The following is a 57,671-nucleotide window of genomic DNA, read 5'->3' on the forward strand; positions in this document are numbered from 1 at the left end:
GATATTGACCATAATCAGTTGTCCCTGTTTTTTGAGCAGCTGCTTTCATTTTTTGTTTCGTTAAATAGCTTAGCGCTTGATTCAGTTTAGTCTGATTCACCGTCGGCACTGTCGTGATCCGGTATTGTTTAACCGCTTCTGTCAACGTTTTTGTACTGCTGGCAACGCCATTTTTCTTGATAATCTCTTGAGCCTGCTTGACTTTACTTTGCTCATATACAGGTGTTGTCTTGAGACTATACGTTTTGCTGACAGCTTGGCCCTTACCAGTTGTAATGCTGCTTGTCACTTTCTGCGTTTTTAAATATGCGGCACCTTTATTTATTTTGGCTTGCTCCGCTGATTGATTGACGACAAGTCGATACGTGCTGTCAGATGCTTTACCTGTTTTTTTCGTTGTTGCTGATACCTTTTTCTTTTGGAAGAAAGCTGCTGCTTTTTTCGCTTGATCATCTCCTAATAGGTTTCCAGTCACTACTTGATATGGCTGTGTAGAAGAGATCTTTTGCGATGTGTAGCGCCATTTCTTTTTCTTGAAAAAGGCCACCGTTTTTCCGTATGCTGTATCGTTCAGTTGATTGAGCTTCACGATATAATTTTTTGTTTTTCCCACTCGCTGCACAGTCCCTGTAGCGCCGGTTTGTTTCTTAATCTGGGCCGCAGCTGAGGATGCCTGTTTGTTGTCTTTGAAATAGCCTGATTCCAAACGATACACATTTTTTAAAGCGCCTGTCTTTTGAATCTTCCCGCTGATCTTTGCTTCTCTTTGAAGCTGGGTAAGAAGCGTCTGTGCTTTTGACTGGTTCGCTTGTGCAGCTGATGTGACGATGTAATATGGCTTGCCTGCTGTCACCGTTTGAAGCACCGCTTTCAAACCAGACTCTTTTTGAAAGCCTTGCAAGATCGTATTCGCCTTACTTTGCCCAACGATACCGCCTGAAATCAGCTGATACACAGTGCCTGCTTTGTTTTCAGTTTGGTATGTACTAGTGACACCGGCCTGCTTTTGTAATTCGGTTTGAATATTTTTGACTTTCGTTTCAGAATCAATGGTCCCTGAAATGACCTGATAAGAAGGTCTGCTTTGATTGATAACTTCATAGGTGCTACCGAGCCCTGTTGTTTTCGTTAGCTCGAGTGAGAGCTTTTTCGCCTGAGCTTCATCATTGACGGGGTCAGATACGACCTTTTGTAATGGAAGGCGGTCACCCACTGGGGACACCGTACCGCTCATACCCGTCTCTTTTTTTAATGCAGCTGCACTTGCACTCGCTGCTGCTTGTGACTCATATCCTGAGGCAGTGAGCTGATAGGTCGACGTGTTTCCTGAGGTTTGATAAGTGGCTGTCCACTTTTTGTCCTTCTTCAATGTTTCCACTGCTTTTTTCACTTCTGACTCTGTTGTAAATACTTTTGAGGTGCTCATCGTATAAATGGATTGATCGACATAGGAGGCTGCTTGCGCTTCTTTGCCCGTCTGTATTGTCATACCAAAGGCAGCTGCGAGTAACATAATCTTGATGGTTTTTTTCACGTTCACTGTCCCTCTCTTACTTTGCATAATAGTCTACTAATCTCTTTATCGACAAAAACAAGTACTCTTTCAAGTTATTTATGCAATAGAAAAATAGAGGACCCCTTCGAAGTCCTCTCAGCGTGTAGACAAACCCTCGCATTCGGTGTCAGGTCTGCGCTTCGGTGCTCACGAATGTCAAATTCGCTCCGCTCCGGTGCTCGTCCTTCCTAGACTTCAAAGGTTTTCTATCACGCTGAAAAGAAGACAAAGGGCAAAAATAAAGGTCATTTTCGCCCCTTGTCAACAATCTGAGAGGACCCCTTCGAAGTCCTCTTTTTCTTTATATATGCGATACAATCAGCTCACAAGTTCCTTCAATTGAGAAGCTCCCTGTTTCAGCTGGCAGGATAAAATGAGCTCCTTTAGGCAGTGGATATGTATGTCCATCATGCGTTAGAGCCCCTTCCCCGCTAATCACACTGCACAGCAAAAATGGATAATCTTGCGAAAGTTCTACTGCTTGATCAATTTCCCATTTATACACAGAGAAATACTCTGCTTCAACAAACGTTCGAATGGTCAGCCCACGGCGTGTTTCAACTGATTCATCTGCATAACCGTCTACATGGGGAACCGTTGTGACATCAATGGCTTGCGCAAAATGAAGTTCACGTTCATTGCCATTCTGATCTTTTCGTTCATAATCATATACCCGATAGGTGGTATCTGAGCTTTGCTGCGTTTCGAGGACAAGCGTTCCTTCGCAAAGCGCATGAATGGTACCGCTTGGCACATAATAAAAATCACCAGGCTTAATCTTCACACGACGCAAAAGACCTTCCCAATCTCCACTGTTCATCATGGTCACAAGCTCAGTTCTTGTTCTTGCATTGTGCCCATAGATCATTTCTGCTCCTTCTTTGCAGTCAATGATATACCAGCACTCTGTTTTTCCAAGCTCGCCATTTTCATGTCTTTCCGCATAATCATCATCTGGATGAACTTGAACGGATAAGTCCTGGTTTGCATCTAAAATTTTGGTTAACAGCGGGAATCGATCGCCTTCTATTCCCCCGAACAATTCTCTGTGATTGTCCCATAGTTCGATCAGCGTTTTCCCTTTATATGGACCGTCTTGCACGACACTTGGTCCGTTTGGATGAGCAGAAATTGCCCAGCATTCTCCCGTTTGATCAGAAGGAATATCATAGCCAAATTGATCTCTTAAGGCTGTACCTCCCCATATTCTCTCCTTCAATTCAGGCAGTAAAAAAATTGGTGACTGCTTCATTCAGGATGACTCCTCCCTTTGCTACCCTTTGATAATCCTTGCCAAGCTTGATGAAAACTAGCAAGTCTCAACTTTTATTATGACGCTATCTAAAGAGAAGTCAATCCTTTCAGTACACCAAATGAAAACGATAACACAAAATTGTTTCATCCTTTGACAGAGCCTGCGAGAAGCCCTTTGACAAAGTATTTTCCGAGCAGAATATAGACCAAAAGTGTCGGCAATGCGGCCAATATCGCCCCTGCCATTTGGACGTTCCATTGCACAATTTGACTGCCTGATAGATTTTGCAAGGCAACCATCACTGGCTGATGCTCCGCAGTGGTCATCGTGACTGCAAATAAGAACTCATTCCACACATTTGTGAACTGCCAAATGGCGACTACAACAAATCCTGTGATCGAAAGCGGAAGAATCATATGTCTGAAAATCCCGATAAACCCTGCGCCGTCCATTTTTGCCGATTCAATCATTTCATCAGGAATGCTCACATAGAAGTTTCGAAACATGAGCGTTGTGATTGGGAGTCCATATACGACATGGACAAGCACCAAACCTGGAATCGAATTGTACAATCCGACTTCACGTAAAAATTGAATGAGTGGAATGAGGATACTTTGATATGGAATAAACATTCCAAACAGCATCAGCGTAAAGACCACTTCTGATCCTTTGAAACGCCATTTTGATAAGACATAGCCATTCATCGCCCCTAAGACAGCTGACAATAAGGTAGCCGGAATGACTAGATAAAGAGAATTCATTAAATTGGGCGCTAGCTTTTCAAATGCGATTTGATAGCTTGAAAAATCGAGTGTTGACGGCAGCGCCCACATTTTCTCAAGGGTCACTTCACCTAATGGCTTCAAGCTTGTGACGAGCATGACATAGACTGGCATTAGAAAAAAGAGACTGCACAAAATCAATAAAGCATAAAGGACTAGACGGACAAACCATCTAGCTGTCATGATGACGCCCCCTTTCGGCTCGACAGGAGATATGGCACGATAAAGACCGCAACAGAGATCAGCATCACAATCGCGATGGCGGCACCACCTGCATAATGGTTTCCTCTAAAGGTCATTTCAAACATGTATACGCCCGGAACATCTGTGACAAAGTTTGCACCCGGTCCTGTCATCGAGTAAATCAAATCGAAAATCTTTAATGAAATATGAGCCATGATGATAATGACACTTGCAGTTATCGGTTTTAATAAAGGAAAAATAATCTTCCGGTAAATCTGCCATTCGGTTGCGCCATCCATTCTAGCAGCCTCTCTTACTTCCTCTGGAATGCCTCTCAAACCTGCCAAATACATCGCTAGAGAAAAACCAGTCATCTGCCAAACAGCTGCAATGACGACGGCAATCATGGCCGCAGGGACACCAAACTCAATTTTCCCCCAGGCAAATCCGGCTAAAATGTTCGTATCCGTGTACCACTTAGGCTGAATACCAAGCGTCTTTAAAAAGAGATTCACCCCAGTGGACGGGTTTAAAATCCATTGCCAGACGACCCCTGTCACAACAAAAGAAAGGGCCATTGGAAAGAAAAATAAATTCCGAAATAGAGATTCACCCTTGATTTTCTGATCTAGTAAAATCGCAAGTGCAAGACCAGAGGCAATAACGGCTCCAATAAAAAATAGAGTAAAAAAGACCGTATTCCGAAGATCTGACTGAAAGCGGAAATCTTGAAACAGCATCATATAGTTTTGAAGCCCTGCGAAAGAGAAATCAGGAACAAGCGAGGTCCAATTTGATAATGACACATACCCTGTCCAGCCAATAAAACCGTAAACAAAGATGAATAATAACACAGCCGACGGGGCTAAAAAGAGAAGCGCTAATAGCTGATCCCCACTCCATTTCCTCCGAACGCGTTTGACTTTGGGTGTTGTTGCTTTTGTGATCGGCGATGTATCCATACGCATGAAGCTACACTCCTTTTTAAAAAAGAGGCGGTGCTTAGTCGCCGCCTCCTCGTCTTTATTTCATTGAATCTTTTAAAGATGAAACAAACTGGCTGCTATCTTTTTGTGTGACGAAGATATTGACGGCTTGATTCGCTTTTGTCACAAACCCTTCTTCAGCAGCTGAACCATGCGCGAGAGACGGCGCCAGCTTTGATTCTTTAAATGCCTTCATCGCCGATTTTCCGTATTCATCATATTTAGAAACATCTGCATCCACACGTGCCGGAATCGATCCCTTCAGCGGATTAAATGCATCCTGTCCTTCCACAGATCCTAAGACAGATAAGAATTTCTTCACGTTTTCTGGCTGTTTCACGCCCTTTGGCAGTCCAAATGTATCGGTGATCACCATAAAGCTTCCCTCTGTTTCAGGAGTCGCCACGTATCCAAAGTCTTCATTCACCTTCAGATCCAGATCATTCACAAAGTACCCCTTCGCCCAGTCGCCCATGACATTCATTGCAGCTTCCCCTTTTGCTACGAGCTGCGAGGCATCCTGCCAGTTACGTGAGCTGTGATCATCATTGACGTATTCAAGCATACGTCCAAAAATATCTGCCGCTTCCTTCACTTTTGCGTCATCCATTTTCATGTCGCCAGCCCAAAGCTTTTGATATCCATCAGCGCCTAAAACGCCGAGCAGCACACTCTCAAACAAATGTGTTGCTGCCCAAGGCTCTTTATCCCCAAGTGCGAGCGGTGTAATGCCTTTTTTCTTTAATGCATCTGCTGTTTTGAAAAATTCATCAAAGGTCGTTGGTGGCTCTAAGCCTGCATCGTCAAATACCTTCTTGTTATACCAAAGCACATTGCCTCTGTGAATATTCACTGGTACTGAATAGATTTTCCCATCTTTGCTGACAAGGTCGATGAGTGATTCTGGAAATTTGTCCTTCCAGCCTTCTTTTTCATATAGATCATCCAGAGGCTCCATTTTGCCTGCTGCGACCCAGCTCTCATTCAGCTCCGCTCCGCCATGTACTTGGAATGTAGCTGGCGGGTCATTTCCTTGCATCCGACTAGTCAGAACAGCCTTTGCATTTGTACCAGCACCACCTGCGACGGCTGCATTTTCAATTGGGATGTCTTTATTTTTCTCTTCAAACAATTGAATGAGTGCTTTCAGTCCGTCCTCCTCACCTGCTCCAGTCCACCAAGAGAAAATGTCGAGCTTCTCTGCTCCGCCCTCTTTTTTCGCATCTGAGCTCGTCGATGAACTACAGGCAGTGACGATAAGCATACAGAGCACTAACAGCGTAAAGCCTAATTTAACCTTCATGATTGATCCCCCATCCTCATTTTGTAAGCGTTATCATAATAAGTATAATGGCAGATCCTTTCTTTTTTTAGGCAAACTTCTTCACTTTTTTATGAAATTCTTCATTTTTTTACGGTCTGTTTTCGATATTCCTTCGGTGAACAACCCACCATCTTCTTAAACACACGGCTGACGTAATTGGGGTCTGTATATCCTGCCTGATAGGTAATTTCTTTTAAACTAAGCGAGCTGTCTTTGAGAAGCTGTTTGATTTTATCCAGCCGGCAGGTGGTCACATATTCTTTAAATGTCAGCCCTGTCTCGTCTTTAAACCGTTTTGTGAAATAGGTTGGACTTAAATCAACATAGGCGGCAGTCTGCTCAAGCGTGATCTGTTCACAAAAATGCGTTTTGATGTAGCGCTTTGCCCGCTCGATATCATTCACAGTCTGGTTTCTTGCTTCGTACACGTCAAATAAATATTCACAGCACTGACGGCATTCAGCAGCGGTGCTGATCGTTAATATTGGCCAGTCTGTTCGGAGCCGTGATTTAAATAAAATCAGCAGCTCTTTTAGTTGTGACAGGGTCGCCCCCTCTAGCTCAAAGGCATCGAATAAAGCGAGCGCATCCTCTCTTCTCCCTTCTTCCATTGCCTGCATCATATCGTCTGCAAGCTCAGGCAGATGGATCAATGGATGCGACTGTTCTTCTGTTTGGTAAAAACCATAACGAACAACGCCGGGGCTCTTTTTCCGCTGATAATAGGCAAGCTTTGCCTCTGCTGCACTTTTCTGAAGATAAAGCGGATTTGAGACCGGGTGTCCTATGCCAACGACAGGTGAAGGCTGATCGTTTGTTGTGGCAGTTCGAATCGCCTGCAGGACATCTGCCTTTAACTGACCAGGCGCTTGGTGACGATAAATAAGACATGTAAACAGCTCACCACTCACCTGAATCGGCACCGTATGAAAAAGGGAAGATGTCTGTAAATCAATCAACAGCTGATCCCTGATTGTCCGCTGTACAGCGATGACAAGACCTGCTTCGAATTCATGAAACAGTTGTTGAAACTCCGTTGAGGTATAGGATTGACCGTTTATGACATGAGCTTCAAGCCACTTTGACTGCTGACCGGCCGCCATCGCCTGCCGCTGAGACGCCTCCTGCTGAATTTCTGCCGCAACCGTGCGAATGGCGGCGATGGTTTCATCTTTGTCAGCCGGTTTGACGAGGTATTGCTTCACCCCTTCCTGCATCGCTTGCTTGGCATAATCAAACGTATCGTAGGCTGTCAGCATAATAAATTTTGTATGAGGACTGCTCGCTTTGATTTGCTTGATCGCTGTGAGTCCATCCATTCCGGGCATCTGAATATCCATGAGCACAAGATGAACGGGCTCAGTTCGCACGAATTCAACCGCTTTCTTTCCATTTTCAGCTTCTCCTGCGATATGACACTCTGGAAGCCAATCCGTCATGAACTTCCGCATCGCTAGCCGTTCTATTTTTTCATCATCCACAATCAGCACGTTCAGCATGATGGTCCCTCCTTCATCGGAATAGCCAATTGAATGGTGGTGCCTTCGTTTGGCTTTGAGTCAATTTGCAGGGCATCTTTTACCCCATAAAACAAATGCAGCCTTGACATCACATTGCGAAGTCCGATCCCTGTCGAGTGCCCTTTACTCAAGATGTTTGGATCTTCCTCTTCTTTTTCTGATAGCAATCTTCTTTTCTCTTGTTCATTGATTCCCATCCCATTGTCCCGAATCCGAATCATCACATAGCCGCCTTCTTGATAGATCGAGAGTTCGACAAGCCCGTTTTCCTCCTTTGGTTCGACGCCATGAATAAAGGCATTTTCAACAAGCGGCTGTAAGGTGAGACTTGGGATATGTACAGATAAACACGATTCATCTATGATCGTTTTGCATGTGATACGATCGGCAAATCTCGTTTCTTGTATATGAAAATATTCTTTGACCACTTTTACTTCTTGTTCGAGCGTAACGGATGCACTGAGAGCTGACAGCGAATAACGCATGAGAGTGGAAACAGATTGGATCAACCTCGATGTGGCATCCGCTGATTCTAAGTAAGCCATGCGTGAGACGATGTTTAATGTATTAAATAAAAAATGTGGGTTCATTTGGTTTTGCAGCGTTTTCAGCTTCATGTCTTTGATTTTTTGATCTAAGGCTGCCTTTTGTTTCATCTCTTCAATCATCATTTTCATCTCTTGACGCATTCGCTGAAAAGCCTCATTTAATACAGAAATTTCATCCTTTGAGGTGACATGCAAGTTCGCTCCATCAAAGTTTCCTTCTGATACTTCCTTTACGCTTCGAGAGAGATGGACGATCGGTCTTGATATCCCGCCAGCAATCATATACGCCATCCATAAGGCGACACCAATGGACAGCGTAAACAAACATAAGGTAAAGAGCGCATAGGTTTGGTGTCTTTTTTGCAGAGATTGATAGAGTACTTGATACTCAGACAATTCATCATCAAGCAGGGTCATCGTTTGCTCTTGTATGTAGGAGGAGACGGTTCTTACTTCCTTCACACTTGCTGCATATTCTTTGATTTTACCTTCTTTTACATGTGTCATGGTCGCATCACTTTCATTGATGAGCGTCCGCATCATATATTGGTATTTTTCGATAGAAGGAATGGCCGCATGAAGCCCGGCATCTTTTCGCAATGCCTGGTCGTAGGATTTCATTTTTTGTTTTGAAGCTAGATATTCTTTGGCAAACTGCTGATCCTTTTCGATTGCATACGCATTGACCTTTTCATACATCGTTTTTGCCTCTGTCGATATATCATTAAGCAGGAGAAAAGAACGAAAGCTTCTGCTATATTCTGATGTGATATTCGAGCTGCTCCAATAGACGAAAAAAGCGGCCACGTTGCCAACAAACACAAGGATTAAAAATGCCAGTAGCAACTTACTTCGAATCCTTCTCACGGCTGCACCCCCTGCCTTCTGTCTGTTTGCTGCAGCGGCAGATCCTCGCGCCGAATCACACTCGTTCCTGTGTACTGAAGCGGTTCTTCTTTTTCACCTTTTTGCAAACGCACAAGCGATTCCACTGCTTGATAGCCCATTTCATAAGGGTGCTGAACAACGACTGCATCAATCTCTCCATCATCGAGCGCCTGAATCGTATCTGGCAACGTATCAAATGCAAGTACATAGATATCTGCGGACGATTGATATTGCGCTGTTGCTTGAATGATACCTGCACCATCTAATGCACTCGTACCGTAAAATGCGGTAAGCTTCGCATGATCGTTTAATAGTTTATACGCGGCACCGGAGGCCCCTGATTTGGTAATGGCTGATTCTTCTATTCCAGCAATATGAATGCGTTTTTCAGCGGCGACGGCATCTCGAAACCCTTTGACGCGCTGCTTTTGATGAACGGCATCAAGCCTGCCTGTGACAATTCCTACATACTGTTCGCCTTTTGTATCTGCGATGAGTGCCTGTCCTGCGATAAAGCCAGAATAATAATTGTCTGTGCCTACATACACTTGACGCTTGCTCCCCTCTGCATCCGTATCAACGGTGACAACATCAATGCCTTTATCCCTCGCCTTCTGAAAAAGCGGTTTGTATTTCTTCGCATCAAGACCCTGTGTCATAATGCCATCGACATGCCCTGCGATTGCCATATCAATGGTTTTCAAATGGTCGTCTATATCGGCTTGCTTCGGACCCAAATATTCTAAATACACGCGATGAGCGGCTGCCGCATCAGCAGCTCCCTTTTGTACCAGCTGCCAATATTCATTATCAAGCTCCTCCGGTACAAGGACAAAGTGATATTGATAGGTTGTTGACGCTTTTTTGGAAGCGCTTTCAATTTTAAATAAATCTTGACCTAATGATGTTAAAAAAATGACAGATACGACACAAAAAGTGAGAAAGGCGCTCACCCCGATCCACTTTGAACCTTTCACCACATCCTCCCCCTTTCAAAAATTGCGCATAAAAAAAGAGCTGCTTATAAGCATACTCTCTCGACCTCTATAATTCCTTTGTCATAAATAAACTGTTTGGATCTTCTTGATATGAACCGAAAGGCGGACAAATATAAAACCCAACACTCTCATATAGTTTTCTTGCTGGCTCGAAGAAAGACATCGCACCTGTCTCTAAGCTGACACGTGAATAACCGCGCCTTTTTGCCTCTTGTAGAAGATGGTTCAGCATACACCTTGCTACACCTTTTCGCATATGGAGAGCTGCGGTCCTCATGGATTTGATTTCGCCGTGATCACTTGACAGCTCCTTTAACGCTCCGCAGCCAAGAAGCTCTTCTCCATCCCGCACACTCCACACTGTGACATCTTGCTTTTTCAAATCAGCTAACGGAAGGGCATGAATGCTTTCTGGCGGGGAATGCTCTTTCATTTCTTCTATATGAGCGGTCATCAGCTGCTCTATTTGTCCATCCGTGAGTGTATCTTGTTGAATGTACACATCTATCACTCCTTCACAAATATTGTACGTGAAGAGTCAGCATTCACCTGCTGTTATGTCAGATAAACGAACAAACAACCGGCATCCATCTGCCAGTTGTTCATTTGATAGCGCTTATTTATGAAGAAAGAACCGCTTGTAATTCTTCTGCTGAACTGCTCTCCAGCTGACTTCCGACCCCTACAGCCACTGCGCCTGCTTTCAGCCATTTTGGCACATCAGCTGGATGAATCCCACCCGTTGGAATAAATTCAATGTCTGGAAATGGGCCTTGTAAGTTTTTCATATAGGATAAACCGAAGGAGCCGCTTGGAAAAAGCTTGAGCAAGCAGTATCCAGCTGCTTTTGCCTGCATGATTTCACTTGGGGTGAGGACACCTGGTACATAGAGTGTGTCGTGAAATGAGAGATGCTCTCCAATGATAGGAAGATATCCTGGACTGACAATAAATTGCGAGCCTGCGTCAATGGCTGATTGCGCCTGCTGAAGGGTGGTGATTGTGCCAGCTCCTACAATCAGATCTTGCTCATGCTGAAAGGATGCGATGATGCGTTCCGCATTGGGCGTGGTATACGTCACTTCAATGGCACGAACGCCCTTTTTCTTTAAACGCTCTATGATCTCAATGCCTTCTGCTTCGCTCCCCGCTCTCACCACTGCGATCAGCTTACAAGCCCCGAGATGTTCTTTAACGCTCAAACTTGCTGACTTTCCCATATCCTTCGTCCCCCTTCATATATTCCCGTCTCTGATATCGTTTGGCGTCTTTCATAAAGGCCTGAAGCTCTTCCTGAGTAGGCAGGCCGTCCTTATCGCCTGGAGACATCACCGCAAGAGCCCCTACAGCATTGGCTCTTGTCACAGATTTTTCATATGATAAACCGTCCAGTAAACCGCTGATAACCCCCACGGCAAACCCATCACCGGCACCGACTGTATCCACGACATTTGGCACATAAAAGCCGCTCACAATCCCCTGACTGGCTGCACTTTTATAAAAGGCACCTTCTGCACCGAGCTTAATGACCACAAGCTTGACGCCTTTTTGCAAATAAACATCGGCAATCTCTTCCGGCTCATGACAGCCTGTGAGCCTTTGCCCTTCTGCAAGCCCCGGAAAAAACCAATCTACTTGAAAAGCGATCTGATTCACTGTATGGATCATATCTTCCTCCTCTTCCCATAGCTGCAGCCGAAGGTTTGGATCAAATGAAATGGTTTTGCCTGCTTCTTTCATCTTTTGAAGAGCATGAAAAGAAAACGCTCTCATTTCATTGGATAATGCAGGTGGAATTCCTGTCATATGGAGATGTCCTGCCTGTTTGAAATAATTCGCGGGAAAGTCGCTGGGACTCATTGTGCTCGCAGCAGAGCCTTTGCGATAATACGTGACGTCAGGATCTCCATCCATCACTTTGGATTTAAGTAAAATCCCTGTTTGAGACCCATCATTTGAACGGATCACTGCACTTGTATCGACTCCTTCTTTTTGAAGCTCTTCTAAAATAAATGTGCCAAGTGAATCTGCTCCGACTTTGCTCATCCATCCCACATCAAAACCTAGCCTCGCCAAACCGACTGCCACGTTACTTTCGGCACCAGCAAGCGCCTTTTGAAATGTATGCACTTGATGAAGCTCTCCGGCTTCTTTTGCGTAAAACATCGCCATTGATTCCCCAAATGTGACCGCATCCAATGCTTTCACTCATTTCTCCCCTTTCTTGGTACCGGTTTCAAATCAGTTGAAAAAGAGAGAGCATGCACGTATACTCTTCTCTGTCTGTTTATAAGGATTTTCTTACGATGATTTCTCCATCAAGCTGAATGGTTTGGGGCGCACTTTCATCCCCTTCAAGCCGAGTCTTGATTTTTTGCATGGCGGCTTTCCCCATTTCATGAGATGGCTGGGCAACCGTTGTGATTCCAGGCCCAATCAGCTTATACCATTCTGTATCATCAAAGCCTGCGATGCCTATATCTTCTGGAATCTTTAACCCGAGTTCTACAAGCTCACTGATCAGCTTCAGCATAAGTAATCCATTGGCTGCTAAAATCGCTTTTTTTTGCTGGCTTGATTGTACAAAATGGACAAGCTCTTCTCGCAGTTGTTCCTTTTGTTTCAAATCAATTTCTGCAATGAGCGGCTTCTTATATTTACTCATGGCTGTCTGTTCATATGCTTCTTTTCGTTCTTCACGAGGACTGATTCCATCGACCGGCTCAGTAAAGAAGGCGATGTGCTCATAGCCTTTCTCATACATTTGTTGAAGCAACTGGATGGTGATATCACGGTTATTCGTTGTCACTGTGTCGACTTTTAGTTCAGGTAATTTCCGGTCAACAAGGACAATCGGCACACCGTTTTTCTTCAAATCCTGCAGAATATCATTGTTCTGACCTGTCGTATTGATGATGAGCCCTTCAATATAATGTGCATTCAGCTTGAGGAGCATTTCTCGTTCTTTTTCTGGTCGGTTATCTGTGTTGCATACCATGATGCTGTATCCATATTCATCACAAATTTCTTCGACTCCGCGAAGTGTCGCTACAGAGAATGGGTTCGTAATGTCGGCTACAATGAACCCAATGACCTTGCTTTTTCTTACTTTCAAACCTTGGGCGAGCTGACTCGGACGATAATGCAGTTCCTCAATGGCTTTTTTAATTTTTTTGACCTTTTCAGTAGAAATTTCATTTGTTCTGCCATTGATATATCTGGATACAGTTGATTTTGAAACACCTGCATAAGCGGCCACTTCGTTGATGGTCACTTTCGTTTGCTTTTTCTCTTTCATTCAAAAAACTCCCACAATCAATGTCTTCTCATTTGTTTCGAAACCGATTTCAAATAACTTAAAAAGAGCATATCATAATTTCTTGAATTCTAGAAGATTTTTTTGCTTGGAGATGGCAAAAAAACATTTAAATAAACAAAAAGAAAGCGATTTCAAAATAACGGTTGACGGCATGCTCTTTTTCCTCTAAAATTTTCCTTGAAACCGATACCAAATAAAATACCCATACTTTGTTTCAGATGGAAAGGGAGGCTTATTTCAAATGGAAAATCGTTATGCTGTACATCCTGAGCAGGTCAAACGTTTTACAACAGAGGAACTTCGTCGTCATTTTCATATTCCTACACTATTCGTCTGCGGTGAATTAAAGCTCTACTATTCACATGAGGACCGCGTGGTGATTGGCGGAGTCATGCCATCTGCAGAGCCGCTCAAATTAGATGCCGGCGACTTTCTACGTACGGAATATTTCCTTGAAAGACGAGAAATCGGCATTGTAAATGTCGGCGGTCAAGGAACAGTCACTGTCGATGGTGAAGCCTTTGTACTGGAGCACAAAGATTTCTTATATATTGGGCTTGGACACGAAGATGTACAGTTTGCTAGTTCATCCGGCGAGGGAGCCAAGTTCTATCTTGTATCCGCCACGGCTCATCAAGCGTACCCTACGCAAAAAGCAGCTATCGCTGAATTAACACCGAATCACTTAGGGGAAGCGTCTGCTTCAAACGTACGAAACCTGTATCAAGTCATCCACGCAAACGGCATCCAAAGCTGTCAGCTCATGATGGGAATCACTCAGCTGGAAACCAATAACACGTGGAATACGATGCCCGCTCATATTCATGATCGACGTATGGAAGTGTACTTATATCTTGATATCGAAGAAGATGCTCGTGTCTTTCATTTTATGGGGGAGCCATCTGAAACAAGACATCTCGTTGTGGCCAATGAGGAAGCGGTCATTTCTCCTGCCTGGTCTATTCATTCAGGCTCGGGTACAGCGAATTATTCATTTATTTGGGCGATGGCGGGCGAGAACTATACGTTCAAAGATATGGACTTTGTCCCAATGGACCAGCTGAGGTAATGTGATGACGACAGCATCCTATGTAGCGTCCCTCTTTTCTCTTGAAGGCAAAACAGCCCTTGTGACAGGCCCTGGAACCGGCATTGGGCAGGGCATTGCTGTGGCGCTTGCCAGGTCAGGCGCAGATATTATTGGCACATACCACCACACACCGCTTGAGGAAACGAAAGCGCTAGTCGAACAGGCGGGCCGCTCGTTTCATGCGGTTCAGGTTGACTTTTCCGACCCTCAAACTGCAAATCAGGCTGTCGATGCCATGTTACAAAAGCATACGATCGATATTTTAATCAATAATGCTGGCACCATTAAAAGAGAGCAGGCTGCTCATTATTCAGAGGAAGATTGGCTTACGGTCATGGATGTGAATATCAATAGTCTCTTTTTCCTCACCCAAAGGGTTGGGCGGCAGATGCTGAAAAATGGGCAAGGGAAAATCGTCAATATCGCCTCCCTTCTATCGTTTCAAGGCGGCGTCTTTGTCCCCGCTTATACAGCAAGTAAACACGCAGTGGCAGGGCTGACGAAGGCTTTTGCAAACGAATGGGCGAACCAGCATATACAAGTGAATGCGATCGCTCCTGGTTACATTTCGACCAATAACACGCAAGCCATTCGGGACGATGAGAATCGAAATGAAGAGATTCTCAAACGAATCCCTGCCGGGCGCTGGGGAAAGCCTGAGGATCTAGCCGGTGCGGCTGTTTTCCTTAGCTCACCAGCCTCCGATTATATGAACGGTCATATTTTAGCGGTTGATGGCGGCTGGCTTGCGAGATAAACAGACGAGAGAATTCCTATTTGCAGGGATTCTCTTTTTTCTATTTGCATAATTCTCCACCATCCGAGTCACTCTATAAAAAACATGACATGAGGGTGAGGTATTATGAAAAGTCGTATTGAACAAGATATAGCGTCCGTCATCAAGCGCGTCAAAAGCTTTGCTGGAAAAAGTGATGATATCGTGTTCCACTCATTTTCATTTGGCCCTTCTGCTATCTCTGCATGTCTCATGTACGTTGAAGGACTCACAGAATTTGAGATGATTTCCAAACAAATCATTTCACCCATGCAAAAGGAACTGGCTATCACCGAGGTTGATTCTAGTACGCTTCCAGCCCTGTCTAAAACGTTCTTTGGCATCCAAAATGACGTGCTGGAGGATATGAACCTTGCCATCGAGCAGTTATATAACGGCAGGGCTATTTTATTTGTAGATGGCGCGGCTCAAGCACTTGCGCTCCAAACGAACCTTTTTCAATTTAGAGAAGTAGAAGAGCCACAATCGGAAGTCCTTGTAAGAGGGCCTCGGATCGGTTTTATTGAAAATCTTGAAAAAAACACGGCTTTGATCCGTGAGCGGGCAAACGACCCAAACCTTGTCATTCAAAAGGTAAATGTAGGTACTCGCAATAAGAAGTCCGCAGCCCTTGTGTACGTTCGTGATATTGTTGACCCTAAATTAGTAGAAGATGTTTTATCACGTATGACCGAAATCAAAATGGATGACATCCCTGAAACCGGCTATATTGAACAGCTAATTGAGGACAGCCACATCTCCATTTTTCCGCAGATTCAAAATACAGAACGTCCTGACCGGGTGATTGCATCTGTGCTTGAAGGAAAAGTGTCAATTTTACTCGATGGCACTCCTTTTGCGCTCATTTTACCGATGACCTTTACAGCCTTGATGCAATCACCTGAAGATTATTATCAGAGATGGACTAGCGCGACTCTTTTACGTTTACTCCGTTATATCGCCGTGTTGCTCACGATTTTTTTACCCGGGCTTTACATTGCACTTGTCTCTTATCATCCAGGCTTATTACCCACACGGATGGCACTCACCATCGCAGGCAGCCGGCAGAATGTTCCGTTCCCCCCTGTTGTTGAGGCGATTCTTATGTCTTTTACGATAGAGCTGCTGCGGGAAGCTGGACTTCGGCTTCCTAGAGCCATCGGGCAGACAATTGGGCTCATTGGCGGCGTCATCATTGGTCAGGCGGCTGTCCAAGCCAATATCGTCAGTGCCTTAATGGTGATTATTGTGTCGCTGACTGCACTTGCTGACTTTACGGCACCATCCTATGACTTTAGTTTCCCGCTACGCATCTTGCGGTTTATGGCTATTTTCAGTTCAGCGATGTTTGGGTTATATGGCTTAATCATGTGTTATTTATTTGTGCTTTGTCACCTGATGCAATTAAAGACCTTTGGTTTTGACTATTTCACACCTGTTTTGTCTTCACCGTTTTCAGATTTAAAGGATACGTACGTACGTTTACCAATTGGGCTATTTAAATCGAGACCGAAAACAGCAAAAATAAAAAATCTCAAAAGACAAGGAGATTAAACGATGTACAGAGCTGAGAAGCTATCATTGTTACAAGTCACCATTCTGTGCAGCTCTACAATGATAGGCGCTGGAATTTTAACCATTCCTCGCAGTTCTGCCAATTCAGGATTCCCTGATGGCTGGATCATTGTATTAATACAGGGAGTCATCTTTGCTTTCGTTGCTTTTTTGTTAGGATGGATTGCTGAAAAAAATGCGCCGGATACCATTTTTGAGTCAAATAGAAAAGGAGCCGGTGCCATCATTGGCACGATCTTTAATTTAATGCTGATTGCCTATTTACTAGGCATTGTCGGCTTTGAAGCGCGTGTCCTTGGGGAAGTGGTTCAGTTTTTCCTGCTGGAATCGACTCCCATGGCAGTGATTGTGATGATTTTTTTACTCGTGGCGATCTATCATTTGAAAAGTGGTATCTTTCCAGTCGTCAAAATGGTCACGTACATTTATCCCATCGCCTTGATCATTTACATTGGGCTCATGCTGTTTTGTCTGAAAATATTTGATTTTGATTATTTACGTCCTGTCATGGCGCACGGATTTAAAGATTTCAGTAATTTGTTCTCTCAAACATTTATTCAATTTACAGGCTTTGAGGTCATTTTGTTTGTTGTACCACTCATTTATAAAGACAAATGGTCGAAGGCGAAATGGGCCGCTGCCATTGGAGTTGGAATTACAACCCTCGTGTACTCGCTCACACTTTTTATTGTGATTGGCTCCATGACAGTGGGAGAAACGAAATCCCTCACCTGGCCCACTGTCTCACTCATTCAAGCACTAGAACTTGAAGGGGTCTTCATTGAAAGATTTGATATTTTTTTACTGACGATCTGGACGTGCCAGCAGTTTATTTGCATGCTTGGCTTTTTCCAATTTGCCATTAAAGGATGCCACACAGTCTTTAAGACGACCAATGTAACGAGACTGCTTTGGCTGCTGTTTTTGATTACCTCTGCTCTCTCTTTATTTCCGAAAAATATCAATGAAGTCTTTTACTACTCTACTTTACTCGGCTACGCATTGTTCGCGGTTTTAGCCATTCCTTTTATTACAGCTGTTCTGCTGATGATACGCAAAAAATGGGGAGGTCGTTCTGCATGAGAGGAAGGCGTGTACTGTTATTCTTTTTTTCCTGCTGCCTTTTTCTTCTATCAGCAGGATGCTGGGATTTAAAGGATATTGAAAAACTATCGTTTGTACGCGGTGTTGGTATTGATGAGGAAGACGAGGATGGCGTTAAGCTGACCTACCAAAACCTTGTACCGAAAACAGGCGGAACACAAGAAGCCGATTCTCCCAGCTATGTGAATGTTGTCTCGAAGGGAAAAAATGTGCTGGAGGCTGTCAGTAATGTCGCCTTGAAGGACCCGCCGATCTATAGTGATCACCTGAAAATCTTTTTGTTTGGTAAAACCCAGGCGGAGCATCACGATATTCAAGGAACACTCAATCATTTTATTCGAGATGATGAGGTTCGGCGCAGCAGCTATCTCCTCGTGACACGAGGAGATGCGTCAAAAGTCGTCAACCAAAAATTGAAATCACAGCAAAAGGTCCCAGTTGAGCATATCTTCGAAACATCTAAAAATCGAAGCTTTAACGGAAAGATCGTACCGCCAACACGTATTGGCCGGGCGTCTGATTACTTTCAGATGGGCGTTAGCTTCCTTGTGCAAAGTGTAGATGCGATAGACGGTGAACTTATTTATGATGGAGCAGGCATCATTCACGGAAAAACACGTAAGCTGATCGGTTTCATCCCTGCGAAGGATGTCCAATCTTTAAACTGGGTGATGGACCGAATTTCAGGCGGCGTTGTACCTGCCACCTACAAAGGTTATCCGATAACGTATGAAATCAAAAAAGCAAAAACGAAGGTCGATCCCTATCTGAAAAATGGAAAGGTATCCTTTAAAATTAGCGTACAAACAAATGGAAAATTGTCTGAGGATCAATATCCTTCTGAAAACTCATTCGATGAGCAGTATATCGAACGATTTGAGCGGATCTTTGCTCATAAAATTAAAGAACGCATTCAAAAAGCGGTCCATCATGTGCAAAAAGAAGTGGGCGTTGATCCCATATTTTTTAACCAGCAGTTCCGTATGAAATATCCTGACTATTGGAATCAGCATGGTACCGACTGGGATAGGCTCTTCCAAGAAGCAGCCATTGATTACGATGTCAAAGTCAGCATCTTGAACTTTGGTGCAGAAGGTGCAACAAAAAGCTTTAAATGGTAAAGCAAAAAGGCGGTTATCCCGAAGGGGAGCCGCCTTTTTTACGCACGACAAGTAAAAGCTGATATAGAGTCACTTGATCAGTCAACGCTTTTGTTTGAAAGCCAAGTGACACTCCTACTCTCGCCACCTCGTCAAAAAACAGTTGGACGTTTTGATCAATCGGAACATTGATCCTCTGCTCGATCACCCGTTCAAACAAATGGTCTGGGAAAAGCGCACGCATTGTATTTGGTGTGAAGAACCTCAGGTGACCTCGGTCTAAAATTCCTACATCTTGATACGTAAAATCCCCTGTCATTAACGGGAGAAGCACCTCTGCATGCATCATGTTGGGCAGGCAGCAAATGATTACGCCGCCTGGCTTTAAAGATGCGTGCGCTTGTTCAATGATGTGCCAAGGATCTGACACATGCTCTAAAACATCGGAAAAAATGATCGCATCAAAAAAAGCCTCTTTCTCTAACCATGGGTACTCATCTGCTTTTGCCTCGATGACTTCTTTGTAATATGCCTTTGCGATGGCTGCTTTTAATGGATCAGCCTCTACCCCGTACATATCAACAGACTGCCGATTCATTATTTCAAGCCCTGTTGCCCCTGCGTCGCATCCCGCATCCAGTACACAAACAGCGTCTTCAGGCAGCAGAGCCGCAAAGTACGGATGAGGAGCCATCAGATTGAGATCAATGCCCCATTTATCTAAAAACCGAAGCCTGTTCTCTGCAAACAGTGTAGAGATGTTCGTTTCTTGATTCGCTCGAAAGGTTGCATGACCGTGATGATGCACAAATGAATCGTGAACGATTTGCAGCTGATATCCCTTCAGCAAGGATCTCAAACAAAGGTCGTCATCCTCAAAAGATCCATACACGAACCTCTCATCAAATAAACCCACCTCTTCAATGAGCTCTCTTTTCACAAGCAGACAAAATCCCACAAGCCGATGTACATAAGTTCTCTGATCTTTTTTTGCAGCCGTATAATTCTTCGCAAAGGCTGGAAGCTCCTTTACATCTGTATACGTTGGCTCGACCATTTGAGGACCGCTCACATAATTGGAGACTGGCCCTACCATCCCGATACGTTCTGATGCAAATAACGCCTCTTTTAATGGAGAAAGCCAGTTTTCCGTGACGATCGTGTCGTTATTTAAAAAGAGAATGCTATCCCCTGTCGCTTTTTTTGCCCCTTGATTACAGCCCTTTGCAAAGCCTCGATTTTCTGCATTTTCTATGAAAATCACATCTTTCAGCTCTCTCACATATTCCTTCGTCCCGTCGGTTGACGCATTATCAACGATGATGAGTTCATATTGGTCACTTCGGGTATGCTGCTTGATGCTGTCGATACATTTTTTCGTTAAATGCAGTTCATTGTATGTCAGGATGACAATGCTCGTTTTCCCTTTCATCTCATTTCCACCTTTCGCCCGCCTATTCCATATGTATGTCATATGCAGCACGTTCAGAAGATGAGAGATTGTCCTTTCTTGATTAAACGTTTGTTTAACAAAGAAAAACCAGCTGCATGCGGGCAGCCGGTCATTGTTCACACCGTTTTTCCTTCGTCACCTGTAACGGAACGGTTCCTCTTTTTTAAATCTTCTTCAATTTCTTCAAGACTTTTCCCTTTCGTTTCAGTCACCATATATTTCACAAACAAGAAGGCGCCTACGCCGATGACCGCGTAAATAAGGAAAAGATTACTGATACCCATCGCGCTTAGTAAAGTTGGGAATGTAAGCGAAATGATTAAATTCCCTGTATGAAGGAGAAAGGTAGAGACGCCTGTACCAATTCCTCGGACATGTACCGGAAACAGCTCAGGAAGCATGACCCAAACGACAGGACCCCAGCTGACAGCAAAGATGACGATAAAGAGCCCTAAACAAATAATAGTCGTCCATCCCGCAGCTGTTGACCCTTCGAAAAATCGATTGACCACTGACAGGACTATTAAACTAAGGACCATGCCAGCATTCCCAAATAAGAGCAACGCTTTACGCCCTACACGGTCAATAATTTTAATCGCCACAAACGTCATGACAACATTCACTGCCCCAATTCCGACGGTTCCTAAAATGGCCGCTGAATTACCAAAACCAACGCTTGTGAATGTTTTTGGTGCATAGTAAATAATTGTATTGGTACCGATAAACTGCTGCAGAAAGGCAAGACCGACACCAGCGATTAATGCTGGGCGTACCCATGGCTCAAATAATTCCTTAAAACCGCCTTTTTCTTCACTTTCCGCCTGTTGAATGTCTGAAATTTCTTCTTCCACTTCTTGCTTACTTTTTCTGAGTTTAGATAATATCTCTTTCGCACGGTCTGCCTGTCCATGGACAAACAGCCAGCGGGGGCTTTCTGGCATAAACATAATCCCACATAATAAAAGCACAGAAGGCACGACCGCAATTCCAAGCATCAGGCGCCATGCCTCTGCATCCGCTAAAGCGTAATTCACAATATAGGCGAGTAGAATACCAAATGTGATCATGAGTTGGTTTAATGAGGACAGTGCTCCTCGCGATTCTTTTGGAGCAAGTTCAGATAAATATAATGGAACAATCGTGGTCGAGCACCCGACAGCAAGCCCTAGCACAATTCGGAATAAGACCATCACTTCCGTATTCGGGGCAAGGGCTGTACCAAATCCGCCGATAATAAACAAAATCGCTGCGGCGATGATGGCTTTTTTTCGCCCAAATTGATCTGTCAGCTTTCCAGATAAAGAGGAACCGAGCATCGCTCCGATTAAAATCGAGCTGACAACAAGTCCCTCTGTAAATGCGTTTAACCCTAAATCCTCTTTCATAAATAAGATGGCGCCAGAAATGACACCTGTATCATAGCCATATAAGGCGCCGCCAAGTGCGCCGAAAAAATAAAGCCATCCATTCCGATTTTTCATGTTCATAACCCCTCTTTTGTTCTGTATGTACTGGATGTTTCTCTATGGAAAATCATTTTCCTCACTTTCTGTCACTTCAAACATTTCGATGTTTTATGACAAATATATTTCATTTGCGTATCATTGAAACTTTTTACGATAAGGAAACGTCAATTAAGCGTTAGTGAAAAAAACGTCGCACTATATCCCGTTTTAAGGTATATTTGTTTTAGTTTGTAAGCAAAAAGAGGGACATCTTTACTATAAAAATCATAGCGAGGGTTTAAAATATATGGATCAATCAAGAAGCAAACGCAAAGGAAAAAAGCGTTTAAAACCATGGGTGAAAGTTACTCTATTTATAGTCGGTATCCTTTTACTGACAACCGCTTCTGTCACAGGCTATGCCTACTATAAAGTGACAAGCGCTGCAAAAAAAGCACAAGTATCTTTAGATCGCGGCGCTCAATCTGTCAAACGGATTGAAGCATTCGATCCTGGGAAAGACAGCTTTTCTGTCTTGCTGCTTGGTATTGACAGCAGACCGGGCGAAACAGTGAAACAAGCACGAAGCGATGCGATGGTCTTAGCAACCGTCAATCGTACAAATAAAACCGTAAAATTATTAAGCATTCCAAGGGACTCATACGTGAATATTCCAGGGCATGGCTATGACAAAATTACACATGCACACGCATTTGGCGGTGCAGATTTAACCTTGAGTACAGTCGAAGATTTACTAGATATTCCGGTTGATTTTGTGATCCAAAGTAATTTCAAAGCATTTAAAGAGATCGTCAATGAACTAAACGGGGTCTCTATTAACGTCAAGGATGAATATGTGGTCAAACAGGTTCTAAAAGATACAAAGGGCAAGGTACAGCTTCAAACAGGAACCCATACACTAGACGGTGATCAAGCTCTCGCATATGTGAGAACAAGAAAAGCAGATAGTGATTTAATGCGCGGGCAGCGTCAAATGGAAGTATTAAAAGCCATTTTTGATAAATCAAAATCGTTAACATCTATTCCGTCATATGACAATATCATTGATACACTTGGTGATAATGTCGCGACCAACCTTTCAATGAAAGAGCTAGTCGGGCTTTTCCCACTTCTCACGTCATTGAAATCGGTTGATACCATTCAGCTGAAAGGCTCTGATTACCAGCCAAACGGAGTTTATTATTACCAATTGGATCAAAACCAGCTAAACGAAGTGAAGACTGAATTGAAGAAGCAGCTTGAATTATCATAAACAGAAAGCGTCCCTAAGGGGCGCTTTTTGATTGTTGACAAAGGGCTAAAATGGTTTTTATTTTAGCTCTTTGTCTTCTTTTCAGCGTGATAGAAAACCTTTGCACTCTAGGAAGGACGAGCACCGGAGCGGAGCGAATTTGACATTCGTGAGCACCGGAGCGCAGACCTGACAACGAATGCGAGGGTTTGTCTACACGCTGAAAGCGTCACTAAGGGGCGCTTTTTGATTGTTGACAAAGGGCTAAAATGGTTTTTATTTTAGCTCTTTGTCTTCTTTTCAGCGTGATAGAAAACCTTTGCACTCTAGGAAGGACGAGCACAGAAGCGGAGCGAATTTAATATTCGTGAGCATCGGCGCACAGGACTGACACCGAATGCGAGGGTTTGTCTACACGCTGAAAGCGTCCCTAAGGGGCGCTTTTTTACTTGCTGACGATGATGCAGATTTTTCCCCTTTGGCTTATTTCCTTGATCATTCGATCATTTTTGTTTAGCCTTGATAGAGAGGAACAAGCATCGTATTGCTCATGAGAAGGAACGAAATCGTACATACTTTGAAGAGGCTATTGCATGCATGAAGGAGGATTTGACAGCGATGAAAAAAATGATTGCGATTGATTTAGACGGTACACTTTTAAATACAAAAAGTGAAATATCTGCTCAAAACAGGGAGGCATTGATCCGCGCGAAGGAAGCGGGATATATTGTCACCATCTGTACAGGGCGGGCGACTTTTGACGTGAAGGAACTGCTTGGCGATTTGGACATCCCTATTATTGCAGCAAACGGCGGAACCGTTCATACAGAAGGTTACGAACTTTTCAGCCGTATCACACTTGACCAAGAAGCAGGAAAACGAGCGGCTCAGGCTTTAGTAGAACGAAACATTTACTTTGAGGTTTACACGGACGATGCGCTCCTCTCTCCTTTTGATGGAAAAGAGAAGCTGAAAGCAGAATTTGATGTGATCAAAAGCGCGAATCCAAATGAAGATATAGCTGATTTATGGGAAGGGGCAATGACTCAATTCAAACAATTCGGCATCAAACCAGTGGATGATATTCGTCAGGTTTTTGAGTCAAATGAAGCGACCTATAAATTACTCTGCTTCTCGTTTGATATGAATAAACTACAGGAAGCACAAGATCTCCTCGCGGAAATGCCTGAGCTTTCATTGACCTCTTCTGGAAAACATATCATTGAGGTTCTTCCAAAAGAGTCTGGAAAAGGACATGCCCTCAAAAAGCTCGCAGCTCATTACTGCGTAGACCGCTCACATATTTATGCGATCGGCGACAGCCCCAACGATCTATCCATGTTTGAGGAAGCAGGCCACCGCATTGCAATGGGGAATGCAGTCGATGTTATTAAAGAAAAGAGCACCTACATTACAAAAGGTAATCATGAAGACGGTGTTGCTTACTTTATTGATCTCCTTTTACAAAATCAATTCCACGAAAAAAAGACGCTTGTCTGATCAGCGCCTAGAGAGAAGTCTAAAAGTCCGATACGAACGTGGATCGGGCTTTTTCTTTATTTTTTAATTCGAACAGCCGTCTCATACTTATCCTTCCAGTACGTACTTGTTTTCATATTCGTAAGCACGACACCATTTGAGACGGTCATATGAATGACTTGATTTGATCCTGCATAAATGGCCGGTATCAATGACGTTCCACTAAAGAAAACGAGATCTCCCGGCTTCAGCTCCGACCGTTTCACAGGCGTACCTGCCTTGACTTGACCTGACGCATAACGAGGCAGCTCAATACCAAGCACTTCACGATACACATGCTGTGTGAACCCTGCTGTGTCAAAGCCTTGCTTTGGATTCGTCCCACCTTTGACATAAGGAACTTCTCCAATATACGTTGCGGCTTTTGAGACAATCGGGTCTTCTTTTGCTAATTTCAGCTCTGTTAATCGTTTCGCACCTGTCCATTTTTCGCGCCAATACGATTCGGACAAATAAGAAATCGTGACACTTTCCGAACGGCTCGCATGAATAAAACGGTCGCCCCCAATATACATCCCTACATGAGAAATGCCTGGCTTATATGTGTTGCTGAAAAAGACAAAATCCCCAGGACGTATATCATCTAATGCTACTTTTTCTCCAACTATCCACTGCTGTTCAGCACTTCGAGGCAAATAAATCCCTAGTGATTTTTCAAATACATATTGTAAAAAGCCTGAACAATCAAAGCCAACTTTAGGGTCTGCTGCACCAAATACATAAGGAATACCTACATATTTCATCGCATCTTTCACAAGGCGATTATCCGAGATTTCCGGTGTGCCGGGAAGTCGTTTGACTGCATAAAATCGGTCCGTCCAGTATTTGCTTTTGCTGACGTTTGTTTTCACCACACCTTGACTAAGCGTGATGTGAATGACCTGATCGTTACCAGCGTAAAATCCTACATGTGTCGGGATATCCTTTGTTTCTTCAAGGCTTCGAAAATATACAAGGTCACCTGGCTGGGCTTTGTCCCATGATACCTTTTTTCCAATCTGATACTGATCGATTACCTTCCGCGGCAAATCAAAAGCGCCTGATGTCTTGTACACATATTGCGTAAACCCTGATGCGTCAAAGCCCGTTTTTGGATCGGTTCCTCCTTTATGATAAGGTGTTCCAATCAACTTTTCCGCTTGCTGCAAAGGAGACGCTGTTTGAGCAACTGCTTCTGATTGAGTCATGAACATCAGCCCTACGAGCGCGCACCCACCAATCACTATTTCTTTCCACTTCATGACCTTTCCCCTCCTTTCTTCTATAGTTTCGGCATGACACCTAACCTTTTACACCTTTTTTCGACAAAAAAGAGCACGCAATGCGTGCCCTCTATGCTCATTAGAGTTATTTACTTGCTTCCGTTTTTGACTGTTTTTGTTGTTCGATTTTCTGCATTTCAACCGAGATCTTTTGTTTTTCATGATCTGTGAGGCTGTCACTAAATTTAAAAGCAGACATAAAGACAAAGACTAAAATTAATGCAACAAACGGCCAGCTTGCTTTTATGAATTTCATTTCTTCTCTTTCCCTCCGTTTTCTTTTAAGTGTTTAACTTTATCAGCGTGATCTACTTCAAAGAAAATGTGTCCGTCTTTTTCTTTCCAATCCGCATTCGTACCATTTGTCAGCATACGGATAATGGATTTTGATTCAAATGATCCTGCTTTAACCGGAGCAGGTGTTGCTTCTTTGATGTACATTGGGACCACTTCAAATGTCGCTTTTCCATCTTCATTCAGATGATACTGAACAAGTGCAGAATCACGTGTTCTTGACCAGCCTTGGTCAAAAATAAAGTTTCCTAAGCTATAGAAGATCGCCGTGCCGTTATAGACTTCCATTGGCTCAAGAACGTGCGGATGAGCACCGATAATGATATCAGCACCAGCCTTAGACATCGCTCTTGCCAATTCTCTTTGTCTATCGTTTACCTCATTGTTGTACTCCTGTCCCCAGTGAGCATGAACAACGACGACATCTGCCTTTTCAGCAGCCTGCGAAATCATCGGAATAAAGATAGATGGGTCGGCTGGCAAGATACCCGCCTGGCGATTCGTTGCTTTAAAATCTTTCCCATACACATCTGTAAAACCAAGTGTAGCGATTTTGACACCATTTACTTCTTTATACGAAATGTTCTGCTTCGCATCCTGAAGGTTAAGGCCTGCGCCTGTATAATCCATGTCAGCTTGTTTAAAGGCATCAATCGTTTTGTTCAGCCCTTTTTCACCATAGTCTGCCGCATGGTTATTCGCAAAGTTTAATACAGAGAAATTCAAATCCTTCAACGCTTTGACCGAATCCTCATCCGTTTTTAAATGAATATTCTTTTGCGCCGCTTGTTCCCGGTCTGATGCGACTGGATGCTCAAAGTTACCAGTCACATAATCTGACACATCAAAGTATGGCTTGGCATAGCGAAAGAGATGCTGTTTTCCATAGCGGTCGGTTACTTTCTCTACGTTTCTTCCAAACATAATGTCACCGACAAACGAAGCGGTCAGGATGTTTTCTGGATTCTTTTGTACAGTTGGCACTTTTGCTTGCCCGATAAACGTAAATAGAAATGTACAAGCAATGACGATCGGTAAAGCAATCAGTACATGTTTATTCGTTTTTTTCTTTTGGTTCTTTGTGATTTTCAGCAGCTTTTCCTGAAAGCTCAATTTTTTATTCATCATTGGACACACCTTATCTTAAAATAGATAGTAAACATACATGATGGCAAATGTTGCACCACTTAGAAGTAACGTGCTTCCAAGGGTAATCGTAAGACCTTGCTTTTGAATCGTATTTGCAATCAATCCAGGAACGATAATACCGATTCCGCGGAATTCTGCTATTTCAAATGGGACCACTGGATAGAAGAAATCAAAGACTAGCTTTAAGGCAATCCCTGTAATCAGCATCGCAGCAAACTTTCTGCGTCCGTATAAAATCATAAATTTTGAAAGACCAAAGCGAACGATGACATACGTAAGCAAGCTGACAGATAAGACAACTAAAATGAAGACTGGCTGGTTAAATACAAGCGCCAGATAACCTGGGACAACAAGTCCAGCTGGTACGATTCCTGTTTTTTCTGCAAAGATTAAACTAAGTAGAACACCTAAAATTAACGAGATATAAAGATCTGATCCGAACATTTTCTATATTTCCTCCTAGCTGACAAGCTGCTTAATTTTGTATTCTTGAATTTTTTCGATTAACGGTTCAGCGGCACCATGAATATTGCCGACTCCATAAACCACTCGATTATGAAGCTTTTTCTCAAGCATGTTCATAATTTCTTCTGTAGATTGATATTCAAGGTTGTGTAAGTGGTCAGCCGGAATTTTTCCATCCTCATATGCCTTTACAATTGGATCTGTTGTTTCACCAATTAAGACGAGATCACTTGCTTCAATATAAGGAAGTACATCCTCCGCAAACTGGATCGTTCGATCTACACGATCCGCACGGCAGTTCATGATAATAATCGGTTCATCTGTTGGATATCCAATTTCTTTCACACGCTTCCAAATATTCAATGTAGATGATGCGTCATTTGCCGCGAAACCATTTACAAAGTGTCCAGGTGTTTTCGCATCCATTAATGGAAGAATTCTCATTGCTCCTGGATCAGGTGGCGCATTTAACATTCCTCGGAATGCCGTATCTTCATCAATTCCTAATGCCTGTGCAACACCAAGTGCAAGTGAGGCATTATCTGGGAAGACCATGTACTCAAATTTCCGTAAATACTCATCAGAAATCTTGGAATTATCTGCAACAATGACTTCTGTATTGCGTTTTTTCGCAATCTCTTTAAAGAAATCCGTATATTCACTATCCGTAATAACCAAGTGTCCATTGTAAGGAATTGTCGCTGTAAAGGCTTCTGCTATTTCATCAAGTGTCGGCCCCATGACGTCCATATGATCTTCAAGAACGTTTACGATCACGCCAATATTCGCTTGAAGCAGCTCTTCCTGAAAGATGATTTGGTAATCTGGATTTACCGCCATACATTCACTGACGATGGCATTTGCTCCTCTTTCAACGGTTTCTCTCATAACTTCCTTCTGCTCACCGATATTCGGTCCTTGCGGTTTCCTTTTAATCGGTTTCTCCTCTGGCGTATCCCAATAAATCATTCTTGCATCTGTTCCCGTTGTTTTGCCGACAGTTTTATAACCTGCCTCCATTAAGATACCGGTTGTCAATCTTGTAACGGTAGACTTTCCGCGAATACCATTAATATTGACGCGCACCGGTAGGGCATCGATATTTTTCTGGTGACGCTTCTTTTCAATAAAGCCAATCCCTAACATGATGACACAGGCTATAACGATTAACCACATCGCTTATCTACATCTCCTTTTTTTATGAGTGTGATATGTAAATTCAATCAACAGTATATAGGTTCAGCATAAAATCACAATCGGTATTATGTAACATAATCTTTCACTTCCTCGTATGCCAAATTCCTCTAATCAGAAGGTGGATTGACCTAGCTCCTCTTTAAATGAAAAGGCCAAAAGACGGACAAAAATCAGCCTGAATTTCCGCTTCAATCAAGAGTAAGCGTTACCATCAAGCATCGAAAAATCTTTTGTCCTTTTCTCCCTAAATTTTTTGACAATTGTTAAGATGTATTTTGAATCAATGTTTTAAAGCCCTTTAAACTCTATAACATCAGTCGTATCAGCGCTTTAAATGAATAGTGCGTGTTTTGGAATGTTTTCGATTTTTGAAGGAACAGGTTAGAAAGTCATCCTCATCGGTCAGAACGCTACACGTTGACCTATGACAAAGGTCACCTCATAAAAAATCAAGTCATATGCTTATTTTCGGGTCACAAAAAATTGGGATAAGATGTCAACTATTGATCATTTCGAAATGCCTGCTCTTTACGATATTCGCTCCTTATGACCCACATAATGAAATATTATTCATTTGTTTTTATCAAGATTCATCATTTCTTAACATTTTTAATATGATTTTAGTTGAAAGTTGTCAGCTTATGTCATGCTTTCAACTAAGATGACGAATAAAATCGGTCTCTCCGCTCACACTATGGTTAAAAAACTGTGAGAGGAGGCTAAAGATGCCAAATACGAATGAGCAAACACGCTTACATTTTTTATCAGGCGGTTTTGAGGAAAAGATTCGAATCCTGAAGAAAGCATTTCAGCAAAGCGCCGATTTTGAATACCGGGAATTAATGGTGAATGAAACGAAATCAGTGCTGTTTTATATTAAAACAAGAGTTGAAGAAAGCAAATTAAACGACTTCATTATCGGCAACTTGCTCGGTCCTCCTGGAGAGCAGAACTATACAAAATCACTTAGTACACTCGAAACAGGAGACTTGACGCTGATTGTTGACAGCATTATTGCAGGAAGCATTGCTTTCCTTGATGAAAAATCCTCACAGATCAAAATATTTGCCGTTGGACAGCCGCCGCTGCGTTCCATTTCTGAACCTTCTTCTGAAAGTATTATTGCAGGCGCACATGATGGGTTTGTTGAGAGTTTAGATACCAATTTATATTTACTGCGGTCACACTTAAATGATCGAAAACTTGCGATCCAGTATCATAAGATCGGCACAAAATCTGAAACAAAGGTTGCGACAGTTTATATTTCTGATATAGCCAATCAAGAAAAGATAGATGAGGTCAACAGACGAATTTCTTCCATTAAAGTAGACACGCTGCTCAGCCCCGGTTCTATTGTAGAAGCGATTGAGGATGATTCATATTCCATCTTCCCGCAGCTCATTGATACAGAACGACCTGACAAAGTGAGATCCGCCATTCTTGAGGGGAGAATTGTTGTGCTGATGGATGGCAGTCCAATGGCTATCATTCTGCCTATTACGTTCTTTAGCTTCTTTCAATCACCAGATGACTACAATAGTCGCTGGATTCCAGCTACGTTTATTCGTATTCTTCGTTATATTGCCTGTATCATCGCTGTGATTTTGCCTTCTTTTTATATTGCGGTCATCGGCTTTCATTATGAGGTAGTCCCGGATGAATTAGCGATTACGATGAAAAATTCCATTATCGGCATTCCTTTTCCGCCTTTAATAGAAGCTATGCTGATGGAGATTACGATTGAGCTCATACGCGAAGCTGGGGTGCGTCTGCCAAAACCAATTGGACAGACCATTGGTATCGTAGGAGGTTTGGTCATTGGGGATGCGGTAGTAAAAGCAGGACTCATTTCGAATGTTCTTATCGTTGTGGTCGCCGTGACTGCTGTTGCTTCCTTTGTTCTTCCTTCGTTTGAAATGACGTCTACCATCAGGATGCTGCGTTTTCCGCTCATGTTCATGGCTTCAATGTTTGGGTTTATTGGCATTTCATTCGGCCTGTCGATCGTCCTGATGAATTTATGTCGCCTTGAATCACTAGGTGTCCCGTACTTATCTCCAGTAGCTCCATTTAACTGGCAGGACTTAAAAGACACTGTGATTCGATTACCGATGTGGATGTATAAAAAGCGCCCTGTTTACTTAAATCCAAAAAAGAAAGAGCAAATTGAAAATTTGAGAGGATGGAAAAATAAAGATGAAAAATAAAATATCTCCACCTCAAGCTGTCTTTTTTATCATTCAATCTCAAATTGGTGTCGGTATTTTAGCCCTGCCTCATTTGCTTATGAAAGATATGGGGCATGATGGCTGGATGGCTATCATTTTGGCCTGTTTTTTTATCCAAATCATCAATACCATTTTTATATATATCATTCACAAATATCCTGAGACATCATTTTTCGAGGCGTTAATTGAGGTTTTTGGAAAATGGATTGGGCGAATCTTAGTGGCTCTTTATACAATTTATTTCGCCTCAGTCTGTATTGTCGTTCTATCTATTTTCACGAGAATTCTGGGTATATGGGTTTTACCACTTACACCTAATTGGGTCATCAACCTACTACTCATGATATCCATCCTTTACATCGCGAAGGAACAAATTACAGCGATTGTCAGATTCAACTTTATTCTGACTCCTTTTTTACTCTTGTTGTCTCTCATCATGCTGTATTCATTAAAAGGAACCAATATCGACTACCTTATGCCCTTTTTCCAAACGGACTTCTCTCAATTTCAGCTTGGTTTGAAGGATGTTGTATTATCTATGAATGGATTTGAGATGATTCTGATCATCTCTCCACTGATGAAAGGCACCATTAAAGCGCGATACAAGGTCATGACCATTGCCAATATATGCACGACACTTTACTACCTATTTATCACAGTGATTTGTTTTATGTTTTTCAGCCCAATTGAACTTAATATCATTCCGAATCCAGTTCTTTATCTACTAAAAACCATTTCGTTCGGTGTGATTGAGCGGACGGATTTAATTTTTCTTAGTTTCTGGGTATTTGTCATTTTAGCCACACTCAGTAACTATCTCTACTTCTGTGCAAATGGCGTAGCAAGTATTCTCAAGAAAAAAGACCACAAAAAATACGTCTTTTATTTTGCCATTTTGATCTATGCGGCTAGCTGCTATCTTGCAACCGATAATTTTAGAATTCAACGCTTTAATGACTTTACCACCATTGCGCAATATTCATTTATTTACACACTCCCGATCTTTATGGCCATTATCATCTTTTTCAAACATCGTAAAGGGAAGGTGAAATCACATGCGTCATAAATACATACTGACTTTGCTCATATGTGTGTCTCTCATATTTATGCCTGGCTGCTGGGATCAAAATTTATTAAAGAATATCTCTCTTGTTTTAACCTCTGCCGTTGATCAAGGAGAGGATGACAATGCGAAATACTCGATTACTTATCGAAAGGTTCAGCAGTCTCAAAGTATGGAGCAAGGAAATACAGGCAGCTTTTTAACCACTCTTCTCACAACGGAAGCACCTACTTTAAGAAAAGCAAGAACCAACTTCAGCCGGATTGTGGATCAAAAAATAGACATGTCGAAAATGCGGGTGATGCTGATCGGTGATGAATTTGCCCAAAATCGTCTTCTGCCCTACTTAGATATGTTTTATCGTGATCCGAAAAGCCCCCTCCTCGCAAATCTTGCCGTTGTTCAAGGGGGGACCTGTGAAGAAGTGATTAACTCGCTGCTGAAGGAAAAGCTCATTGTGAGTGACTATTTAAATAACTTGATCACAACCGCATCACGCTCCTCCCAAGTAGCACCTAAAAACATGCAAAGTATTCGATCTAAAATGCTCCAAACTGGAGAGGACTTCACATTGCCCTTAATCCATTTTGATCAATCGAAGAAATTAATCAGTGTAAAAGGTGTTGCCCTATTTGATAATGAGAAAAAGAAAGGCGAGTTGTACGGTCAAGATGCGATCTTGCTCACCGTCATGGACGGAAAAATGGGCAAGTATGCCAACTTCACAAAAAAAGTGAGAAGTGACATGAAGTCAAAAGAAAACAATTACATCACCATCCAAGTCACTGATGTGAAGAGAGACATCGATATTCTGAATCCTGATCATCGAAACTTAACATACTCACTCAAATTTGAATTTAATACTTCTGTCCTTGAGTACCCAAAGGATAATCTAGATACAGACAAAAAAATTGAAATGCTGAACAAAAGACTTTCAACCATCTTGACAAAAGAAGCAGAAAAAATTATTGCTACATTACAAGAAGCAAATTCTGACGTCTTAAGCCTCGGCAGAAAATATAGAGTGAGACATTATGATGAGTATATAAAAATGAATTGGGTCACCGATTATCCAAATGTAAAAATCATCCCAAAAGTAAAAGTCAATATTACACAAACAGGGATTATTAGTTAAGAAAAGGAAGAAGTGATCTTTCTTTTCTTTTTTTATTTTTTTAAGATTGTCATTTAAAAGCTTTCGTGATAATCTATTTGTGTAAACGGTTACACACCAACGAAGGGAGGCACTCCATTGGCTACCATTAAAGATGTTGCAAAAGCTGCACAAGTGTCTGTTGCCACTGTGTCTCGCGTGCTTAACGATACTGGATATGTCCATACAGATACGAAAACCCGTGTGACACAAGCGATGCAGGAGCTGAACTACTTTCCCAATGAAGTGGCTAGATCCCTTTTCAAAAGAGAATCCCGCTTAATCGGTTTGATCTTGCCTGATATCACAAACCCCTTCTTTCCTCAGCTTGCTAGAGGCGTAGAGGATGAGATTCATGCGCAAGGTTTTCGGTTATTATTCGGAAACAGTGATGAAGATCGAGAAAAGGAATTGGCTTATTTACAAACCTTTAAACAAAATCAAGTAGTCGGTGTCATCGCTGTCACAAACGAACCTGAATCAGATATATACAATGATGATGAATTGCCGGTTGTGTTCTTAGATCGAACCGTTCCACATGCACCTTCTGTATCTGCAGATACTGCAGCTGGCGGGAAAATGGCTGCAATGGAATTAATCAGGCGCGGCAGCCGGCAGATCACACTGCTGAAAGGACCTGCCCATCTTCAAACAGCGAGGCAGAGATTCAAGGGTGCACTCGATGTACTAACCGAAAAGGGTGTCGACTTCCATGTGATGTCTAATGCTTCGTTTTCTTTTCAAGAAGCCCGAAAAAGTGCCAAGGCTCTTTTTCAGCTGTACCCTGAAACAGATGGCATCATTGCCAGTAATGACATTGTCGCAACAGCGGTCATACACGAAGCACTTCGGATCGGAAAAGCCGTTCCAGAGGAAGTTCAAATCATTGGGTTTGACGATATTCCGCAAAGCGAGCTGCTCTTCCCTTCCCTATCGACAATTAGGCAGCCTGCCTATGAGATGGGAAAAGAAGCGGCGCAGCTGTTAATTAAAGCGATTCAGAAACAACCTATAGATCAACCAGTTATTCAAATGCCCGTCTCTTTTATTGAACGAGAGACCACAAGAAAGGTGGATTCACAATGAGTCATATTGTCGTAGTAGGAAGCTGTTCAATGGATTTAGTCGTCACTTCGGATAAACGGCCAAATGCCGGTGAAACAGTGTTAGGCGAATCATTTAAAACCGTCCCAGGCGGAAAAGGCGCCAATCAAGCAGTCGCCAGTGCCAGACTCGGTGCTGATGTATACATGGTCGGCCGGGTCGGTGATGACGCTTATGGTCAAGATATTCTCAGCAATCTACAAGACCAAGGGGTCCGCACCTCATATATGAAACCGGTTACCGAAATGGAAAGCGGCACGGCTCATATCATTTTAGCGGAAGGTGATAACAGCATTGTCGTGGTCAAAGGGGCAAATGACGAGGTCACTCCTGACTATGTAAGAGAAGCACTTTCTACAATAGATGATATTGGAATAGTGCTCATTCAGCAGGAGATACCTGAAGAAACGGTCGAAGCTGTCTGCGCCATTTGCAGCGAAAAAGAAATCCCTGTGATTTTAAACCCTGCACCTGCCCGCAAAGTATCGCAGCAAGTTTTAGACCAGGCTGCCTACATTACACCGAATGAGCACGAGGCTGTTCTCATGTTTAACGGACTCCCAATTGAAGACGCCTTGCGTCAATATCCTAACAAATTACTGATTACAGAAGGGAAAAATGGGGTTCGATATTTTGACGGATTGAAAGAAGTGCTCGTCCCAGGATTTCCAGTCGAAGCAGTAGATACAACAGGAGCAGGCGATACCTTTAACGGAGCCTTGGCTGTCGCCTTAACAGAAGGCAAATCTCTCTATGACGCACTTGCATTCGCTAACCTTGCAGCATCAATGTCTGTCACCAAGTTCGGTGCACAAGGCGGCATGCCAACAAGAGAAGAACTGGAGAGAAAAAAATGAAAAAAAACGGCATCTTAAACAGTCATATCGCCAAGGTACTTGCTGACCTTGGTCATACAGATACAATCGTCATCGCAGACTGCGGCCTGCCTATTCCAGAAGGTCCATTCAAAATCGACCTGGCACTATCAATCGGCACACCGTCCTTTCAGGAGGTCACCTCCCTCCTTCTTCAAGAAATGGCGGTTGAACACATTACTGTAGCTAGTGAAATCAAAGAAGCCAATGAGCGAGATCATCTATTTCTAAAGAAAGCGTTCTCACAGCCATTACATGATGTAGACCACGAGACGTTTAAAGATATGACCAAACAGGCAAAAGCAGTCATTCGCACGGGTGAAGCCACCCCATACGCAAACTGCATTCTTCATGCCGGTGTCATCTTTTAAAAGGAGGAGCCAGATATGAACATTGAGATGCATAACATCCATAAGGCCTTTGGAAAAAACACCGTTCTTTCCGGGGTCTCCTTTGACCTCGTCACAGGTGAGGTCCACGCGCTCATGGGTGAAAATGGCGCAGGAAAATCAACTTTAATGAACCTGCTCACAGGTCTTTATTCATTAGACCAGGGAACGATTCAAATCGACGGAAAAGAAACCGCTTTCAAAAATCCGAAGGAAGCGGAACAACACGGCATCGCCTTTATTCATCAAGAGCTCAACATATGGCCAGATATGACCGTCTTGGAAAACCTATTCATCGGGAAAGAAATCTATACGAAATTTGGATTGCTAGACACAAAGAAAATGAAGGTTCTTGCCCAAAGCCAGCTGGACCGATTGTCTGTGAACCTCTCGCTTGATCAAGAGGCAGGCAGCTGCTCTGTTGGACAAAAACAGATGATTGAGATTGCAAAGGCATTAATGACGGAAGCGAAGGTCATCATCATGGATGAGCCAACAGCAGCTCTTACAGACCGTGAGATTGAAAAGCTCTTTCAGGTCATTGAATCTCTCAAAAAGGAAGGCGTATCCATCGTCTATATTTCTCACCGTATGGAGGAAATTTTTGCGATCTGTGACCGGATTACCATCATGCGCGATGGGAAAACGGTCGATACGAAAGCCATACCTGAAACAAATTTCCATGAGGTCGTCAAAAAAATGGTCGGCCGCGAATTAACAGATCGATACCCTGAGAGAACGCCTTCTCTAGGAGATACTATCCTTGAGGTGAAGCAAGCGACAAGAAAAGGACAATTTCAAGATATCAATTTCTCCGTTAAAGCTGGAGAAATCGTCGGTGTTGCAGGCTTAATGGGCGCTGGCAGGACCGAAATGATGCGGTCACTGTTTGGTCTTGATCCTCTTGATCAAGGGGAAATCTGGGTTCATGGGAAAAAGGCTATCATTAAAAAACCAAGTGATGCTGTCAAGCTCGGCATCGGCTTTATCACAGAGGATCGCAAAGATGAAGGACTCATGCTGGATGCATCCATTCGAGAAAACATTGGTCTGCCAAACTTAGAAAGCTTCTCTCCAAAGGGACTAATCGATAAGAAAAACGAACAGGATTTTGTTGACCTGCTCATCAAAAGATTGACGATTAAAACGGCTTCCTCTGAAATCTCTGCTCGAAGTCTCTCTGGTGGAAATCAGCAAAAAGTCGTCATCGCCAAATGGATCGGCATCCAGCCGAAGGTCTTGATTTTAGATGAACCGACAAGAGGTGTCGATGTCGGAGCGAAACGAGAAATCTACCAGTTAATGAATGAACTGACTGATCGAGGTGTTGCCATTTTAATGGTCTCCTCTGAGCTCCCAGAAGTTCTAGGGATGAGCGATCGAGTGCTTGTCATTCATGAAGGAACCATCAGCGGAGAATTAAATAAAGCAGACGCAACACAAGAACGAATTATGACACTAGCTACAGGAGGGAAGTAACATGAAACCACTTACTTCAAATGGACGATTTGACAACATCATGCAAAAGCTTGGGCCATTCTTAGGACTCATCATCCTTGTCGCCATTGTTTCTATTTTAAACCCGGCCTTTTTAGAGCCATTAAACATCTTAAACTTACTGAGACAAATCTCCATTAATGCCCTCATTGCCTTTGGAATGACGTTTGTTATTTTAACCGGAGGAATTGATTTGTCTGTCGGTGCCATTTTAGCACTTTCTAGTGCGCTGACTGCCGGATTTATCGTGTCTGGTATGGACCCGATTTTAGCTATTATCGTTGGCTGTATCATCGGCGCTATTCTTGGGATGGTCAACGGTCTTTTAATCACAAAAGGAAAAATGGCTCCTTTTATCGCAACACTTGCCACGATGACGATTTTCAGAGGATTAACACTTGTTTATACAGACGGAAACCCAATTACCGGACTCGGTTCTAACTATGCCTTTCAGTTATTCGGACGCGGGTATTTCTTAGGCATTCCTGTTCCAGCGATCACGATGCTTCTCACCTTTATCGTGCTTTGGGTGCTGCTTCATAAAACACCTTTCGGCAGAAGAACATATGCCATCGGCGGAAATGAAAAAGCTGCGCTTATTTCAGGAATCAAAGTACCACGCGTAAAAATTATGATCTATTCATTGGCAGGTTTCATGTCTGCTTTAGCAGGTGCCATTTTAACCTCTCGCCTAAACTCAGCTCAGCCAACAGCTGGTACGTCCTATGAGCTTGATGCGATTGCTGCTGTTGTACTTGGCGGGACAAGCTTGTCTGGCGGAAGAGGACGAATTGTCGGCACACTGATCGGGGTGCTTATCATCGGTGTCCTGAACAACGGTATGAACTTACTTGGTGTATCATCATTCTATCAATCTGTTGTGAAAGGGATTGTCATCTTGATTGCAGTCCTACTAGACAGAAAGAAATCTGCTTAAGGAGGCAGCTGCTATGAAAAAATATCTCATTCTCATTCTGACTCTCTCATTGTTCATGCTTTCTGCCTGCTCGCTAGAACCGCCAGAGTGGGCCAAATCAACAAAAGATGGGAAGAAAAAAGACATCAAAATCGGTCTCTCGATCTCGACCTTAAACAATCCATTCTTCGTTTCTCTTAAAAACGGGGTGACGAAAGAAGCGAAAAAGCTTGGCATCGAAGTCGTCATTGCAGATGCTCAAAATGATTCAGCAAAACAAACAAGTGACGTAGAAGATTTAATTCAGCAAGGGGTCGACGCATTGCTTATCAACCCAGCGGACTCGTCTGCCATCTCAACTGCTGTTGAATCAGCGAATGCTTCAGATATTCCTGTCATCACATTAGACCGTTCAGCTGAAAGCGGTAAAGTAGAAGCACTGGTTGCTTCAGATAACGTCAAAGGCGGCGAAATGGCAGCCAACTTTATTATCGACAAGGTTGGAAAAGGCGCTAAAGTCGCTGAATTAGAAGGTGTACCAGGCGCTTCCGCTACACGTGAACGCGGAAAAGGATTCCATCAAATAGCAGATAAAGATCTAAAAGTGACAGCAAAACAAGCGGCTGACTTCGACCGGACAAAAGGGTTGAACGTCATGGAAAACCTCCTTCAAGGAAACCCTGACATCAAAGCCGTTTTTGCCCACAATGATGAAATGGCGCTTGGCGCACTAGAGGCGATTCAAAGTTCTGGGAAAGACATTCTTGTCGTTGGCTTTGACGGAAACGAAGATGCACTCAGCTCGATCAAAGCAGGAAAGCTCTCTGCAACAGTTGCGCAGCAGCCAGAGCTGATCGGAAAACTAGCAGTCGGTGCTGCAAGCGACGTCTTAAAAGGGAAAAAGGTAGAAAAGAACATCGCAGCTCCACTGAAACTAGAACAGAAAAAATAAACACAAAACCCCCGACTTCCCTCGGGGGTACAGATGGTTGACAAAGGGCTTTAGTCCTTTGTCTTCTTTTCATTTCATTCTGGTCTTTTCAGCACAAATGACGTCCCTAAATGGGCGTAATCATTTCCCGCTAAACGTGCGACTGGCTTTAGTTCATGAGTCGAAACATACCCTTTTTCTGCATCATACACAGCCTCATCTAAATGCGCACACACAACCCGGCCAATGATATGATCGACCGTGATCTCCCCTTCATCATTTTGAAAGGTGAGATGCTTTTCAAGCTGACACTCAAAGCGAATACGCGCTTCCTGAATGCCCGGCACTGACACGACATGACTCTTTACTTGATGAAGACCGGTTCGATCCAGCTCACTCTCATCCTGTGGCAGCGTAGCAGCTGTTTCATTAATATCTTCTATTATCGTTTCATCACTCACATGGACCACAAATTCTCCTCTGTCAATCATATGCTGCGCTGTGTCTTTCATCTGACCTTCGCGTCGTCCGATAGAAACTGCGAGGAGCGGCGGGTGTCCGCTGATGACATTAAAGAAACTAAACGGTGCGGCATTGACAACATGTTCTTTAGACAGACTTGTAATAAACGCAATCGGTCTTGGAACGATAGAACCAGATAATAATTTATAAGCCTCTTTTCGTGACAGCTGATCCATTAGCAATGTAATCAATTCAGGTACGCCTCCTTTGAATGTAACGACATCATACCATACCTCTTTTTCTATGCCTCTGATTCAGGCTCGGTGCGATGCAGGATATGGTGGACAAGATGAAATAAAGCAGGATTATGATTTTCTCGTCTATAGGAAATCGTCCATTCTGCCAGAAGCTGTTCACCTTCAATGGACCGATACACAACATCTAGATTAAATAAACGCCGGGCTGATTTCGGAATGACCGCAATGCCGATACCAGCTGTGACAAGGCCAATCACCATTTGATATTCAGCCGCTTCCTGTACAATATTCGGAGAAAACCCGTACTTTTCACATAGCAGGACAAAGTGTTGATAAAGGGACGGCCATGATTCCTGTGATAAAGAAATAATCGGCTCATGACGAATATCTTCGATCGTGACCGCCTCTTTTTTCGCCAGCGGATGATTTTTCGGAATCGCAAAAATACATTCACTTTGCTTCATCAAACGGCTGACCAGTTCTTCATGAGGAGATGTAGGATGTAAAAAACCGATATCAATCTCCCCATTTAAAAGCGCTCCTAGCTGCTGCGGAACAGAAAGCTGCTCCAGCTCAATACTGACAGAGGGATACAGCTCTCTGAATTCGCGTACAACTGGCGGCAGAATATCATACGTCGCTGTTCCAACAAACCCTATGATGATTTTTCCCAGCTCTCCTCTTGCTGTATGCCGGGCATGATCAACGGCTTTATCAAGCTGATGCAGCACACCACGCACCTCATGTAAAAAGACCTTTCCAGCAGCTGTTAGCTCCACCACTCGCTTCGACCGGTGAAACAAAGGAAACCCCAATTCTTCTTCAAACTGCTTAATTTGCTGACTAAGTGGCGGCTGTGTCATATTCAACCGTGCGGCTGCTCTGCCAAAATGCAGCTCCTCCGCTACTGTGACAAAGTACTGCAAATGTCTCAGTTCCATCCTTTCACTCCTCGCACACTTATTCGTGAAACATATTAAAACCACGTTAAACAGATATTGGAAATTTTCCATTTTGAAATGTATAGTAAATCATATCATGAAAATATATTTTCATAAAAAATTTTACTTGCCGAAAGGAGTGCGGGGTAAATGAATTCTCAAGCACAACCCCTAACAAGACGAGGAGCAGAATTGATTGTTGATACGCTGATTGCTCAAGGTGTGACCCATGTTTTTGCAATTCCAGGTGCCAAAATTGACGCCGTATTTGATGTATTAAAAGACAGAGGTCCAGAGCTTGTCCTATGCAGACACGAACAAAACGCCGCCTTTATGGCAGCTGCTGTCGGCCGCTTAACCGGCAAACCAGGTGTTTGTCTCGTCACATCAGGTCCTGGCGCATCTAATTTAGCAACAGGTCTATTAACAGCCAATACAGAAGGTGACCCTGTTGTCGCAATCGCCGGAAACGTCATTCGTGCAGATCGGCTAAAACGAACACATCAATCACTCGACAATGCGGCATTATTCAAACCAGTCACAAAATACAGTGTTGAAGTACAAGACGTTCATAATATACCCGAAGCCTTAACAAATGCTTTTCGCGCGGCACAAAAGGGGCAGGCTGGAGCAGCATTTATCAGCTTTCCACAAGATGTCGTGACAGAACACACCACACAAACACCAGTGTCTGCTCACCCTTCTCCAGAACTAGGTCCTGCACCGGATGCTCTCATCAGCTCGGCTATCGCCAAAATTCAAAATGCACACTTACCTGTTGCCATTGTGGGAATGAAAGCAAGTCGTCCAGCTGCTGCAAAGGCTACAAGAACATTATTGAAAACACTTGGAATTCCATTTGTCGAAACGTACCAAGGAGCCGGCGTTCTCTCAAGAGAGCTCGAGTCTCAATATGTAGGCAGAATCGGTTTATTCAGAAATCAGCCGGGGGATCTTCTCATTGAACAAGCAGATGTCCTTTTAACCATCGGCTTTGATCCAATTGAATATGATCCGAAGCATTGGAATATTCAGCCGAAGCAGCGACAGATCATCCATGTCGATGACATGCAGGCAGATATTGATCATTTTTATGAGCCAGCGCTTGAGCTTGTCGGCAATATAGCTGAAACCGTTAAACATCTAGCCCATGACAGTGTTCCACTTTCTCTATGCAAAGAACAAATTGAATTCGTCACTGAATTACAGGAGCTGTTAAGCGACATTGAAAAAGCACCAGAAAGAGAAAGTCATCTATCTCACCCGCTGGATGTCATTCATACATTAAGACGCCTGATTCCTGATAACACGAAGGTCACCTGTGATATCGGGTCTCACGCGATTTGGATGTCGCGTCACTTCCGCGTCTATGAGCCGAACACATTCCTTGTGAGCAACGGAATGCAAACATTAGGTGTCGCCTTACCATGGGCCATTGCGGCTTCCATATTGAATCCAGATGAAAAGATCATTTCGGTCTCTGGTGATGGCGGTTTTCTCTTCTCTGCAATGGAGCTAGAAACAGCCGTCCGCATGAAAACAAACCTCGTTCACCTTGTTTGGAATGACAGCACATACGACATGGTGGCATTTCAGCAGGAAATGAAATATGATCGCACATCCTGCGTTGAATTCGGACAGATCGACTTAGTGAAGTATGCGGAAAGCTTTGGAGCGACTGGATTACGGGTTAACTCACCTGAAGAGCTTTCAACTGTCCTTCAAAAGGGTATAAACATAGAAGGACCCGTTATTATTGATATTCCGATTGACTATCAAGACAACCCAGACCTCGCCAGTCAAAAATGGCCAGAAGTCTTTCGTGAAAATCGCACATTGAACGTCTGATAAGATGTCCATACATTACACCAAAGGAGTGAGCGGATATGGGTATGATGCACCCAATGAATCAACACAGCGACACAAAACAACATGACAAACAGCAAGAGGTCTATCAAGTATCGACGATGACCTCTTTGCTGGAAGCCGTATATGATGGAGATTTCTCCCTTTCACAAATTCCCGAGCACGGTGATTTCGGTATTGGTACATTCAATCAATTAGATGGAGAGCTGATCGGCTTTGATGGCGCATTCTACCGACTGCGCTCGGATGGAACAGCGACACCGGTTACCAATCAAGACTATTCACCCTTCTGCTCTTTAGCATTCTTTGAAACAGATATCGTTCATCGAATTGATGCAGCCATGACGAGCAAAGAGCTAGAAGAAGAAATCGACCGCATTTTACCAAGTAAGAATGTGTTTTATGCAATCCGCATTGATGGATCATTCAAAAAGGTGCAAACACGTACGGTCGAAAAACAGGAAAAACCTTACGTTCCGATGGTGGAAGCAGTCAAGTCACAGCCCATCTTCGATTTCGAGGATATTCAAGGAACGATCGCCGGTTTCCGTACACCGCAGTACGCACATGGTATTGCAGTGAGTGGATATCATCTTCATTTCATTGATGACGATCGAAGTGTCGGCGGACACGTATTTGATTACACCGTTGATCAAGTGACCATCCGAATTTCTCAAAAACGTCATATGAATTTACACTTGCCAAATACGCAAGAATTCTTCCAAGCAGACATTGATCGAGCTGACCTCGCACAACAAATTGCCAGTGCAGAAAGCAGTCCAGATCAATAAAATAAAGACATCCCGGTGATTCCGGGGTGTTTTTTTATGCAAAAAGAATACTCATCACTTCATTACATTTCATTTCGTTAGTAAATTTAAATTCACTCATTCTATTCGTAATGAAATATGCTAAAATATCAACAGAAGAAAGGTGGTCATACGGTGTCAAACGACTATAGCATTCCGAACTTAACATTAGATGAAAGAGATAAACAAATTTTATCCATATTACACGAGGACGGGCGTATGTCCTATACAGATCTCGGGAAACAAGTCGGTCTTTCACGTGTTGCTGTACAAGCCCGTATACAGCAGCTCATTGAAGCAGGCGTCATTGAACGATTCACAACGGTCATCAATCCTGCTAAGATCGGCATTCATGTTTCTGTCTTCTTTAATGTAGAAGTGGAGCCGAAATTTTTAGAAGCAGTCGCCCTTCAGCTTGAGCAGGAAACAGCTGTCACAAGCCTTTATCACATGACAGGGCCAAGCAAGCTGCATATGCATGGCATTTTTCAAAATGAACAGGAAATGGAGACATTCCTGACAAAAAAACTGTACCCGCTAGAAGGCGTCGTGAGTGTGGACTGCCAAATGCTCATTAAACGATACAAAAGCCGAATGGGCATGAAATTGTAGACAGGAGTTGAAGCACTTGCAATCATATATCGAACTCATCATCGCTATGGTGCGAACCGGTATTCTCGGTTTTGGCGGAGGTCCTTCCGTCATACCACTCATTTGCCATGAAGCGGTGGTGAAATATCAATGGGTCAATGATGACGAGTTTGGAGAAACACTCGCCATCGCCAACGCATTACCAGGTCCGATCGCGACCAAAATGTCAGCATATCTCGGCTATCGATTGAAGGGCGTATCCGGCGCAATTGTCGCAACAGCTGCCCATATTTTACCGACATGCCTCGCCATGGTGGCACTCGTCACACTTGTCAGCGTCTTAAGCTCCTCACAAATCATTCAAAATATGATTGGCGCCGTGACACCAGTTATTGCCGTCCTGCTCGGGATCATGGCATACGAGTTTGGACAAAAAACGCTGAAAGGCTTCGGAATGATCTTCGGGATCGCTCTGTTCCTGCTTGCCTTTATCGGGCTACAGGTGCTGTCCATTCATCCAGGAATCATTGTTATCATCTTTTTATGCTATGGCGCTTTTCATTTCAAACTGAAACAACGCTGGAATCGACCAAATAAAGAGAAAGGAGTGTCTTCATGATGCTGATTTTCTTTTTATTCTGGGCATTCTTCTTGTCCAATCTATTAGGATATGGCGGAGGACCTGCATCCATCCCGCTGAATTATGAAGAAATCGTCAACCATTTTCATTGGATGACGAACGAAGGATTTTCCAATATGCTTGCTTTAGCCAATGCACTGCCAGGACCAATTGCGACGAAAATCGCGGCATATGTCGGCTATGACGTCATGGGCTGGCCAGGCTTTATTGTGGCACTGCTTACAACTGTACTGCCATCAGCCATTGGATTGATTTTATTGCTCAAGCTGATTGACCGTTTTCGCCAATCCCCTGTCGTCAAAGGCATGACCTTATCCGTCCAGCCTGTCATTGCGATGATGATGCTTTTATTAACATGGGAAATTGGCGGAGATGCAGTGAAAGCCATTGGCTGGACGCAGTCGCTCGCCATTGCTGCGATCTCATTTTTCTTTATGACTAAATTCAAAATGCACCCCGCCTTTCTCATTGTGGCTGCCTTTTTATATGGCGGATTCATTCTGCCGCATTAAAAAAACCGATAACATGACCTGTTATCGGTTACAAATTGTTGACAAATGGCTAAAATGAATTTTATTTTAGCCATTTGTCTTCCTTTCAGCGTGATAGAAAACCTTTGAAGTCTAGGAAGAGCGAGCACTGGAGCAGAGCGAATTTGACATTCGTGAGCACCAGCGCGCAGGTCTGACAACGAATGCGAGGGTTTGTCTACACGCTAAAACCGATAACATGACCTGTTATCGGTTTTCTTTTACATATATATTGGAGAAACCGGTCTGCGCCCAATCGAATGATACTCGACTCCTGCTTGTTCTGCCGCTTCAAGCGTATGGCAGTTTCGCCCATCGAAAATAAGCGGCTGTCTCATCCATTCCTTATAGGACGTAAGCGGGAACGTCTGAATTTCTGTCCACTCTGTTAATATACAAGCTGCATGGACATCCTTTAGCGCTTCTTCAATCGTATGAGCAAACACGACTTTTTCAGGTAGCTCACGAGCGGCATTGCGTGCGGCAACAGAATCATACGCCACAAGCTCCGCGCCTAATTGATGGAGTTCATGAGCAATTGGAACCGACGGCGCCTCCCTCATATCGTCTGTATTCGGTTTAAAAGCAAGGCCAAGAAGTGCAATTCGCTTTCCTTCAAGATTTGATCCCAGTCTCTCCTGAATACTTCGGATAAAACCGGCTCGCTGCTCATTGTTTACTTTGATAACAGCCTTTAACAGCTCAAAATCATGCGACACATGCCCTGCGATTTGGACAAGTGCATTTGTATCCTTTGGAAAACAAGAACCTCCGTAGCCAATCCCCGCCTTGAGAAATGAAGAACCAATCCGCTGATCGAGCCCCATTCCCTGCGCCACCCATTCAACATCAGCACCTGTTTTTTCACAAATGGAGGCAATCTCATTCATAAAGCTGATTTTGGTCGCAAGGAAAGCATTTGATGCATACTTGATCATTTCTGCACTTTTTCGGTCTGTCTTGACCACTGGCAGGTGGAAATGAGCATACATCTCCTCGAGCCGGTCTAATACAGCTTTTGTTTCAGCCCCAATAACAAGCCGATCTGCCCTCAATGTATCTGAAATGGCAGAGCCTTCTCGTAAAAACTCTGGGTTAGATGCAATCGATAATGGCTCATTCCGTCCTAATTCTTGATGGATCATATGTTCGATTTGATCACCCGTTCCAACAGGCACCGTACTTTTCACCACAAGAACCGCACCTGATTTCGCTTTTGTACCCATCTCCTTTGCGGCTTGAAACACATATTGTAAATCAGCTTGGCCATCTGCCTGCTGCGGGGTGCCAACCGCAATCATTAACACATCTGCCCGCGGGTAGGCTGCCGCTCCATTTATGTGAAATTGAATTCGTCCTTGCTCAAGATTGCGTTTCAGCAGTTCTTTTAATCCTGGCTCATACATTGGTGGATGTCCCTGTTTCAGCTGCATGACCTTTCTCCGGTCAATATCAATACACGCCACATTGTGCCCTGCCTCCGCTAAACACACACCTGTGACCAGTCCCACATATCCACAGCCTGCAATTGCAATATTCATGACACCATCAGCTCCCCATACGCCTTATGCTTGTAATGACATCGTATGCTGGGAGCTTTCGTTCCATTCATAAAAGCATACAAAAACCCCCTGCCATCACCAGCAGGGGGTCACTTTTATGAAACAAGACCATTTCGAATATGAGCAATCAGATTTTCAAGCATTTCTTTTGTGGTGACGTCATTTGAATTCTCACCAATATCATGAGCGTACATCAAAATTTTTAAAAACTCTTCTTGATTCAAACCCTTATTATCCATGTCTGTATCCTTTCGATTCCACTAATTTCATTATTATATGCTGTAAGGTTGGTTTATGCAATACTCTAATACATCATTCGACAGCTTTTGAAATTTATGACCATTTTCATGAAAAACTTTTTTATAAATCACCATTGAGCTATAATAAAAGAATTGGAATCTTTTACTTGGTTAGGAGCGGATCAAATGCTTCAGCACAACATCAACGAGGAAGAAATCAAACAAACAGCCGAACAGATCAAAGAACTTCTTCCTGCAACAGATGAAAACAAACAACTCATCAAAAAAGCATTGATTACTTATAGACAGGACAGTGTATATCGTCTCAAGCAAGAATCTGATACGGAATGGTCAGCTTATGTACATGATGTCGTGGCAGCAAGAGTCCACCTTCATGTGCTGTTTCCTGTGAGAAGCAGCTGCTCATGTCCGGCAGATGGACTTTGTAAACACATTCTCGCTGTCTTCTTTTCGCTATACGCTCAAGTGGAGAGTGTGACTGGATTTACAGAAAATTGGTCAGAAAAGGATGAATTACAGCGCAGCAAAGAATTGATTCGCCAGCACTTCCAAGTGAAGCGCCCAGACGAACAATCACTCCAAAGCTGGCTGAATTTTTTCCAAGAGGAATTTAACCTCTGGCTGAAACGGACACCAAAGCACCAGCAAACACCGCAGCATTTGTATTACGGCTATTTATCGATCCTAAAAAAACAAGCACCTCATTCTCCTGAATTCAAGAGTTTGTATGCGATTCATACGTCAATCGATGTGTGGTTAAGGATTCATGAATTAATCGAACTTGGCCAGCTTGATGCCGAGAAGGACTTTTATTCCATGAATCCATATGTCGAACAGCTTATGAACACCATTTTCGATTCAGTGGATCACTTGAAGACATACGCCCTTTCCTTTTCCCTCGATCCGTTTCTTGAAAACACACCAACTGCCGTTCGGACACTTCTTCAAATAAACGGACCTTTCCAGCATGAACGAGTAGCGGTCTTTATGGAGATTTGGGGCACCATATTAAATAGAGGGAAATGGGTTAAAAAAGAAACAGAATTACTAAGGAACGCTCAGAAGCAAGAACAAACGGTTGAACGTACCATCGGATTGATGCACATGGATTATTTACTGAAAGAAGACGATAGCCTTTTTCAGCAATTAAAGCTGCTCAATGCAGATATGCTGCCAAATGTGCTCAATTGGCTGAAGGATCTGACAAACCGCAAGGACTGGAAGCGGCTCAAGCTATGGTATCATGAGATCACCTATATTTTAGAGGAATATTGCCAGCTCGACCTTTCCTACAGAGAACTGCGAGGAGCCGTCAGTGATTTCTTCTTTTATTTAGACGCATACTTTAAGCAGACGAAGGATCATCATTTATATGAACGCTACCTCCAGATTTGCATGCCCTATGCGTTTACTGAATATAGTCAGCTATTATATGCACAACAGCGTTATGCAGAATGGATTGAGATTCACAGCCTTGTTGGTTTCTCCATCAGTGAACTGGAGAAGGATCTGATCAAACAAATTGCAAAAGAGGAGCCTGAAGCGCTCATTCCATCATATCACCGTGAAATCTCACAGCTTCTCGATCAAAAGAATCGAAGTGCTTACCGGGAATCTGTGAAAATGCTAAAAAAACTGCGCACGCTTTATCATAAAACGAAAAAAACTGCGATTTGGGAAAGATATGTAAAGCAGCTACAGGATTCAACGAAACGGCTGCGTGCGTTCCAAGAGGAAATGAAGAAAGGAAAATTAATTGATGACACGCCATAAACAAATTGTCATTCATGCAGAACAAACAGAAGATTTCTCTTTCACCATTTCAGCGCAAGCAGAGGACGGACACCCTGTTCCGCTTAATGAAATGAAGAGGCAGCTTTTCCAATGGCACGAATCGTCTTTTTACGGAACATTTTTAGAAGATGTGAGCTTTATTGGCACACCTGCCTTCCTGCTAAGCCCTTGGATGACCGTCGAACTGCTAGGAAAAAATTCGTTTAATACCTTTAGTCATGTGACACTAACCGATGAAACGGAACCACTGATGAAGACCGCCTCCACCATTTATGAATTCATTGAGGATGAAGATTTCATTCCCGATTACGAGGCATGGACAAAAGGTGTGCTTCGTTTTAAAGACAAAGAAGGACTATTAGATGGCTATACGGCTGAGTGGTTCTCCTTTGCCGTACAGGATTATATTCAATTTGATAATGCCTTACAGCACAAATGGAACCGGATGACAGAACAATCGCCTGCGCTCTCATCCTTCCAAGGACATTTTTTAGATGAGCAGGATTTCTTGGAAACGATTGGCTGGATTGATGACGACACACCTTTCACTGTCGGCTTGCGTTTAAATGAACCGGATTTCGACGGAGATGATTGGAAAATCGAATTGTTTTTGCGTGATAAGAAAAACAGCGACCTTCACTTTTTTGAAGGCATCCGTTCATTGAAAAGGTCTTGGCATCCGTATCAAGATAAAATCTCAAGAGAGCTGGAACGATTCGGTCAAATTGTCCCTTGGCTCTCTTTCACATCTGGCACCACGCTCATGTCAGAAGACGAAGCATGGCTCTTCCTATCTGAAGCAAGTGAAACACTTGTGAATATGGGCATTGAGATCCTGCTCCCATCGTGGTGGCAAATTGTCAAAGAAAGCACCATGATGCTAAAAGCAAGGATTTCCTCTACCCCGAGAGGCGAGTCGCATGTCGGAATGGATGCCTTGATGGACTTTAATTGGCGCTTCGCTACAAACGGCATCGAGCTGACAGAAGATGAGTTCAACGAGCTTGTCCAAAGTAAACGGCGCCTTGTCAATATTCGTGGACAATGGATCAAAATCGATCCAACCTTCATCCAGCAAATGAAAAAATGGATGGAGCGTGCCGAAAATGAAGGGCTGCACATGTCTGATATTTTGTCACGTGAACTGGCAGATCAAGAAGCATCCTCTGAATCGATTCCAGAGCTGCTAGACAGCTCAGCATTTGCACATATTCAATTTGAACTTTCGTCTCAATTAAGAGGGCTTGTTCATCAGTTAAATGATACGCATGAGCTGCCTTCCTACGAAATGAGTGAGTCCTTCAAAGGCACACTCAGGCCGTATCAGCAGCATGGTGTCAACTGGCTGTTATTCTTAAGATCTCATGGATTTGGGGCTTGTTTAGCAGACGATATGGGTCTTGGAAAAACGATTCAAATGATTGCGTATTTCACATATTTAAAGGAGCAGGAGCAAAATGCCGCTCCATCTCTCATCATTGCGCCGACCTCTGTTTTAGGAAACTGGCAGCGGGAGCTTGAAACCTTCGCACCACATTTGAATGTTGCCTTGCATTACGGGCCATCACGCCCTCAAGGGGAACACTTTACAAAGGCATACGAGTCAACAGATATTGTCCTGACGTCTTATGGACTCTCACATTCTGATCGTGATGAATTAACGTCAGCAAAGTGGGATACGATTTGTTTAGACGAAGCCCAAAACATTAAGAATGCCCATACGAAACAATCGAGAGCGATCAGACAGCTCAAAGGGCAGCATCACATTGCCCTTAGCGGGACACCTATGGAAAACCGTTTGACAGAGCTTTGGTCCATTTTTGACTTCGTCAACAAAGGATATCTCGGCAGCCTGACGAGCTTTCATAAGAAATTCGTTCTGCCGATTGAAAAAGATCGTGATGAAAAAAGAATTGAACAGCTGCAGCAGCTGATTAAGCCTTTCCTATTAAGACGAACAAAGCAAGATGAAGAGGTCGCCCTGAATCTGCCTGAAAAACTCGAAGAAAAAGAATTCATTCCGCTATCTGCTGAGCAGGCTTCTTTATATGAACAGCTCGTGAAAGATACATTCGAACACATGGCTTCGTTAACAGGAATGCAGCGGAAAGCCATTATTTTAAGTATGCTCGGCAGACTCAAACAGATTTGCGATCACCCGGCTCTCTATTTAAAAGAGAGTGGAACCGATGTGAAACTGCTGAAACGTTCATTAAAAATGGATAAACTCGCAGAGCTGTTAAAAGCAATACATGAGCAAGGAGAAAGCTGCCTCATCTTTACGCAGTATATTGGAATGGGGAACATGATCAAGCAGCTGGCGGAAAAAATGTTTGGAGAACCAGTTCAATTTTTAAATGGCAGTCTGTCCAAACAGGAACGGGATAAAATGGTGGACCGCTTCCAGAAGAAAGAATTCAACATCTTAATTCTCTCTTTAAAAGCAGGAGGAACAGGACTTAACCTAACCGCCGCAAACCATGTCATTCACTACGACAGATGGTGGAATCCTGCTGTGGAAAACCAAGCGACCGACCGTGCTTATCGGATCGGACAAAAACGATTTGTTCACGTCCATAAGATGATCACAACGGGCACGATCGAGGAAAAAATCGATCAAATGCTCGAAACAAAGCAAACGTTAAATGATCAAATTATCCAAAGTGAAAGCTGGATTACAGAGCTATCGACAAACGAACTAGAAGATTTATTCACATTAAGTGCCGCCGCTCAATCATCTTAATCCAAGCAAAAAGAGGACTTTCTCAACATGATGAAAAGTCCTCTTTTTTCATTTCATATGAACATAGGTTAAATGTGCAGTTTTTTCAATGCAGATTTCACGTTCATATACGTATTCAATTCACGGAAGTCTTCTCTCATTTCTCCCATTTTCATCGCAAGGTTCGGTTTAATTCCTGTCACGATGAGTTCCGTACCTGTCATTAAAATCAAATCGTTCAGCTTAAAGATCGCATCTGCCACAAATGAATCAACTTCTAATAAACCAGACAGATCGACAATAAAATAATCGTCCTTGGATTGAGAGATATAGGTGGAGACTGTGGAGATAATCTTATCAAATCTTGGCGCTGTTAACGTACCAATGATCGGTAACACAGAAATACCATCTTTCACAGGAACAATGGGAACAGAAATGTTCAGCACTTCATCAATTGATTGCTCAAGAAGCTCCTGCTGTTCCTTCTCTTTCGTGACATCTTTTTGCAGACCAACGAAATAAAGACGTTTCCCTTCATTTTCGTCAATCCAAAGAGGAGCTACACTTAACTCATTCCAAAACATCTGTCCAGATTTTTTATAATTTTTCAGCTGAACAGTGACAGCCTCTTTGTTCTCAATAGCTGTTCTAATTTGTTGGAGAGCAATTTGCTCTGTTTCATTTCCTTGAAGGAAACGACAATTCTTCCCCAATACTTCGGGTTCTTGATAGCCTGTCATATCTAAAAAGCCCTTGTTCACATATATTAAAGGATTATCAGGTAAAGACGGGTCCGTCACCGTCAGGCCAACCTGAGTATAGTCTAAGGCTTCCTTGATTAAATGCAGATTTTCGGACTTATAAGATTCCAGCGCCATTCGTTTACTCTCCTTAATTTCCTTACAAGCGGGTTATGTTCATAATTAAATTATATGATGTTCCACATCATGTGTAAATAGAAGTAGTTCTGAATTCCTCTTTTGTAGAATGCGCTTTATCCTATGTGATTTATACAACGACATCCGATGCATCTATTTCAACAGGTGACGAATCATATACGCCACACCATGTTCATCATTTGTTAACGTGACATGATCAGCGATTTCTTTCATATCCTGTCTCGCATTGCCCATCGCAACCCCAACACCAGCTGCTCGAAGCATCGATTCGTCATTTAAACTGTCTCCTACAGCCGCTGTCTGGCTTAAAGGAACACCAAGTCGTTCTGCCAGCCTTGTTAATGCCTGGCCTTTAGATGCATCCTTTGAACCAATTTCAAAGTTATGATCGGCTGAACTGACCATTGTGACATCTGAATCATCACCAAACATATCCCATCCTGCCTTCAATCTGCCTTCAAAGAAAGAGAAACCTAAGATGTTGTAGAATGAAAGCTTTCGATCCTCACGAAACAACTCTTTATATGTATCAATATAAGAAAAACCCGACTGACTGTATTGCACTTCTGCCGCTTGTTTTAAAACACTCAGGTCCGTTTCTGGATTTGCACTTTTTAAGCGATCCATTTCAATCGCAAGAAGCTCTCTACCACGATTCGGTGTGAAAATGGCTTCGTTTGTAAAAACTTCATAATAATAATCACGTTCTTCAAGCCACGACAATATGCGTTTGGCCTTTTCTTCTTGTAAAGCAGCTGAATGATATACTTGTCCAGCCGGATCATGAATCACAGCTCCATTGGCACTAATCACCCATGTATTCATCCCAAGCTCATCAAAAATAGACCTCACATCAAAATACGCTCTTCCTGTAGAAACGACAACTTCCAATCCATTCGCCGCTGCTTCCTTTAATGCCTGCTCATTTTCCTGACTCACTTTGTGTTCACTATTCAATAACGTTCCGTCTAAATCCGTTGCAATCAATTGAATGTTTGTCATCGTTCTCTCCTTTTTGTCTCCATTTTGGCTATCATACCGCTGATAAAATCCATCATCAAGAGGTGATCGGTTTATCATTGAATAAAAGGGTACCCGGCCACGCTACATGACCGGATACACACAAGGGGATTTAAGGGGACACATGACCTATACAAAGAAGCGATGGTTCTATTACGCAGTGTTCTTATGCTCAAGGCAGCGTCTATCAGCTTTAGCTAGAGGGGGCTGTCAGATGCTAGACGTTACCTTTTGATTCAGACCGTACCTCCTTTCCTTTCAACTGCCCTTAGTCTACCGAGAAAGGTTGTATATGACAAAACATGAAAATGACAAAATTCCCCCTCAAATTCTCTATTTCCTCTTTAATTTCTGCTTTTTACCGCTTGAGTATAAAACATCATCTTGTTTTGTTTGATGAAAAACTTATTTTTCATAAATTGATAAAAAACATCTGAATGAATCCAATTACTAGAAGGCATGTGAATATAATCAGATCCGTCCCACGCAAACCAATAAAAACAAAGCTGCCCGTCATGAATCGACAATTGAAATTCAAAGTAGTCCATTTGATCCTCGGTGACGTATTGAAACGTGAGTGACTCGCCTTCTTCCATGTACACATCACAAAATGAAAGAATGTCTCCCCACGAATAAACGCGCATTGTGCTCTTTGCCTTCTCCTCGCCAATATGTATGTTTCGCAATTGATAAGACTCCATAAAACATCTCCTTTCACTCATATGCAGCTCGCTTTAAGCAGGCAGCGGTTTCATTTATACAGATGTTGTATGCTATAATGTTACTTACGAATAATGAACGCTTGTGAGGTGCAAAAAATGAAAACCTTTAGGCTGATTGATTTAAAAATCGAACTTGATCCAAAGCAAGATAAAATGTCCAGCATTCCCCTTCGTGACGGTTTAATCATTAATAAAGAAGATGGTGAAAATCACTGGATGATCGAGGCACTCATTCCAAAGAAACATAGACAGGAGTTTGAGGTGCTCTTTCAGCAGCACACTGAAGTGAAGATTCTAGTAACGATCACAAAAGAAAACAACCGCCCTGTTCATCTATCTGTCCAAGTCAAAAACATTGTTGCTTTAGAAGAAAACATTTCTGTGCTGCTCGATGGTAAGATGATTACAAATCGTTACAGAACAGAAACCGAAGAAGTACTTAAAGACCTCGTCAAAGAGGGGCTTTCCGGAGAAAAACTGCTGGATGCATTTAAACAAAACACATAAAAAGAGCGGGATTAGCCGCTCTTAGATAGTTGACAAAGGGCTAAAATGAATCTTATTTTAGCCCTTTGTCTTCCTTTCAGCGTGATAGAAAACCTTTGCAGTCTAGAAAGGGCGAGCACCGAAGCACAGACCTGACAACGAATGCGAGGGTTTGCCTACACGCTGAGAGCGGGGTTAGCCGCTCTTTTTCTATTGCACATCTTTCGATTGGCTTTGATGTTTCAAGAGATCTCTAATTTCAGTTAGTAAAACTTCCGTTTGATCCGGCGTTTCTACAACCTCTTCTTCCTCTACCTTTTTCCGTTTTAATTTATTCAAATAACGAATAAAGATAAAAATGGAAAACGAGATAATCAAGAAATCAATCACTGTTTGTATGAAGCTTCCATATAAAATTTGCGCAGATCCGATCTTAATAGATAGACCGCTAAAATCATGTCCGCCAATAATAATACCGACGAGCGGCATGATCAAATCATTCACAAGAGAAGTGACAATTTTGCCAAATGCTCCCCCAATGATGACACCTACAGCCAAGTCAATGACATTTCCCTTGACTGCAAATTCTCTAAATTCTTTCAGCATCTTTTATCACCTTCATCTTTTTTGTCTAATATGACGTTTTTTTGTCAAAAATGCAAGTCCTGATCCGTTCAGACTAGTTGTTTCCATATAAAAAGCGATTCATCCTTGATGAACCGCCAGGCAAATCATGATACTTTAGGACCGATAGAAAATGTAAGTTCTGCTTCACATGCCACTTCGCCATCTACTGTGGCTACTGCTTTTCCTTTTGCAACTGGACCCTTGAGGCGCGTCACTTCTACCTCTAAACGAAGCTGATCGCCAGGCTTCACCTGTCTTTTGAAACGGCAGCCATCAATTCCTGCAAATAAACCAATTTTCCCTTTGTTTTCTTCTTTGCCTAACATAATGACTCCAAACACCTGCGCAAGTGCTTCTACAATTAGCACACCCGGCATGACTGGGTATCCTGGGAAATGACCATTAAAAAATTCTTCGTTCACTGTGACATTTTTAATCCCAACCGCTCTTTTCTCTCCCTCAACCTCTAAAATACGGTCGACCAATAAGAATGGATAACGGTGTGGAATAATGTCTTGAATTTGCTGAGCATCAAGCATATCTTGATCTCTCCTTTTTTCTATATCGATGATCTTCATTTGATTCCTATAGAAGTATATTATGAATGCTCGTATTTTTCAACGTCCGCTCCACATATATGGTAAAAAATAGAATCTACTATTACCTATTGTCATCAAATATAATCCACACTACACTCATTGTTTTTTCACAAATATGGTAATATATATTACATCATTGATTGAATAAGAGGGTAAAAATGAATTTTATAAGTGATAAATCCATTAAAAAACTTCTCCATTCGTGGTATACAATGCTAAAGCATCGACATTTTTCGAAGGCTGAAGAAATCAAAACAACTCTATTAAAACATCAACGTAAAATATCAAAAAAACAGGAACTCTATTTACATTATCAGCTGATGCTTTTTCGCCAGCAGCTCTGGATGAATCAGACAGAGGACTTAGAAAAAATGAAACATGAATTGATGCAGCACAAAGATGATATGAACGAAGAACTGGCCTATTACTTTTACTTCTTTCTCGGACTTTACGAAGCTTTAAACAGCGATCAAAATGATGCGATCTACTATCTCGAAAAGGCGGAAGAACGACTGTCGTTCCTTAACGATGAGCTGGAGGAAGCAGAGTTCCATTTCCGTACAAGTGGTGTTTATTACAACAACCGCTATTCGTTGCTATCGATTCGTCATGTTCAAAAAGCCATGGATATCTTTGCAAAGCATGGGGATGACCACAGCCTCTATCGTTGTAAAATTGTGCTTGGTCTTAATTATAGCGATCAAAAAAAATATGAAGAAGCAGAAGCTCTTTTTATTGAGATCATCGAATACGTGAAAATCATTGATGATCAAGAACTGCTCGGTATCGTTTATTATGACGCTGGCTTTATTCAGTCGAGACAAAACCGTCACAAGAAAGCGCTGGAATACTTTAAAAAAGCACTTCGTCTCCCAGCATACCGGAAGTCCGCACACTCCTATGTATCGTGCCTCTACGAAACTGTGCGTTCCTGTTATAAAGAAAATTTAACCGATGAAGGAATGAAGTATATTCAAAAAGGATTGAAAGAAGCCGTTACTTCTCAATTTGATATATTAAGAATCAAGTTCCAAATCTTATTTCTTCTCTACAGCCAAACGCCAAAGGCAGATGAGCAGATCGCAAGGCTCGTCACATGCCTTGAACGAAAAGAAGCTTGGATTGATCTTGAGGATCTGCTTGCCGATGTCTCAGATTTTTATAAAAAAAAGGGCGACTTTGAGCGAGCCGCCTTTTTTATCATGAGAGGCTGATGTCAGCCTGCTCATTATCGAATTGTATTCACTAGTCCAAGCATTTGATCACCCATCGTAATCGTTCTTGAATTCATCTGATAGGAGCGCTGTGTTGTCATGAGATCTGTTAATTCTTTAGACATGTCCACATTCGACGTTTCAAGTGCACCTTGCTGAAGCTGAATCGCTTGGCGGTTTGCTCCATTTAGTGCCGTTAATGCACCTTGATAAGTACCGTCAACTGAGAACAAATTATCTCCTTCAGAGACAAGTGCTGAAGAGTTATTGACTTGTACAACACCTAGATTCACTTGCTGATTCGGTTGATTATCTCTTGAAATGGCTGTTAGACGTCCATTTTTATCAATTGAAATATCACGGAAATTCGCATTTAAGACGATTTCATTTCCGTTTTCATCAAGAATCGGATGGCCTTCGCTAGTGACAAGCTGCACTTGATTACGATTATTGCCT

Annotated in this window: 54 protein-coding genes (2 of these 54 cut by a window edge); 25 read left to right on the forward strand and 29 right to left on the reverse strand. The window is 42.9% G+C overall.

What is annotated here, in order from left to right:
• From MHH54_RS16420 to MHH54_RS16475, 12 genes are all read right to left on the reverse strand, one after another.
• A protein-coding gene (locus tag MHH54_RS16420) for a glucosaminidase domain-containing protein (protein WP_106030114.1) crosses the window boundary here: on the reverse strand, nt 1–1,534 show its 5' portion. Its footprint begins 1,097 nt before the window's first position; only the first 1,534 of its 2,631 coding nucleotides appear in the window; the start codon lies at nt 1,532–1,534; the stop codon falls past the left edge of the window.
• A 322-nt stretch (nt 1,535–1,856) separates the two neighbouring features.
• Nucleotides 1,857–2,807, reverse strand: coding sequence for a mannose-6-phosphate isomerase, class I (gene manA, locus MHH54_RS16425; protein WP_111911873.1), 951 nt, complete (start codon nt 2,805–2,807; stop codon nt 1,857–1,859).
• 146 nt (nt 2,808–2,953) lie between these two features.
• Nucleotides 2,954–3,775 (reverse strand): carbohydrate ABC transporter permease, encoded by an 822-nt coding sequence (locus MHH54_RS16430; protein WP_342500437.1) that lies wholly within the window; start codon nt 3,773–3,775, stop codon nt 2,954–2,956.
• Nucleotides 3,772–4,743 carry a sugar ABC transporter permease gene (locus tag MHH54_RS16435; RefSeq protein WP_003213194.1) on the reverse strand — a complete coding sequence of 324 codons (972 nt, stop codon included), beginning with the start codon at nt 4,741–4,743 and terminating at the stop codon, nt 3,772–3,774. Before MHH54_RS16435 ends, MHH54_RS16430 begins: the two co-directional genes overlap by 4 nt.
• Before the next feature lie 55 nt (nt 4,744–4,798).
• A complete protein-coding gene (locus MHH54_RS16440) occupies nt 4,799–6,064 on the reverse strand; it encodes an ABC transporter substrate-binding protein (protein ID WP_342500438.1) in 1,266 nt (421 codons plus the stop codon).
• 101 nt (nt 6,065–6,165) lie between these two features.
• Complete coding sequence (locus MHH54_RS16445; RefSeq protein ID WP_342500439.1) at nt 6,166–7,584, reverse strand: response regulator; 1,419 nt, start codon at nt 7,582–7,584, stop codon at nt 6,166–6,168.
• Nucleotides 7,578–9,020 (reverse strand): histidine kinase, encoded by a 1,443-nt coding sequence (locus MHH54_RS16450; RefSeq protein ID WP_342500440.1) that lies wholly within the window; start codon nt 9,018–9,020, stop codon nt 7,578–7,580. Before MHH54_RS16450 ends, MHH54_RS16445 begins: the two co-directional genes overlap by 7 nt.
• Nucleotides 9,017–10,018, reverse strand: coding sequence for a sugar-binding protein (locus MHH54_RS16455; protein WP_342500441.1), 1,002 nt, complete (start codon nt 10,016–10,018; stop codon nt 9,017–9,019). Before MHH54_RS16455 ends, MHH54_RS16450 begins: the two co-directional genes overlap by 4 nt.
• Nucleotides 10,019–10,085: 67 nt before the next feature.
• A complete protein-coding gene (locus MHH54_RS16460) occupies nt 10,086–10,541 on the reverse strand; it encodes a GNAT family N-acetyltransferase (protein WP_342500442.1) in 456 nt (151 codons plus the stop codon).
• 118 nt (nt 10,542–10,659) lie between these two features.
• Complete coding sequence (locus tag MHH54_RS16465; RefSeq protein WP_342500443.1) at nt 10,660–11,259, reverse strand: bifunctional 4-hydroxy-2-oxoglutarate aldolase/2-dehydro-3-deoxy-phosphogluconate aldolase; 600 nt, start codon at nt 11,257–11,259, stop codon at nt 10,660–10,662.
• Nucleotides 11,231–12,247, reverse strand: coding sequence for a sugar kinase (locus MHH54_RS16470; protein WP_003212946.1), 1,017 nt, complete (start codon nt 12,245–12,247; stop codon nt 11,231–11,233). Before MHH54_RS16470 ends, MHH54_RS16465 begins: the two co-directional genes overlap by 29 nt.
• Nucleotides 12,248–12,326: 79 nt before the next feature.
• On the reverse strand, nt 12,327–13,337 hold the full coding sequence (locus MHH54_RS16475; protein WP_106030093.1) for a LacI family DNA-binding transcriptional regulator: 1,011 nt from the start codon (nt 13,335–13,337) through the stop codon (nt 12,327–12,329).
• A gap of 262 nt (nt 13,338–13,599) precedes the next feature.
• On the opposite strand from MHH54_RS16475, the gene kduI reads away from it, so the two are divergent.
• The 5 genes from kduI (at nt 13,600) to MHH54_RS16500 (ending at nt 19,023) form a co-directional block, all read left to right on the forward strand.
• Entirely contained in the window at nt 13,600–14,427 is an 828-nt protein-coding gene (gene kduI, locus MHH54_RS16480; RefSeq protein ID WP_106030094.1) for a 5-dehydro-4-deoxy-D-glucuronate isomerase, read from the forward strand.
• Between the two features lie 4 nt (nt 14,428–14,431).
• Entirely contained in the window at nt 14,432–15,205 is a 774-nt protein-coding gene (gene kduD, locus MHH54_RS16485) for a 2-dehydro-3-deoxy-D-gluconate 5-dehydrogenase KduD (RefSeq protein ID WP_106030095.1), read from the forward strand.
• A 105-nt stretch (nt 15,206–15,310) separates the two neighbouring features.
• On the forward strand, nt 15,311–16,777 hold the full coding sequence (locus MHH54_RS16490; protein ID WP_050944386.1) for a spore germination protein: 1,467 nt from the start codon (nt 15,311–15,313) through the stop codon (nt 16,775–16,777).
• Between the two features lie 3 nt (nt 16,778–16,780).
• Nucleotides 16,781–17,881, forward strand: a complete 1,101-nt coding sequence (locus tag MHH54_RS16495) for a GerAB/ArcD/ProY family transporter (RefSeq protein ID WP_003213396.1) — start codon at nt 16,781–16,783, stop codon at nt 17,879–17,881.
• On the forward strand, nt 17,878–19,023 hold the full coding sequence (locus MHH54_RS16500; RefSeq protein WP_342500444.1) for a Ger(x)C family spore germination protein: 1,146 nt from the start codon (nt 17,878–17,880) through the stop codon (nt 19,021–19,023). Before MHH54_RS16495 ends, MHH54_RS16500 begins: the two co-directional genes overlap by 4 nt.
• A gap of 13 nt (nt 19,024–19,036) precedes the next feature.
• Here the strand turns inward: MHH54_RS16500 and MHH54_RS16505 are convergent, their stop codons facing one another.
• Together MHH54_RS16505 and MHH54_RS16510 are read right to left on the reverse strand one after the other, a co-directional pair.
• Nucleotides 19,037–20,434 (reverse strand): bifunctional glycosyltransferase family 2 protein/class I SAM-dependent methyltransferase, encoded by a 1,398-nt coding sequence (locus MHH54_RS16505; protein ID WP_226804233.1) that lies wholly within the window; start codon nt 20,432–20,434, stop codon nt 19,037–19,039.
• 137 nt (nt 20,435–20,571) lie between these two features.
• Nucleotides 20,572–21,936: a sugar porter family MFS transporter gene (locus tag MHH54_RS16510; protein WP_106030098.1), complete on the reverse strand. Its 1,365-nt coding sequence runs from the start codon at nt 21,934–21,936 to the stop codon at nt 20,572–20,574.
• A 271-nt stretch (nt 21,937–22,207) separates the two neighbouring features.
• Between MHH54_RS16510 and MHH54_RS16515 the strand changes: the two genes are divergently transcribed.
• A complete protein-coding gene (locus MHH54_RS16515; protein ID WP_003212964.1) occupies nt 22,208–23,173 on the forward strand; it encodes an LCP family protein in 966 nt (321 codons plus the stop codon).
• 597 nt (nt 23,174–23,770) lie between these two features.
• Nucleotides 23,771–24,652: a Cof-type HAD-IIB family hydrolase gene (locus tag MHH54_RS16520; protein WP_197699515.1), complete on the forward strand. Its 882-nt coding sequence runs from the start codon at nt 23,771–23,773 to the stop codon at nt 24,650–24,652.
• Between the two features lie 56 nt (nt 24,653–24,708).
• On the opposite strand, the gene MHH54_RS16525 is transcribed toward MHH54_RS16520, so the two are convergent.
• From MHH54_RS16525 to pgsB, 5 genes are all read right to left on the reverse strand, one after another.
• Nucleotides 24,709–25,932 (reverse strand): NlpC/P60 family protein, encoded by a 1,224-nt coding sequence (locus MHH54_RS16525; protein ID WP_342500445.1) that lies wholly within the window; start codon nt 25,930–25,932, stop codon nt 24,709–24,711.
• 106 nt (nt 25,933–26,038) lie between these two features.
• Nucleotides 26,039–26,209: a hypothetical protein gene (locus MHH54_RS16530; RefSeq protein WP_165840213.1), complete on the reverse strand. Its 171-nt coding sequence runs from the start codon at nt 26,207–26,209 to the stop codon at nt 26,039–26,041.
• A complete protein-coding gene (locus MHH54_RS16535; protein ID WP_034620154.1) occupies nt 26,206–27,372 on the reverse strand; it encodes a CapA family protein in 1,167 nt (388 codons plus the stop codon). Before MHH54_RS16535 ends, MHH54_RS16530 begins: the two co-directional genes overlap by 4 nt.
• Nucleotides 27,373–27,390: 18 nt before the next feature.
• Complete coding sequence (gene pgsC, locus MHH54_RS16540; protein ID WP_012011488.1) at nt 27,391–27,840, reverse strand: poly-gamma-glutamate biosynthesis protein PgsC; 450 nt, start codon at nt 27,838–27,840, stop codon at nt 27,391–27,393.
• 15 nt (nt 27,841–27,855) lie between these two features.
• A complete protein-coding gene (gene pgsB / locus MHH54_RS16545) occupies nt 27,856–29,037 on the reverse strand; it encodes a poly-gamma-glutamate synthase PgsB (RefSeq protein WP_012011489.1) in 1,182 nt (393 codons plus the stop codon).
• A 746-nt stretch (nt 29,038–29,783) separates the two neighbouring features.
• Between pgsB and MHH54_RS16550 the strand changes: the two genes are divergently transcribed.
• The 9 genes from MHH54_RS16550 (at nt 29,784) to rbsB (ending at nt 39,235) form a co-directional block, all read left to right on the forward strand.
• Complete coding sequence (locus MHH54_RS16550; RefSeq protein ID WP_342500446.1) at nt 29,784–31,265, forward strand: spore germination protein; 1,482 nt, start codon at nt 29,784–29,786, stop codon at nt 31,263–31,265.
• Nucleotides 31,255–32,352 (forward strand): GerAB/ArcD/ProY family transporter, encoded by a 1,098-nt coding sequence (locus MHH54_RS16555; protein WP_226804235.1) that lies wholly within the window; start codon nt 31,255–31,257, stop codon nt 32,350–32,352. The genes MHH54_RS16550 and MHH54_RS16555 overlap by 11 nt, the downstream gene beginning before the upstream one ends.
• On the forward strand, nt 32,342–33,484 hold the full coding sequence (locus MHH54_RS16560; protein ID WP_342500447.1) for a Ger(x)C family spore germination protein: 1,143 nt from the start codon (nt 32,342–32,344) through the stop codon (nt 33,482–33,484). Before MHH54_RS16555 ends, MHH54_RS16560 begins: the two co-directional genes overlap by 11 nt.
• A gap of 117 nt (nt 33,485–33,601) precedes the next feature.
• A complete protein-coding gene (locus MHH54_RS16565; protein WP_342500448.1) occupies nt 33,602–34,588 on the forward strand; it encodes a LacI family DNA-binding transcriptional regulator in 987 nt (328 codons plus the stop codon).
• Entirely contained in the window at nt 34,585–35,463 is an 879-nt protein-coding gene (gene rbsK / locus MHH54_RS16570; protein ID WP_106030105.1) for a ribokinase, read from the forward strand. Before MHH54_RS16565 ends, rbsK begins: the two co-directional genes overlap by 4 nt.
• Nucleotides 35,460–35,852, forward strand: coding sequence for a D-ribose pyranase (rbsD, locus tag MHH54_RS16575; RefSeq protein WP_268494119.1), 393 nt, complete (start codon nt 35,460–35,462; stop codon nt 35,850–35,852). The genes rbsK and rbsD overlap by 4 nt, the downstream gene beginning before the upstream one ends.
• Nucleotides 35,853–35,867: 15 nt before the next feature.
• Complete coding sequence (locus tag MHH54_RS16580) at nt 35,868–37,349, forward strand: sugar ABC transporter ATP-binding protein (RefSeq protein WP_342500449.1); 1,482 nt, start codon at nt 35,868–35,870, stop codon at nt 37,347–37,349.
• A gap of 1 nt (nt 37,350) precedes the next feature.
• On the forward strand, nt 37,351–38,304 hold the full coding sequence (rbsC, locus tag MHH54_RS16585) for a ribose ABC transporter permease RbsC (protein WP_003215300.1): 954 nt from the start codon (nt 37,351–37,353) through the stop codon (nt 38,302–38,304).
• A gap of 13 nt (nt 38,305–38,317) precedes the next feature.
• Entirely contained in the window at nt 38,318–39,235 is a 918-nt protein-coding gene (gene rbsB, locus MHH54_RS16590; RefSeq protein ID WP_003215132.1) for a ribose ABC transporter substrate-binding protein RbsB, read from the forward strand.
• Between the two features lie 74 nt (nt 39,236–39,309).
• Here the strand turns inward: rbsB and MHH54_RS16595 are convergent, their stop codons facing one another.
• A complete protein-coding gene (locus MHH54_RS16595; protein ID WP_268494144.1) occupies nt 39,310–39,912 on the reverse strand; it encodes a flavin reductase family protein in 603 nt (200 codons plus the stop codon).
• A gap of 65 nt (nt 39,913–39,977) precedes the next feature.
• The gene (gene alsR / locus MHH54_RS16600) at nt 39,978–40,874 is read right to left on the reverse strand and encodes an acetoin biosynthesis transcriptional regulator AlsR (protein ID WP_065097893.1); all 897 of its coding nucleotides are present in this window, start codon (nt 40,872–40,874) and stop codon (nt 39,978–39,980) included.
• 150 nt (nt 40,875–41,024) lie between these two features.
• Here alsR and alsS point away from each other — a divergent pair, with 150 nt between their 5' ends.
• From alsS to MHH54_RS16625, 5 genes are all read left to right on the forward strand, one after another.
• Nucleotides 41,025–42,722, forward strand: coding sequence for an acetolactate synthase AlsS (gene alsS / locus MHH54_RS16605; protein WP_212045617.1), 1,698 nt, complete (start codon nt 41,025–41,027; stop codon nt 42,720–42,722).
• Between the two features lie 38 nt (nt 42,723–42,760).
• Entirely contained in the window at nt 42,761–43,531 is a 771-nt protein-coding gene (budA, locus tag MHH54_RS16610) for an acetolactate decarboxylase (protein ID WP_003215261.1), read from the forward strand.
• Nucleotides 43,532–43,684: 153 nt separating this feature from the next.
• Nucleotides 43,685–44,161, forward strand: a complete 477-nt coding sequence (locus tag MHH54_RS16615; protein ID WP_003214832.1) for an Lrp/AsnC family transcriptional regulator — start codon at nt 43,685–43,687, stop codon at nt 44,159–44,161.
• A gap of 7 nt (nt 44,162–44,168) precedes the next feature.
• The gene (locus MHH54_RS16620) at nt 44,169–44,759 is read left to right on the forward strand and encodes a chromate transporter (RefSeq protein ID WP_342500450.1); all 591 of its coding nucleotides are present in this window, start codon (nt 44,169–44,171) and stop codon (nt 44,757–44,759) included.
• A complete protein-coding gene (locus MHH54_RS16625; RefSeq protein ID WP_342500451.1) occupies nt 44,759–45,292 on the forward strand; it encodes a chromate transporter in 534 nt (177 codons plus the stop codon). The genes MHH54_RS16620 and MHH54_RS16625 overlap by 1 nt, the downstream gene beginning before the upstream one ends.
• A gap of 239 nt (nt 45,293–45,531) precedes the next feature.
• On the opposite strand, the gene MHH54_RS16630 is transcribed toward MHH54_RS16625, so the two are convergent.
• Entirely contained in the window at nt 45,532–46,851 is a 1,320-nt protein-coding gene (locus MHH54_RS16630; RefSeq protein WP_342500452.1) for a UDP-glucose/GDP-mannose dehydrogenase family protein, read from the reverse strand.
• Between the two features lie 116 nt (nt 46,852–46,967).
• The gene (locus MHH54_RS16635; RefSeq protein WP_003214884.1) at nt 46,968–47,111 is read right to left on the reverse strand and encodes a hypothetical protein; all 144 of its coding nucleotides are present in this window, start codon (nt 47,109–47,111) and stop codon (nt 46,968–46,970) included.
• Between the two features lie 186 nt (nt 47,112–47,297).
• Between MHH54_RS16635 and MHH54_RS16640 the strand changes: the two genes are divergently transcribed.
• Entirely contained in the window at nt 47,298–48,905 is a 1,608-nt protein-coding gene (locus tag MHH54_RS16640; protein WP_106035684.1) for an SWIM zinc finger family protein, read from the forward strand.
• Complete coding sequence (locus MHH54_RS16645; RefSeq protein ID WP_106035685.1) at nt 48,892–51,669, forward strand: DEAD/DEAH box helicase; 2,778 nt, start codon at nt 48,892–48,894, stop codon at nt 51,667–51,669. The genes MHH54_RS16640 and MHH54_RS16645 overlap by 14 nt, the downstream gene beginning before the upstream one ends.
• 68 nt (nt 51,670–51,737) lie before the next feature.
• Here the strand turns inward: MHH54_RS16645 and MHH54_RS16650 are convergent, their stop codons facing one another.
• The 3 genes from MHH54_RS16650 to MHH54_RS16660 all read right to left on the reverse strand — a co-directional run bounded on the left by MHH54_RS16650 (nt 51,738) and on the right by MHH54_RS16660 (nt 54,268).
• Nucleotides 51,738–52,526 (reverse strand): STAS domain-containing protein, encoded by a 789-nt coding sequence (locus MHH54_RS16650; RefSeq protein WP_003214597.1) that lies wholly within the window; start codon nt 52,524–52,526, stop codon nt 51,738–51,740.
• 153 nt (nt 52,527–52,679) lie between these two features.
• Nucleotides 52,680–53,540 carry a Cof-type HAD-IIB family hydrolase gene (locus MHH54_RS16655; protein ID WP_342500925.1) on the reverse strand — a complete coding sequence of 287 codons (861 nt, stop codon included), beginning with the start codon at nt 53,538–53,540 and terminating at the stop codon, nt 52,680–52,682.
• A 371-nt stretch (nt 53,541–53,911) separates the two neighbouring features.
• A complete protein-coding gene (locus MHH54_RS16660; protein ID WP_003214951.1) occupies nt 53,912–54,268 on the reverse strand; it encodes a hypothetical protein in 357 nt (118 codons plus the stop codon).
• Between the two features lie 117 nt (nt 54,269–54,385).
• Here MHH54_RS16660 and MHH54_RS16665 point away from each other — a divergent pair, with 117 nt between their 5' ends.
• Nucleotides 54,386–54,796, forward strand: coding sequence for a YwpF-like family protein (locus MHH54_RS16665; protein WP_342500453.1), 411 nt, complete (start codon nt 54,386–54,388; stop codon nt 54,794–54,796).
• A gap of 189 nt (nt 54,797–54,985) precedes the next feature.
• On the opposite strand, the gene mscL is transcribed toward MHH54_RS16665, so the two are convergent.
• Both mscL and fabZ read right to left on the reverse strand, forming a co-directional pair.
• A complete protein-coding gene (mscL, locus tag MHH54_RS16670) occupies nt 54,986–55,381 on the reverse strand; it encodes a large conductance mechanosensitive channel protein MscL (RefSeq protein ID WP_003215139.1) in 396 nt (131 codons plus the stop codon).
• Between the two features lie 125 nt (nt 55,382–55,506).
• The gene (gene fabZ / locus MHH54_RS16675; RefSeq protein ID WP_034620258.1) at nt 55,507–55,941 is read right to left on the reverse strand and encodes a 3-hydroxyacyl-ACP dehydratase FabZ; all 435 of its coding nucleotides are present in this window, start codon (nt 55,939–55,941) and stop codon (nt 55,507–55,509) included.
• A 218-nt stretch (nt 55,942–56,159) separates the two neighbouring features.
• Here fabZ and MHH54_RS16680 point away from each other — a divergent pair, with 218 nt between their 5' ends.
• Nucleotides 56,160–57,215, forward strand: coding sequence for a tetratricopeptide repeat protein (locus MHH54_RS16680; RefSeq protein WP_106032129.1), 1,056 nt, complete (start codon nt 56,160–56,162; stop codon nt 57,213–57,215).
• Nucleotides 57,216–57,229: 14 nt separating this feature from the next.
• Here MHH54_RS16680 and MHH54_RS16685 read toward each other — a convergent pair whose 3' ends face one another.
• Nucleotides 57,230–57,671: the 3' portion of a flagellar hook-basal body protein gene (locus MHH54_RS16685; protein ID WP_003215031.1), read on the reverse strand. 377 nt of this gene lie beyond the right edge of the window; only the last 442 of its 819 coding nucleotides appear in the window; its start codon lies beyond the right edge, outside the window; the stop codon is at nt 57,230–57,232.

This window comes from Bacillus sp. FSL K6-4563, from assembly GCF_038630405.1.
Classification (GTDB): Bacteria; Bacillota; Bacilli; order Bacillales; family Bacillaceae; genus Bacillus; species Bacillus pumilus.

Excerpts from the sequence above, each read along its gene's own strand:
- MHH54_RS16665 (WP_342500453.1), top strand. The coding sequence starts at position 54,386 with ATGAAAACCTTTAGGCTGATTGATTTAAAAATCGAACTTGATCCAAAG.
- alsR (WP_065097893.1), bottom strand. The coding sequence starts at position 40,874 with ATGGAACTGAGACATTTGCAGTACTTTGTCACAGTAGCGGAGGAGCTG.
- MHH54_RS16635 (WP_003214884.1), bottom strand. The coding sequence starts at position 47,111 with ATGGATAATAAGGGTTTGAATCAAGAAGAGTTTTTAAAAATTTTGATG.
- MHH54_RS16465 (WP_342500443.1), bottom strand. The coding sequence starts at position 11,259 with ATGGGAAAGTCAGCAAGTTTGAGCGTTAAAGAACATCTCGGGGCTTGT.
- MHH54_RS16430 (WP_342500437.1), bottom strand. The coding sequence starts at position 3,775 with ATGACAGCTAGATGGTTTGTCCGTCTAGTCCTTTATGCTTTATTGATT.
- MHH54_RS16525 (WP_342500445.1), bottom strand. The coding sequence starts at position 25,932 with ATGAAGTGGAAAGAAATAGTGATTGGTGGGTGCGCGCTCGTAGGGCTG.
- MHH54_RS16660 (WP_003214951.1), bottom strand. The coding sequence starts at position 54,268 with ATGGAGTCTTATCAATTGCGAAACATACATATTGGCGAGGAGAAGGCA.
- MHH54_RS16500 (WP_342500444.1), top strand. The coding sequence starts at position 17,878 with ATGAGAGGAAGGCGTGTACTGTTATTCTTTTTTTCCTGCTGCCTTTTT.
- kduD (WP_106030095.1), top strand. The coding sequence starts at position 14,432 with ATGACGACAGCATCCTATGTAGCGTCCCTCTTTTCTCTTGAAGGCAAA.
- pgsB (WP_012011489.1), bottom strand. The coding sequence starts at position 29,037 with ATGTGGTTAATCGTTATAGCCTGTGTCATCATGTTAGGGATTGGCTTT.
- MHH54_RS16640 (WP_106035684.1), top strand. The coding sequence starts at position 47,298 with ATGCTTCAGCACAACATCAACGAGGAAGAAATCAAACAAACAGCCGAA.
- alsS (WP_212045617.1), top strand. The coding sequence starts at position 41,025 with ATGAATTCTCAAGCACAACCCCTAACAAGACGAGGAGCAGAATTGATT.
- MHH54_RS16495 (WP_003213396.1), top strand. The coding sequence starts at position 16,781 with ATGTACAGAGCTGAGAAGCTATCATTGTTACAAGTCACCATTCTGTGC.
- rbsK (WP_106030105.1), top strand. The coding sequence starts at position 34,585 with ATGAGTCATATTGTCGTAGTAGGAAGCTGTTCAATGGATTTAGTCGTC.
- MHH54_RS16630 (WP_342500452.1), bottom strand. The coding sequence starts at position 46,851 with ATGAATATTGCAATTGCAGGCTGTGGATATGTGGGACTGGTCACAGGT.
- MHH54_RS16555 (WP_226804235.1), top strand. The coding sequence starts at position 31,255 with ATGAAAAATAAAATATCTCCACCTCAAGCTGTCTTTTTTATCATTCAA.
- MHH54_RS16475 (WP_106030093.1), bottom strand. The coding sequence starts at position 13,337 with ATGAAAGAGAAAAAGCAAACGAAAGTGACCATCAACGAAGTGGCCGCT.
- MHH54_RS16490 (WP_050944386.1), top strand. The coding sequence starts at position 15,311 with ATGAAAAGTCGTATTGAACAAGATATAGCGTCCGTCATCAAGCGCGTC.
- kduI (WP_106030094.1), top strand. The coding sequence starts at position 13,600 with ATGGAAAATCGTTATGCTGTACATCCTGAGCAGGTCAAACGTTTTACA.
- MHH54_RS16435 (WP_003213194.1), bottom strand. The coding sequence starts at position 4,743 with ATGCGTATGGATACATCGCCGATCACAAAAGCAACAACACCCAAAGTC.
- manA (WP_111911873.1), bottom strand. The coding sequence starts at position 2,807 with ATGAAGCAGTCACCAATTTTTTTACTGCCTGAATTGAAGGAGAGAATA.
- fabZ (WP_034620258.1), bottom strand. The coding sequence starts at position 55,941 with ATGCTTGATGCTCAGCAAATTCAAGACATTATTCCACACCGTTATCCA.
- MHH54_RS16680 (WP_106032129.1), top strand. The coding sequence starts at position 56,160 with ATGAATTTTATAAGTGATAAATCCATTAAAAAACTTCTCCATTCGTGG.
- MHH54_RS16515 (WP_003212964.1), top strand. The coding sequence starts at position 22,208 with ATGGATCAATCAAGAAGCAAACGCAAAGGAAAAAAGCGTTTAAAACCA.
- pgsC (WP_012011488.1), bottom strand. The coding sequence starts at position 27,840 with ATGTTCGGATCAGATCTTTATATCTCGTTAATTTTAGGTGTTCTACTT.
- MHH54_RS16445 (WP_342500439.1), bottom strand. The coding sequence starts at position 7,584 with ATGCTGAACGTGCTGATTGTGGATGATGAAAAAATAGAACGGCTAGCG.
- MHH54_RS16440 (WP_342500438.1), bottom strand. The coding sequence starts at position 6,064 with ATGAAGGTTAAATTAGGCTTTACGCTGTTAGTGCTCTGTATGCTTATC.
- MHH54_RS16550 (WP_342500446.1), top strand. The coding sequence starts at position 29,784 with ATGCCAAATACGAATGAGCAAACACGCTTACATTTTTTATCAGGCGGT.
- MHH54_RS16510 (WP_106030098.1), bottom strand. The coding sequence starts at position 21,936 with ATGAAAAATCGGAATGGATGGCTTTATTTTTTCGGCGCACTTGGCGGC.
- MHH54_RS16560 (WP_342500447.1), top strand. The coding sequence starts at position 32,342 with ATGCGTCATAAATACATACTGACTTTGCTCATATGTGTGTCTCTCATA.
- MHH54_RS16625 (WP_342500451.1), top strand. The coding sequence starts at position 44,759 with ATGCTGATTTTCTTTTTATTCTGGGCATTCTTCTTGTCCAATCTATTA.
- MHH54_RS16580 (WP_342500449.1), top strand. The coding sequence starts at position 35,868 with ATGAACATTGAGATGCATAACATCCATAAGGCCTTTGGAAAAAACACC.
- MHH54_RS16535 (WP_034620154.1), bottom strand. The coding sequence starts at position 27,372 with ATGAATAAAAAATTGAGCTTTCAGGAAAAGCTGCTGAAAATCACAAAG.
- mscL (WP_003215139.1), bottom strand. The coding sequence starts at position 55,381 with ATGCTGAAAGAATTTAGAGAATTTGCAGTCAAGGGAAATGTCATTGAC.
- MHH54_RS16650 (WP_003214597.1), bottom strand. The coding sequence starts at position 52,526 with ATGGCGCTGGAATCTTATAAGTCCGAAAATCTGCATTTAATCAAGGAA.
- MHH54_RS16595 (WP_268494144.1), bottom strand. The coding sequence starts at position 39,912 with ATGGATCAGCTGTCACGAAAAGAGGCTTATAAATTATTATCTGGTTCT.
- rbsB (WP_003215132.1), top strand. The coding sequence starts at position 38,318 with ATGAAAAAATATCTCATTCTCATTCTGACTCTCTCATTGTTCATGCTT.
- MHH54_RS16520 (WP_197699515.1), top strand. The coding sequence starts at position 23,771 with ATGAAAAAAATGATTGCGATTGATTTAGACGGTACACTTTTAAATACA.
- MHH54_RS16645 (WP_106035685.1), top strand. The coding sequence starts at position 48,892 with ATGACACGCCATAAACAAATTGTCATTCATGCAGAACAAACAGAAGAT.
- rbsC (WP_003215300.1), top strand. The coding sequence starts at position 37,351 with ATGAAACCACTTACTTCAAATGGACGATTTGACAACATCATGCAAAAG.
- budA (WP_003215261.1), top strand. The coding sequence starts at position 42,761 with ATGGGTATGATGCACCCAATGAATCAACACAGCGACACAAAACAACAT.
- MHH54_RS16530 (WP_165840213.1), bottom strand. The coding sequence starts at position 26,209 with ATGAAATTCATAAAAGCAAGCTGGCCGTTTGTTGCATTAATTTTAGTC.
- MHH54_RS16505 (WP_226804233.1), bottom strand. The coding sequence starts at position 20,434 with ATGAAAGGGAAAACGAGCATTGTCATCCTGACATACAATGAACTGCAT.
- rbsD (WP_268494119.1), top strand. The coding sequence starts at position 35,460 with ATGAAAAAAAACGGCATCTTAAACAGTCATATCGCCAAGGTACTTGCT.